Source organism: Micromonospora sp. AKA38 (assembly GCF_027925725.1).
GTDB lineage: Bacteria > Actinomycetota > Actinomycetes > Mycobacteriales > Micromonosporaceae > Micromonospora.
Genome location: NZ_BNEI01000002.1, coordinates 286,990 through 342,837, shown reverse-complemented (window position 1 = coordinate 342,837; position 55,848 = coordinate 286,990). Strand labels below are relative to the sequence as shown.

Annotated in this window: 52 protein-coding genes, 1 tRNA gene and 1 pseudogene (2 of these 54 cut by a window edge); 31 read left to right on the top strand and 23 right to left on the bottom strand. The window is 72.2% G+C overall.

What is annotated here, in order from left to right; all coding sequences use genetic code 11:
• Window positions 1–834 carry the 3' portion of a cellulase family glycosylhydrolase gene (locus tag TPA0908_RS05080; protein ID WP_281935121.1) on the top strand. 567 nt of this gene lie to the left of the window's left edge, so the window shows 834 of its 1,401 coding nt (coding positions 568–1,401); the start codon falls outside the window, past its left edge; the stop codon is at window positions 832–834.
• A gap of 244 nt (window positions 835–1,078) precedes the next feature.
• Window positions 1,079–1,645, top strand: a complete 567-nt coding sequence (locus TPA0908_RS05075) for a hypothetical protein (protein WP_281935120.1) — start codon at window positions 1,079–1,081, stop codon at window positions 1,643–1,645.
• A gap of 50 nt (window positions 1,646–1,695) precedes the next feature.
• Here the strand turns inward: TPA0908_RS05075 and TPA0908_RS05070 are convergent, their stop codons facing one another.
• The 6 genes from TPA0908_RS05070 to TPA0908_RS05045 all read right to left on the bottom strand — a co-directional run bounded on the left by TPA0908_RS05070 (window position 1,696) and on the right by TPA0908_RS05045 (window position 8,854).
• Window positions 1,696–2,943 carry an RNA polymerase sigma factor gene (locus TPA0908_RS05070; RefSeq protein WP_374709183.1) on the bottom strand — a complete coding sequence of 416 codons (1,248 nt, stop codon included), beginning with the start codon at window positions 2,941–2,943 and terminating at the stop codon, window positions 1,696–1,698.
• Between the two features lie 2 nt (window positions 2,944–2,945).
• Window positions 2,946–3,338, bottom strand: a complete 393-nt coding sequence (locus TPA0908_RS05065) for a YciI family protein (protein ID WP_281936247.1) — start codon at window positions 3,336–3,338, stop codon at window positions 2,946–2,948.
• Window positions 3,339–3,440: 102 nt separating this feature from the next.
• Complete coding sequence (locus tag TPA0908_RS05060; protein WP_281935117.1) at window positions 3,441–5,666, bottom strand: alpha-galactosidase; 2,226 nt, start codon at window positions 5,664–5,666, stop codon at window positions 3,441–3,443.
• Window positions 5,663–6,547 (bottom strand): carbohydrate ABC transporter permease, encoded by an 885-nt coding sequence (locus TPA0908_RS05055; RefSeq protein WP_281935115.1) that lies wholly within the window; start codon window positions 6,545–6,547, stop codon window positions 5,663–5,665. The genes TPA0908_RS05060 and TPA0908_RS05055 overlap by 4 nt, the downstream gene beginning before the upstream one ends.
• On the bottom strand, window positions 6,544–7,500 hold the full coding sequence (locus tag TPA0908_RS05050; protein WP_281935113.1) for a carbohydrate ABC transporter permease: 957 nt from the start codon (window positions 7,498–7,500) through the stop codon (window positions 6,544–6,546). The genes TPA0908_RS05055 and TPA0908_RS05050 overlap by 4 nt, the downstream gene beginning before the upstream one ends.
• A gap of 22 nt (window positions 7,501–7,522) precedes the next feature.
• Window positions 7,523–8,854 carry an ABC transporter substrate-binding protein gene (locus tag TPA0908_RS05045; protein ID WP_281935111.1) on the bottom strand — a complete coding sequence of 444 codons (1,332 nt, stop codon included), beginning with the start codon at window positions 8,852–8,854 and terminating at the stop codon, window positions 7,523–7,525.
• Window positions 8,855–9,082: 228 nt separating this feature from the next.
• Here TPA0908_RS05045 and TPA0908_RS05040 point away from each other — a divergent pair, with 228 nt between their 5' ends.
• The 3 genes from TPA0908_RS05040 to TPA0908_RS05030 all read left to right on the top strand — a co-directional run bounded on the left by TPA0908_RS05040 (window position 9,083) and on the right by TPA0908_RS05030 (window position 12,931).
• Window positions 9,083–11,074 (top strand): beta-galactosidase, encoded by a 1,992-nt coding sequence (locus TPA0908_RS05040; RefSeq protein ID WP_281935110.1) that lies wholly within the window; start codon window positions 9,083–9,085, stop codon window positions 11,072–11,074.
• Window positions 11,074–11,850 (top strand): DeoR/GlpR family DNA-binding transcription regulator, encoded by a 777-nt coding sequence (locus TPA0908_RS05035; protein ID WP_281935108.1) that lies wholly within the window; start codon window positions 11,074–11,076, stop codon window positions 11,848–11,850. The genes TPA0908_RS05040 and TPA0908_RS05035 overlap by 1 nt, the downstream gene beginning before the upstream one ends.
• Window positions 11,851–11,944: 94 nt before the next feature.
• Window positions 11,945–12,931, top strand: coding sequence for a sporulation protein (locus tag TPA0908_RS05030; RefSeq protein WP_281935106.1), 987 nt, complete (start codon window positions 11,945–11,947; stop codon window positions 12,929–12,931).
• A gap of 60 nt (window positions 12,932–12,991) precedes the next feature.
• Here the strand turns inward: TPA0908_RS05030 and TPA0908_RS05025 are convergent, their stop codons facing one another.
• On the bottom strand, window positions 12,992–13,369 hold the full coding sequence (locus tag TPA0908_RS05025) for a hypothetical protein (protein ID WP_374709171.1): 378 nt from the start codon (window positions 13,367–13,369) through the stop codon (window positions 12,992–12,994).
• A gap of 278 nt (window positions 13,370–13,647) precedes the next feature.
• On the opposite strand from TPA0908_RS05025, the gene TPA0908_RS05020 reads away from it, so the two are divergent.
• Window positions 13,648–14,070, top strand: a complete 423-nt coding sequence (locus TPA0908_RS05020) for a hypothetical protein (RefSeq protein ID WP_281935104.1) — start codon at window positions 13,648–13,650, stop codon at window positions 14,068–14,070.
• 57 nt (window positions 14,071–14,127) lie between these two features.
• Here TPA0908_RS05020 and TPA0908_RS05015 read toward each other — a convergent pair whose 3' ends face one another.
• Window positions 14,128–16,344 carry a HelD family protein gene (locus tag TPA0908_RS05015; protein ID WP_281936243.1) on the bottom strand — a complete coding sequence of 739 codons (2,217 nt, stop codon included), beginning with the start codon at window positions 16,342–16,344 and terminating at the stop codon, window positions 14,128–14,130.
• A 245-nt stretch (window positions 16,345–16,589) separates the two neighbouring features.
• Entirely contained in the window at window positions 16,590–17,708 is a 1,119-nt protein-coding gene (locus TPA0908_RS05010; protein WP_281935102.1) for a LolA family protein, read from the bottom strand.
• A 97-nt stretch (window positions 17,709–17,805) separates the two neighbouring features.
• On the opposite strand from TPA0908_RS05010, the gene TPA0908_RS05005 reads away from it, so the two are divergent.
• Together TPA0908_RS05005 and TPA0908_RS05000 are read left to right on the top strand one after the other, a co-directional pair.
• Window positions 17,806–18,462, top strand: coding sequence for a response regulator transcription factor (locus TPA0908_RS05005; protein WP_107159334.1), 657 nt, complete (start codon window positions 17,806–17,808; stop codon window positions 18,460–18,462).
• Entirely contained in the window at window positions 18,459–19,859 is a 1,401-nt protein-coding gene (locus TPA0908_RS05000) for a sensor histidine kinase (protein ID WP_281935098.1), read from the top strand. The genes TPA0908_RS05005 and TPA0908_RS05000 overlap by 4 nt, the downstream gene beginning before the upstream one ends.
• Window positions 19,860–19,863: 4 nt before the next feature.
• On the opposite strand, the gene TPA0908_RS04995 is transcribed toward TPA0908_RS05000, so the two are convergent.
• Window positions 19,864–21,537: a tetratricopeptide repeat protein gene (locus TPA0908_RS04995; protein ID WP_281935096.1), complete on the bottom strand. Its 1,674-nt coding sequence runs from the start codon at window positions 21,535–21,537 to the stop codon at window positions 19,864–19,866.
• A gap of 48 nt (window positions 21,538–21,585) precedes the next feature.
• Window positions 21,586–22,056 (bottom strand): MarR family winged helix-turn-helix transcriptional regulator, encoded by a 471-nt coding sequence (locus tag TPA0908_RS04990; protein WP_281935094.1) that lies wholly within the window; start codon window positions 22,054–22,056, stop codon window positions 21,586–21,588.
• 50 nt (window positions 22,057–22,106) lie between these two features.
• Here TPA0908_RS04990 and TPA0908_RS04985 point away from each other — a divergent pair, with 50 nt between their 5' ends.
• Together TPA0908_RS04985 and TPA0908_RS04980 are read left to right on the top strand one after the other, a co-directional pair.
• Window positions 22,107–22,628: a VOC family protein gene (locus tag TPA0908_RS04985; protein WP_281935092.1), complete on the top strand. Its 522-nt coding sequence runs from the start codon at window positions 22,107–22,109 to the stop codon at window positions 22,626–22,628.
• A 48-nt stretch (window positions 22,629–22,676) separates the two neighbouring features.
• Window positions 22,677–23,576, top strand: a complete 900-nt coding sequence (locus TPA0908_RS04980; RefSeq protein WP_281935090.1) for a hypothetical protein — start codon at window positions 22,677–22,679, stop codon at window positions 23,574–23,576.
• On the opposite strand, the gene TPA0908_RS04975 is transcribed toward TPA0908_RS04980, so the two are convergent.
• Window positions 23,542–24,060, bottom strand: coding sequence for a potassium channel family protein (locus TPA0908_RS04975; RefSeq protein WP_281935088.1), 519 nt, complete (start codon window positions 24,058–24,060; stop codon window positions 23,542–23,544). The two genes, TPA0908_RS04980 and TPA0908_RS04975, sit on opposite strands and share 35 nt — an antisense overlap.
• 114 nt (window positions 24,061–24,174) lie before the next feature.
• Window positions 24,175–24,348 (bottom strand): DUF4236 domain-containing protein, encoded by a 174-nt coding sequence (locus TPA0908_RS04970; RefSeq protein WP_064498970.1) that lies wholly within the window; start codon window positions 24,346–24,348, stop codon window positions 24,175–24,177.
• Between the two features lie 182 nt (window positions 24,349–24,530).
• On the opposite strand from TPA0908_RS04970, the gene TPA0908_RS04965 reads away from it, so the two are divergent.
• The 7 genes from TPA0908_RS04965 to TPA0908_RS04935 all read left to right on the top strand — a co-directional run bounded on the left by TPA0908_RS04965 (window position 24,531) and on the right by TPA0908_RS04935 (window position 30,020).
• Window positions 24,531–24,671, top strand: a complete 141-nt coding sequence (locus TPA0908_RS04965; RefSeq protein WP_281935085.1) for a putative leader peptide — start codon at window positions 24,531–24,533, stop codon at window positions 24,669–24,671.
• Between the two features lie 138 nt (window positions 24,672–24,809).
• Complete coding sequence (locus TPA0908_RS04960) at window positions 24,810–25,841, top strand: ABC transporter substrate-binding protein (RefSeq protein WP_281935082.1); 1,032 nt, start codon at window positions 24,810–24,812, stop codon at window positions 25,839–25,841.
• On the top strand, window positions 25,838–26,656 hold the full coding sequence (locus TPA0908_RS04955) for an ABC transporter ATP-binding protein (protein ID WP_281935080.1): 819 nt from the start codon (window positions 25,838–25,840) through the stop codon (window positions 26,654–26,656). Before TPA0908_RS04960 ends, TPA0908_RS04955 begins: the two co-directional genes overlap by 4 nt.
• A complete protein-coding gene (locus TPA0908_RS04950; RefSeq protein ID WP_281935079.1) occupies window positions 26,649–27,506 on the top strand; it encodes an ABC transporter permease in 858 nt (285 codons plus the stop codon). Before TPA0908_RS04955 ends, TPA0908_RS04950 begins: the two co-directional genes overlap by 8 nt.
• Before the next feature lie 11 nt (window positions 27,507–27,517).
• Complete coding sequence (locus tag TPA0908_RS04945) at window positions 27,518–28,852, top strand: LLM class flavin-dependent oxidoreductase (RefSeq protein WP_281935078.1); 1,335 nt, start codon at window positions 27,518–27,520, stop codon at window positions 28,850–28,852.
• On the top strand, window positions 28,849–29,412 hold the full coding sequence (locus tag TPA0908_RS04940) for a flavin reductase family protein (RefSeq protein ID WP_281935076.1): 564 nt from the start codon (window positions 28,849–28,851) through the stop codon (window positions 29,410–29,412). The genes TPA0908_RS04945 and TPA0908_RS04940 overlap by 4 nt, the downstream gene beginning before the upstream one ends.
• The gene (locus tag TPA0908_RS04935; protein ID WP_281935074.1) at window positions 29,406–30,020 is read left to right on the top strand and encodes a malonic semialdehyde reductase; all 615 of its coding nucleotides are present in this window, start codon (window positions 29,406–29,408) and stop codon (window positions 30,018–30,020) included. Before TPA0908_RS04940 ends, TPA0908_RS04935 begins: the two co-directional genes overlap by 7 nt.
• Window position 30,021: 1 nt before the next feature.
• Here the strand turns inward: TPA0908_RS04935 and TPA0908_RS04930 are convergent, their stop codons facing one another.
• Together TPA0908_RS04930 and TPA0908_RS04925 are read right to left on the bottom strand one after the other, a co-directional pair.
• Window positions 30,022–30,477: an RrF2 family transcriptional regulator gene (locus TPA0908_RS04930; protein ID WP_281935072.1), complete on the bottom strand. Its 456-nt coding sequence runs from the start codon at window positions 30,475–30,477 to the stop codon at window positions 30,022–30,024.
• Window positions 30,478–30,484: 7 nt separating this feature from the next.
• The gene (locus TPA0908_RS04925; protein WP_374709170.1) at window positions 30,485–31,399 is read right to left on the bottom strand and encodes a helix-turn-helix transcriptional regulator; all 915 of its coding nucleotides are present in this window, start codon (window positions 31,397–31,399) and stop codon (window positions 30,485–30,487) included.
• A 161-nt stretch (window positions 31,400–31,560) separates the two neighbouring features.
• Here TPA0908_RS04925 and TPA0908_RS04920 point away from each other — a divergent pair, with 161 nt between their 5' ends.
• Window positions 31,561–32,337, top strand: coding sequence for a glucose 1-dehydrogenase (locus tag TPA0908_RS04920; RefSeq protein WP_281935068.1), 777 nt, complete (start codon window positions 31,561–31,563; stop codon window positions 32,335–32,337).
• A 76-nt stretch (window positions 32,338–32,413) separates the two neighbouring features.
• Here the strand turns inward: TPA0908_RS04920 and TPA0908_RS04915 are convergent, their stop codons facing one another.
• A complete protein-coding gene (locus TPA0908_RS04915) occupies window positions 32,414–32,845 on the bottom strand; it encodes an SsgA family sporulation/cell division regulator (RefSeq protein ID WP_007457244.1) in 432 nt (143 codons plus the stop codon).
• Window positions 32,846–33,118: 273 nt separating this feature from the next.
• Here TPA0908_RS04915 and TPA0908_RS04910 point away from each other — a divergent pair, with 273 nt between their 5' ends.
• Window positions 33,119–33,652: a TIGR02611 family protein gene (locus TPA0908_RS04910; RefSeq protein WP_281935064.1), complete on the top strand. Its 534-nt coding sequence runs from the start codon at window positions 33,119–33,121 to the stop codon at window positions 33,650–33,652.
• Between the two features lie 50 nt (window positions 33,653–33,702).
• Window positions 33,703–33,774, top strand: a tRNA-Val gene (locus tag TPA0908_RS04905).
• 78 nt (window positions 33,775–33,852) lie between these two features.
• Here the strand turns inward: TPA0908_RS04905 and TPA0908_RS04900 are convergent.
• Both TPA0908_RS04900 and TPA0908_RS04895 read right to left on the bottom strand, forming a co-directional pair.
• Window positions 33,853–34,170: pseudogene (locus TPA0908_RS04900) on the bottom strand (tyrosine-type recombinase/integrase); the annotation flags it as partial.
• A 206-nt stretch (window positions 34,171–34,376) separates the two neighbouring features.
• Complete coding sequence (locus TPA0908_RS04895) at window positions 34,377–34,667, bottom strand: barstar family protein (RefSeq protein WP_281935063.1); 291 nt, start codon at window positions 34,665–34,667, stop codon at window positions 34,377–34,379.
• A gap of 227 nt (window positions 34,668–34,894) precedes the next feature.
• Here TPA0908_RS04895 and TPA0908_RS04890 point away from each other — a divergent pair, with 227 nt between their 5' ends.
• The 3 genes from TPA0908_RS04890 to TPA0908_RS04880 all read left to right on the top strand — a co-directional run bounded on the left by TPA0908_RS04890 (window position 34,895) and on the right by TPA0908_RS04880 (window position 38,582).
• Window positions 34,895–35,239: a hypothetical protein gene (locus TPA0908_RS04890; protein ID WP_281935062.1), complete on the top strand. Its 345-nt coding sequence runs from the start codon at window positions 34,895–34,897 to the stop codon at window positions 35,237–35,239.
• A gap of 1,449 nt (window positions 35,240–36,688) precedes the next feature.
• The gene (locus TPA0908_RS04885) at window positions 36,689–37,069 is read left to right on the top strand and encodes a hypothetical protein (protein WP_281935061.1); all 381 of its coding nucleotides are present in this window, start codon (window positions 36,689–36,691) and stop codon (window positions 37,067–37,069) included.
• 13 nt (window positions 37,070–37,082) lie between these two features.
• On the top strand, window positions 37,083–38,582 hold the full coding sequence (locus TPA0908_RS04880; protein ID WP_281935059.1) for a hypothetical protein: 1,500 nt from the start codon (window positions 37,083–37,085) through the stop codon (window positions 38,580–38,582).
• 18 nt (window positions 38,583–38,600) lie between these two features.
• Here the strand turns inward: TPA0908_RS04880 and TPA0908_RS04875 are convergent, their stop codons facing one another.
• Entirely contained in the window at window positions 38,601–38,993 is a 393-nt protein-coding gene (locus tag TPA0908_RS04875) for a hypothetical protein (RefSeq protein WP_281935057.1), read from the bottom strand.
• 145 nt (window positions 38,994–39,138) lie between these two features.
• Here TPA0908_RS04875 and TPA0908_RS04870 point away from each other — a divergent pair, with 145 nt between their 5' ends.
• On the top strand, window positions 39,139–39,789 hold the full coding sequence (locus TPA0908_RS04870) for a hypothetical protein (RefSeq protein ID WP_281935055.1): 651 nt from the start codon (window positions 39,139–39,141) through the stop codon (window positions 39,787–39,789).
• Between the two features lie 111 nt (window positions 39,790–39,900).
• Here TPA0908_RS04870 and TPA0908_RS04865 read toward each other — a convergent pair whose 3' ends face one another.
• Entirely contained in the window at window positions 39,901–40,593 is a 693-nt protein-coding gene (locus TPA0908_RS04865) for an SMI1/KNR4 family protein (RefSeq protein ID WP_281935053.1), read from the bottom strand.
• A gap of 314 nt (window positions 40,594–40,907) precedes the next feature.
• Window positions 40,908–44,009: an NACHT domain-containing protein gene (locus TPA0908_RS04860; protein ID WP_281935051.1), complete on the bottom strand. Its 3,102-nt coding sequence runs from the start codon at window positions 44,007–44,009 to the stop codon at window positions 40,908–40,910.
• A gap of 367 nt (window positions 44,010–44,376) precedes the next feature.
• Between TPA0908_RS04860 and TPA0908_RS04855 the strand changes: the two genes are divergently transcribed.
• Together TPA0908_RS04855 and TPA0908_RS04850 are read left to right on the top strand one after the other, a co-directional pair.
• On the top strand, window positions 44,377–44,679 hold the full coding sequence (locus TPA0908_RS04855; RefSeq protein WP_281935050.1) for a hypothetical protein: 303 nt from the start codon (window positions 44,377–44,379) through the stop codon (window positions 44,677–44,679).
• A gap of 110 nt (window positions 44,680–44,789) precedes the next feature.
• Window positions 44,790–49,271, top strand: coding sequence for a hypothetical protein (locus TPA0908_RS04850; RefSeq protein WP_281935049.1), 4,482 nt, complete (start codon window positions 44,790–44,792; stop codon window positions 49,269–49,271).
• Between the two features lie 286 nt (window positions 49,272–49,557).
• On the opposite strand, the gene TPA0908_RS04845 is transcribed toward TPA0908_RS04850, so the two are convergent.
• Window positions 49,558–50,202: an NYN domain-containing protein gene (locus TPA0908_RS04845; RefSeq protein ID WP_281935048.1), complete on the bottom strand. Its 645-nt coding sequence runs from the start codon at window positions 50,200–50,202 to the stop codon at window positions 49,558–49,560.
• A gap of 218 nt (window positions 50,203–50,420) precedes the next feature.
• Between TPA0908_RS04845 and TPA0908_RS04840 the strand changes: the two genes are divergently transcribed.
• Window positions 50,421–51,095 (top strand): pyridoxamine 5'-phosphate oxidase family protein, encoded by a 675-nt coding sequence (locus TPA0908_RS04840; RefSeq protein WP_281935047.1) that lies wholly within the window; start codon window positions 50,421–50,423, stop codon window positions 51,093–51,095.
• A gap of 36 nt (window positions 51,096–51,131) precedes the next feature.
• On the opposite strand, the gene TPA0908_RS04835 is transcribed toward TPA0908_RS04840, so the two are convergent.
• Window positions 51,132–52,067, bottom strand: coding sequence for a helix-turn-helix domain-containing protein (locus TPA0908_RS04835; RefSeq protein WP_281935045.1), 936 nt, complete (start codon window positions 52,065–52,067; stop codon window positions 51,132–51,134).
• 494 nt (window positions 52,068–52,561) lie between these two features.
• Here TPA0908_RS04835 and TPA0908_RS04830 point away from each other — a divergent pair, with 494 nt between their 5' ends.
• The 4 genes in view from TPA0908_RS04830 to TPA0908_RS04815 are tightly spaced (at most 14 nt apart) and all read left to right on the top strand, a layout consistent with a single transcriptional unit that may run on beyond the window.
• Entirely contained in the window at window positions 52,562–52,945 is a 384-nt protein-coding gene (locus TPA0908_RS04830) for a cupin domain-containing protein (protein ID WP_281935043.1), read from the top strand.
• Entirely contained in the window at window positions 52,938–54,302 is a 1,365-nt protein-coding gene (locus TPA0908_RS04825; protein WP_281935041.1) for a class I tRNA ligase family protein, read from the top strand. The genes TPA0908_RS04830 and TPA0908_RS04825 overlap by 8 nt, the downstream gene beginning before the upstream one ends.
• Window positions 54,295–55,353 carry an NAD(P)/FAD-dependent oxidoreductase gene (locus TPA0908_RS04820; protein WP_281935039.1) on the top strand — a complete coding sequence of 353 codons (1,059 nt, stop codon included), beginning with the start codon at window positions 54,295–54,297 and terminating at the stop codon, window positions 55,351–55,353. The genes TPA0908_RS04825 and TPA0908_RS04820 overlap by 8 nt, the downstream gene beginning before the upstream one ends.
• A 14-nt stretch (window positions 55,354–55,367) precedes the next feature.
• On the top strand, window positions 55,368–55,848 hold the start of the coding sequence (locus TPA0908_RS04815) for a lysine N(6)-hydroxylase/L-ornithine N(5)-oxygenase family protein (RefSeq protein ID WP_281935038.1). 779 nt of this gene lie beyond the right edge of the window; 481 of the gene's 1,260 nt are visible here — the first part of the coding sequence; its start codon is at window positions 55,368–55,370; its stop codon lies off the right edge, out of view.

Here is a 55,848-nt window from a genome sequence, read left to right as displayed (position 1 = left end):
GCGCCGAACTGGGGCCAGGACTGGTCGTTCACCATGCGCGACAACGCCGGCACCGTCTTCAACGCCGACCCGCAGCGCAACACCGTCTTCTCCATCCACATGTACGGCGTGTTCGACACCGCCGCCGAGATCAGCGACTACCTGGGCCGCTTCCGCACCGCCGGGCTGCCCATCGTGGTCGGCGAGTTCGGCTTCAACCACTCCGACGGCAACCCCGACGAGGACGCCATCATGTCCTACGCCCAGACCAACCGGATCGGCTACCTCGGCTGGTCCTGGAGCGGCAACGGCGGCGGCGTGGAATACCTGGACATGACCACCGGCTTCAACCCGGCCCAGCTCACCAGTTGGGGCCAGCGCATCTTCAACGGCGCCAACGGCATCGCCGCCACCTCCCGCGAGGCTTCGGTCTACTCGGGCAGCTCGCCGAGCCCGACCACCAGCCCCAGCCCGACCACCAGCCCCAGCCCGACCACCAGCCCCAGCCCGACCACCAGCCCGACCCCGACCCCGCCGCCGACCACCACGCCCCCGCCGACCGGTGGCTGCACCGCCACTCTCACCGTCGTCAACTCGTGGCAGGGCGGCTTCCAGGGCGACGTCAAGGTGACCGCCGGTTCCGCCGCGATCACCGGCTGGACGGCGAAGTGGACGTTCGCCAACGGCCAGACCGTCAGCCAGGCGTGGAACGCCACGGTCAGCGGCAGCGGGTCGGCGTGGACCGCCCGCAACGTCGACTACAACGGCCGGCTCGGCGCCGGCGCCAGCACCACGTTCGGCTTCATCGGCAACGGCAGCGCCGCCACCCCGGCGGTGACCTGCTCCGCGAGCTGACCGACCGCGCATCGGGTGGCCGGGTCCGCACGGACCCGGCCACCCTTCTTCGCGTACGCCCGCAGCTCTTGCCCCTCGGTCGTCGCGGCCGCACGCCCACGCACCTCCTGCGAGGCCGGGGCGACGCGCACTCACGTCCAGCTCCGTGATCACGGGGCGAGGTGTGAGTGGACTGGTCAGCCTGCCGTACGATCTGGCGCGCGTCGGGCCGACCGGGCGGCGCGCGATCGTCGGGAGGGACGCGATGAGCACGCCGGGGACCAGGGGACGACCGTCGGGGCTGGTGATCGGCTCGCTGGTGGCGATCTCGTTCGGGACCGTCTTCGTCATGGTGAACAGCGGCGGCCTGCCCGCGCCCTGGCCGCTCGTGCTGCGGATCGCCGGCCTGCTGGTGGCCGCGCTGCTCCTGGTCGGTCTGTTCCGGGTCGCGCAGGCCCCGCCCGGCGCGCAGGGACCGGAGGCGGCGGGGTTCATGGACCGCCGCTACTGGATCGTGGTGGCGTTGGAGGCGGTCGCGCTCTTCGGCGGCCTCGCCGTGATCAACAACGTGTTCGACCGGCCTGCCGTGTCGGTCGCCTGGGTCGCGGTGGTGGTGGGCGTGCACTTCTTCGGCCTGGCGGCGGTGTGGCGGATGCCGCGCTACCACTGGCTCGGCGCGGTGATGACCGCACTCGGTGTGGCCGGCTTCGTCACCCACGCGCTCGGCGGTGACGCGGCGGCGGTGGCCCTGATCTCCGGCGTGGGCTGCGGCGCCGCCCTCTTCGCCACCGTCGCCCTCGCCCTGCGCGACACCACCTCGCGCACGAGTTGACCAAGGAGTTCGCGTCGCGAACCGGGCGGATGCCGACGCAAACTCCTTGATCAACGAGAGTGGAGCAGGCGGGCGGCGCGGGTCAGCAGGTACTCCTGTTCGGGGCGGCTGGTGGTTCTCGCGGCGGCGGCGCGGTAGTGGGTTGCGGCGGCGTCGTGGTTGCCGGCCATCTCGTGCAGGTGGGCGCGGGCCGCGTCGAGCCGGTGTGAGTCGGCCAACCGGGGGTCGGTGGCCACGGCTGCGAGCTTGTCCAGGCCGGCGGTCGGGCCGTGCACCATGGCGGTCGCCACCGCGCGGTTCAACGCCACCACCGGGCTGCCGGTGAGCCGCTCCAACACCCCGTACAGCGCGAGGATCTGCGGCCAGTCGGTGGCCGCCGCGCTCTGCGCCTCGTCGTGCAGCGCGGCGACGGCGGCCTGGAGCTGGTACGGCCCCACCGGCCCCCGGGTCATCGCGTCGGTGACCAGCGCGGTGCCCTCGGCGATGGCGGCGGCGTCCCAGCGGGACCGGTCCTGCTCGGCCAGCGGGATCAGCTCCCCGGACGGGCCGCTCCGGGTGGCGGCGCGGGCGTCGGTGAGCAGCATCAGGGCGAGCAGCCCGGCCACCTCGCTGTCGCCGGGCAGCAGCCGGTGCATCTCCCGGGCCAGCCGGATCGCCTCCTCGCAGAGGTCGACCCGTCGCAGGTCGTCGCCGAGGCTCGCGGTGTGCCCCTCGGTGAAGATCAGGTAGAGGACGTGCAGCACGGCGGCGAGGCGGGCCTGCCGCTCGGCCGGTTCGGGCAGCCGGAACGGCAGCCCGGAGTCGCGGATGCGCTGCTTGGCCCGGCTGATCCGCTGCGCCATGGTGGCCTCGGGCACCAGGAACGCGCGGGCGATCTCGGCGGTGCTCAGCCCACCGACCGCCCGTAGCGTCAGCGCGATCGCCGACGGGGTGGTCAGCGACGGGTGGCAGCAGAGGAAGAGCAGTACCAGCGTGTCGTCCCGGTCGCCGGTCACCGGTTCGTCGGCGGCCGGTGCGGTCCGCCTGTCGTCGCCGGCGCGCCGGGCCGCGCGGTCCTCCCGGTCCCGTCGGGCCGTCTCGGCCCGCACCAGCTCGATCATCCGCCGGTACGCGACCTGCGTGAGCCAGCCACGCGGATGGTCCGGCAGCCCGTCGACCGGCCACTGCCGGCTGGCCGCGAGCAGCGCCTCCTGCACCGCGTCCTCGGCGGTGGCGAAGTCACCGAAGCGGCGGGCGAGCACGCCGAGGACCCGCGGCGCCAGTTCGCGCAGCAGGTCCTCGACGGTGTGGTCGGCCAGGGTCACATCTCCTGCGGCGGGCCGGACATCACCGGGTGCACCTCGATCGGCATGCGCAGCGGCCGGCCGCCGGGGCCGGGCGCGGTGGAGATGAACGCGGCGATCTCGACCGCCCGCTGCGGCGTCTCGCAGTCGACGATCCAGAAGCCGGCCAGGAACTCCTTGGTCTCCGCGAACGGCCCCTCGGTGACCACCGGCGCGCCGTCGGCGCCGGCCCGCACGATCCGGGCCTGCTGCGGGCCGCCCAGCCCCTCGCCCTGCACGAACTCGCCGTCGGCCATGAGCTTCGCGTTGACCTCGCCCATGAAGTCGAGGTGCGCCCGGAACTCCTCCGGCGTCCAGGTGTCCACCGGCGGGATGTCGGTCCCGGCGGCGCTGAACTGCATCAGCAACATGTACTTCACGATTCGCTCCTCACGCCGAGCACCGATTGTCGGTGCTTCCACCCTGCGGTAGAAGCCACCACCCCGGTTCTCGACATCCGCCGGCGAAGTTTCTCAGGAGCTTTCGGTGACCTCCAGCAGCAGCGACTGCTCCGGGTGCAGCGCGGGCAGTTGCAGGCCGACCGCGCCGAGCACCGACCCGGGCAGTGTCACCCCGGAGCCGGACGCCAGCCAGCCCGGCGGGGTCAGCTCCAACAGCGCCGGCTCCGGCACCCCGGCCGGCGGGCGCACCAGATAGCGCCGCGTCGGGTCCAGCCCCGGCAGCCGCACCGCGCCCGGCACCTGGGCGACGGAGGTGGCGACGCGGCTGACCGCGTACACCGCCCGGGAGCGGTCGTGGGCGACCACGCCGTGGGCCTGCACGGCCGGGTCCGGGTGGTCGACCCGGACCACCCGCCCGCCGTGCAGCAGCGGGCGCAGCCGCTTGTGCAGTGCCACCCAGGCGGCCAGTTCGGCCCGGGTGGACGCGTCGATCGCGGCGATGTCCCACTCGATGCCGTGGTGGCCGAAGAGTGCGGTGACCGCCCGGAAGCCCAGGTCGTGCACACGGTGCGTGGTGTGCGAGCGGTCCGGCCCGATGTGCGTGCCGATCAGCTCCGGCGGCAGTAGCAGCCCGGTCCAGCGTTGGATGGGGAGTCGTTCCAGCGCGTCGTTGCAGTCGCTGGCCCAGACCCGGTCGGTGTGGCGCAGGATCTCCAGGTCGACCCGGGCGCCGCCGGACGAGCAGCTCTCGATCTCCAGGCCGGGGTGCCGGGCGCGCAGCTCGTCCAGCAGGCGGTAGACGGCCACGGTCTGCCCGTGCACGCCGGGCCGGCCGCCGTGCCCGGCCTCGGTGAGGTCACGGTTGTGGTCCCACTTGAGGTACGCGATGCCGTCGTGCTCCCGCAGCACTGTGTCGAGCCGGTCGCGCAGGTACGCGTACGCGTCCGGGTGGGCCAGGTCGAGCACCTGCTGGTGCCGCCATGCCGGGGGCAGCCGGCCCGGTGTCTGGAGCACCCAGTCGGGGTGGGCGCGGAACAGGTCGGAGTCGGGGTTGACCATCTCCGGTTCGACCCAGAGCCCGAACTGCATGCCGTGCCCGCGTACGTGGTCGATGAGGGGTTGCAGCCCGTCCGGCCAGACCTGCTCGTCGACCCACCAGTCGCCGAGCCCGGCCAGGTCGTGCCGCCGGCCGCGGAACCAGCCGTCGTCGAGCACGAAGCGTTCCACGCCCACCTCGGCGGCCCGGTCGGCGAGCGCCCGCAGCCGGTCCAGGTCGTGGTCGAAGTAGACCGCCTCCCACACGTTCAGCGTCACCGGGCGCGGCGTGCGCGGATGACCCGGCCGGGCCCGCAGGTGGGTGTGCAGCACGTGGCTGAGCCCGTCCAGCCCGTCCGCCGACCGGACCGCGTACAGCAGCGGCGTGGCGTACTCCTCGCCGGGGCCGAGCACGATCTCGCCGGGCGCGAGCAGTTCACCGCCGCCGAGTGTGGCCTCGCCGGTGGGTCGGCGCTCGGCCACCGTGACGTGGTCGCCGCTCCACGCGGTGTGCACCGCCCACACCTCGCCGTGCCCGAAGCCGAATCCGGGGACGCCGGCGACCAGCAGCAACGTGGCGTCGTGCCCGGTGCGGCCGTGCCGCCCCTCGCGGACCCAGGCGCCCATCGGCCACGGGTGCCGCTGCGGCTCGCGTTCCCGGCACCAGCGCCCGGTCAGGTCGAGCAGCTCGGTGGCGACCGCCGGCACCGGCAGCACGGGGGTCAGCTCGCGCAGCTCGTAGCGGCCGTCGCCGTCGTTGCGCAGCCGGTGCCGCAGCGTCAGCAACCCCGCCGGGTCCAGCGTGATCTCGATCGACAGGCTCAATCCCGCGCCCGGGTCCGCTGCCCGCACCACCACCCGCCCGCGGGAAAGCACGGGCCCCCGGTTAACGCCTGGCGCAGGTGAGGGGGCCCCTCCTAACCGTTCCTGCCCGGCGGCGGGGGGCGCCGGTGGGGCGGGCTCGTCGTGCACGTCGAGCCCGGTCAGGCGGAACGCCGTCGACCAGTCCCGGCCGTCGCGGTGACCGGCCAGGCCGGGTCGGCCACCCCAGCCGGCGCTCGCCTCGGGGAGCAACGACAGCACGGTCGGCGCGTCGAAGCTGCTCGGCACCACCGGCGGCACGGTAACGTCGACGAGGGCGGGCAACTCCTCGGTGGACAGCGGCCCGAGGTCGGCGCCCCAGTGCACGACCCGGGGCAGCCCCGGGCCGCGCGCGTCGAGCACCAGGCTGGTGTCCGCGCGGCGCAGGTGGACGATCGTCATCCCTTGGAGGCTCCCAGCGTCAGGCCCCGGACGAACTGCTTCTGGAGCAGGAAGAAGATCACCAGGGTGGGGATCGCGACCAGCACCGAGCCGGCCGAGACGAGGTTGTTGTCGGTGAAGAACTGGCCGCGCAGGTTGTTCAGTGAGCTGGTCACCGGGAACTTGTCGCCGGTACGCATCAGCACCGTCGCCCAGAAGAACTCGTTGTAGATCCAGGTCACCTCCAGCGTGGCCAACGCGGCCAGGGCCGGTCGGCACAGCGGCAGGGTCACCTGCCAGTACTGCCGCCACACGCTTGCTCCGTCGACCATCGCGGCCTCGTACAGCTCGTGCGGCAGCGCCTTCATGTAGTTGCTCAGCACGAAGACGCAGAAGCCGCACTGGAACGCGACGTTGACCAGGATCAGCCCCCAGTAGCTGTCGTAGAGCAGCTCCGAGTCGCTCATCCAGGCCGGCAGCGGGATCTGGGTGAACATCCGGAACAGCGGGATCAGCAGGGACTGCTGCGGCAGCAGGTTCGCGGCGGTGAACAGGCCCAGCAACGCGATGTTGAGCTTCCAACTGAACCGGGCGATCACGAACGCCACACAGGAGGCGAGGAAGAGCGTGAGCAGCACCGCCGGCACGGTGATGTAGAGCGAGTTGAGGAAGTGCTTGCCGAACTCGGCGGTCCGCCACGCGGTGACGTAGTTGTCGATCGTCCAGCCGCCGAACGAGACGTAGCCGTGCACGGCGGTGTACTGGTACGAGCGGAACGAGGTGAGCACCGCCCAGAACAGCGGGAACAGCCAGCCGACGGCGATCGTACCCAGGAAGAGGTGCAGCACCACCCGGGCCGGCCGCAGCGGCCGGCGGCGGCCCGGGGAGACGGCGGTGGTCATCGCTTGTCCTCCCGCATGACGGTCCAGAGGTAGACGGTGATGAAGATCAGGGAGACGGCCAGCATGATGGTGGCCAGCGCGGAGCCGAAGCCGATCCGGCTCGCCTCGCCGACCACGTTCTGGGTGACCAGCGCCGAGATCAACTCCAGCCCGTTGCGGCCCTTGTTGATGACCCAGACCAGGTCGAACGCGCGCAGCGACTCGATCACGGTGACCACCAGCACGATGATGTTGATCGGGCGCATCACCGGGAAGACGACCCGGAAGAACGTGCTGGTCTCCGAGGAACCGTCCACGGCGGCGGCCTCCCGTAACGACGGGTCGACGCCCTTGAGGCCGGCCAGGTAGAGCAGCATGATGTAGCCGACGTGCCGCCAGCCGGCGGCGACCAGCACCGCCCAGATGTTCACGTTCGGGTCGCCGTACCAGTCGGTGTCGCCGCCGAACACGCCGTTGAGCAGGCCCTGGTCCCGGCTGTAGATGAGCTGCCAGATGAAGCCGACGAGCGCCAGCGAGAGCACCACCGGCAGGTAGAGCGCGGTCTGGTAGAACCGGCTGCCCCGCAGTTCCTTGTCGAGCAGCACGGCGAGGAACATCCCGATCGGGGTGGCCACCACGAAGAGCGCGGCCAGCCAGAGCAGGTTGTTCTGCACCGCGGGGACGAACGGCGGGTAGTTGTTCACCACGTCGTCGTAGTTCTTCAGCCCGACCCAGTCGATCTCGCCGAGCGGGCCGATGCCGTCCCAGTCGGTGCCGGAGAGCAGCACGGTCGCCGCCGCCGGCAGCCAGACCAGGGCGAGGACGAGCAGCAGGGGCACCAGCACCATCAGCGTGATCACCACGCGGTCGGTGCCGGACAGGAGCCGTAGCCGGCGGCCGCGACCACCGGTGGTGGTGGTCGCGGCCGGCGGCGGCACGGCGCGATCCGCTTGGATCAGGGGCAGGTCGGACATGGTGTCCTTCCCCCTTCCGCCGTCAGCTTGTGAAGATCGACTTCTTCTGGTTCTCGACGCTGGTGAGCATCCCGCTGATGTCCTTCGGGTTCTTGATGAACTGCTGGAGGGCCGGGATCATCACGGTGGAGGCGAAGTCCGGCCGGGTGTCCCGGTCCAGGAACTGCGCGATCTCGGTGGCGGAGCCGACCAGTTCGGCGGCTTTCTTCTGGAGCGCGGTGTAGCCGGCGGTGTCCGCGCCGCTGTTCGCGACCAGCGTGCTCGGGTCGTTCTTGACCGTGATGTTCGCGGCGTCCTTCGAGCCCAGGTACGTCAGCAGCTTGGTGGCGGCGTCCTTGGACTTCGGCTTGCGGGCCATCATGTACCCGTCGATCGGCGCGTCCAGGGCCTTCGCGCCGATCGTGGAGTCGACCTCCGGGAACGTGAAGAAGTCGAGGTCCTCCAGGTCGGCGCCGCTGAACTGCTGGCCGACGAAGAGGCCGAGCAGGTACATGCCGCTCTTCTTCTGCTGCAACGACTGGGCGGCCTCCTGCCAGGTGCGGCCCAGCGCGTCCGGCTGGTGCAGGGGGAGCAGCCCGGCCCAGGTGTCGAAGACCTTCTTCACCTTGTCGGACGTCCACGCCTCCTTGCCGGCCATCAGGTCGACGTGGAACTGGTAGCCGTTGATCCGCAGGTTGAGGATGTCGAACGTGCCCATCGCCGGCCAGCCGTCCTTGTCGGCGAAGGCGATCGGGGTCAGGCCGTCCTTCTTCATCTGCGCGCCGAGCGCGGTGAGCTGGTCCAGCGTGGTGGGCACCTGGTAGCCGCGCTGCTGCCAGACCGACTTGCGGTAGAAGACCGCCCACGGGTAGTACGACGCCGGCACGAAGTACTGCTTGCCGTCGTCGCCGGTGGACGCCTTCTTGAACGCGTCGGAGTAGCCGTCGAGCTTGCCCCACACGTCGCTGAGGTCACCGGCCAGGCCCTTGGCCGCGAAGAACCGCATCCGGTAGCCGGCGAACCAGGTGAACACGTCGTCCGGTTTGCCCTGGAGATAGTTGTTGATGTTCTCCTGGAACGTGTTGTGGTCGACCGTGTTGACGTTGACGGTCACCCCGGACGATGTCTTGAAGCCGTCCGCCACCTTGGCGACGACGTCCTTGGGTTTCGGGTCCGACTGGTTCGAGCCGAGCGTGACGCTCTTCGCGTCGCCGCCGGAGTCGGAGTCGGAGTCGCCGCAGCCGGCGAGCGCGCCGGTGCCGAGCAACGCGCCCGCGCCGGCCGCGCCGGCCAGCAGCGAGCGCCGGCGCAGGCCGGCGACGGACGGGGGGACGAGCCGGGCGAGGTACTCGGCCTGTGAGCGGGGACGGGACATGGTGCCTCCTGCGGGGACGAGGTGGCTACGAGATCCACCGAGAATCCACACGTCCGAACAGAAATAGCCGGTGGCGGTTGAAGCTACCCGTTGGTTCAGCGCTGTCAAGAGGGCGAAAGGGCAGCGACAACCGTGCTGTGGCAGCGAAAAGAAGTGGTAAACGTTGTAACTACTGTCGATGTTGGAAAGTGTTGACTTGGCTGTCGTTCGCGGGCACCCTCAGCTCTCATGCGGAACTGGCACGGCGAGGGCATCTGGTACGGCGCCGACTACAACCCGGAGCAGTGGCCGGAGGACGTGTGGCCCGAGGACGTCGCGCTGATGCGCCGCGCCGGGGTCAACCTGGTCTCGGTAGGCATCTTCTCCTGGGCCCTGCTGGAGCCGGCCCCCGGCCGGTACGAGTTCGGCTGGCTCGACCGCGCGCTCGACCTGCTGCACGACGGCGGCATCCGCGTCGACCTGGCCACCGCCACCGCCAGCCCGCCGCCGTGGCTGGCCCACCGGCACCCGGAGACACTGCCCCGCCGCGCCGACGGCGCCGTGCTGTGGCCCGGCGGTCGGCAGGCGTACTGCCCCAGCTCACCGATCTTCCGGGACCGCTCGCTCGCTCTGGTCGAGGCGGTCGCGACGCGGTACGCCGCCCACCCGGCGGTCGTGCTCTGGCACGTCTCCAACGAGCTGGGCTGCCACAACGTGCACTGCTACTGCGACGTCAGCGCCGAGGCGTACCGCCGCTGGCTGCGCGAGCGCTACGGCGACCTGGACGCGCTCAACGCCGCCTGGGGCACCGCGTTCTGGAGCCAGCGCTACCACGACTGGGCCGAGGTGAACCCGCCGCGCGCCGCGCCGACGTTCGCCAACCCGACCCAGCAGCTCGACTTCCTGCGCTTCTCCTCCGACGAGCAGCGCGCCCAGCTCCGCGCCGAACGGGAACTGCTGAACCGGCTCGTCACCCAGCCGGTCACCACCAACTTCATGATCGGCACCGGCATCAAGTACCTGGACTACCACTCCTGGGCGGCCGACGTGGACGTGGTCGCCAACGACCACTACCTCACCGCCGCCGACCCGCAGCCGCAGGTGAACCTCGCGCTCGCCGCCGACCAGACGCGCGGCGTGGCCGGCGGCGCGCCCTGGCTGCTCATGGAGCACTCCACAAGCGCGGTCAACTGGCAGCCCCGCAACGTGGCCAAGACACCCGGCCAACTGCGCCGCAACAGCCTGGCGCACGTGGCGCGCGGCGCCGACGGGGTGATCTTCTTCCAGTGGCGGGCGTCCCGGGCCGGCGCGGAGAAGTTCCACTCCGCGCTGGTGCCGCACGCCGGCCCGGAGACCAAGGTGTTCCGCGAGGTCAGTCGGCTCGGCGCCGACCTGCGCGCGCTGGCCGAGGTACGCGGCAGCCGGGTCGACGCCGACGTCGCCGTGCTGTTCGACTACGAGGCGTGGTGGGGCGCGGAACTCGACTCCCACCCCAGCGTCGACGTCACCTACCCCGACCGGTTGACCGCGCTGCACGCCGCGCTCTGGCGGGCCGGCGTCACCGCCGACGTGGTGCACCCGTCGACGGACCTGTCCCGCTACCGGCTGGTCCTGGTGCCCACGCTCTACCTGATCCGCGACGCGGACACCGCCGCGCTGCGCCGCTTCGTCGACGCCGGCGGCACCGCGCTGATCACCTACTTCAGCGGCATCGTCGACGAGCACGACCACATCCGCCTGGGCGGCTACCCGGGCGCGTTCCGGGACCTGCTCGGCGTACGCGTGGAGGAGTTTTTCCCGCTGCGCGCCGGCGAGACGGTCCGCCTCGACGACGGCGCCCACGCCGACGTGTGGACCGAGTGGCTGCACGCCGAGGGCGCCGAGGTGCTCGCCGCGTACGCCGACGGGCCCCTGCCCGGCGTGCCGGCGCTGACCCGCAACGCGGTCGGCGCGGGCGCCGCCTGGTATGTCGGCACCCGGCTCGACGACGCGGCGACCGACCGGCTGGTGGCCCGACTGCTCACCGAGGCCGGCGTGCACCCGCCGGTGCCCGCGCCGGTCGGCGTGGAGGTGGTCCGGCGTCGCTCGGCGGAGCGGAGCTGGCTGTTCGTGGTCAACCACACCGACGACGCGGCCCGGCTGCCGGTCACCGGCGTCGAACTGCTCACCGGCGAACGGTGCGACGGCGACCTGGTGGTGCCGGCGGGGGAGGTGGCGGTGGTCCGCGAGGAACCGGTCTGATGCTCGCCCAGCAACGGCAGAGCGCCATCCTGGAGCTGATCCGCCAGCGCGGCGGCGTCCGGGTCAGCCACCTGGTCGACCGGTTCGGCGTGTCGGACATGACCATCCGGCGTGACCTGGAGGTGCTGGCCGAGCGCGGGCTGATCGACAAGGTGCACGGCGGCGCGACGCTGGCCGGGCCCGGCTCGACCGAGGAACCCGGCTTCGCCGCCAAGTCGGTGCGGCAGCGGGCCGAGAAGCAGGCGATCGTCGAGCGGGCCGCCGGGCTGGTCGAGCCGGGCATGGCGGTGGCGCTCTCCGCCGGCACCACCACCGCCGCGTTGGCCGCCCGGCTCGCCGGGGTACGCGGGCTGACCGTGGTCACCAACTCGATCCCGGTCGCCGACGCGCTCTACCAGAACCCTCGCGCCGACCAGAGCGTGGTGCTCACCGGCGGCATCCGTACCCCGTCGGACGCGTTGACCGGCCCGGTCGCCGAGGCGGCCATCGCCGCGCTCAACGTGGACCTGCTCTTCCTCGGCGTGCACGGGATGAGCCGGCGTACCGGCTTCACCACCCCCAACCTGCTGGAGGCGGCGGTGAACCGTCGATTGATCGGCGCCGCCCGCCGGCTGGTCGTGCTCGCCGACCACACCAAGTGGGAGACGATCGGCATCGCCACCATCGCGCCGCTGGACGAGGCCGACGTGCTGATCACCGACGAGGGCCTGCCCGCGGCGGCCCGCCGGGAACTCGGCGAGCAGGTGGGCGAACTGATCGTCACGCCGGTGGCCTGACCTTTCAGGCATTTCCCAGCCATTGCGGTTAGGGTGCCCTGCACGGCCCGCGGGCTCCACGGTGGAGCCCGCGGATGGCGGAGGCGGAGTGGCGATGGTCTTCAAGAAGATGTTGAGCGCGTTCGGCGTGGGCGGCCCCAGCGTCGACACCGTGCTGACCAACCCGAACACCCGGCCCGGGCTGGCCCTGGACGGGCACGTCAACCTGGTCGGCGGCGACGCGCCGGCGCGCATCGAGCGGATCACCGTCGGCCTGGTCACCCGGGTCGAGATCGAGGGCGGCGACACCGAGTACGCCGGCGTCATGGAGTTCCACCGGATGCCGGTCAGCGACGCGTTCGAGCTGGCGCCGAAGCAGCAGCTCGCCATCCCGTTCCAGATGCCGGTGCCGTGGGAGACCCCGGTCACCGACGTCTTCGGGCAGCGGCTGCACGGCATGACCATGGGTCTGCGTACCGAGCTGGCGGTGGCGCGGGCGGTCGACAAGTCCGACCTGGACCAGGTGTCGGTGCACCCGCTGCCGGTCCACGAGCGGATTCTCGACGCGTTCCAGGCGCTGGGTTTCCGGTTCAAGCACGCGGACCTGGAGCGTGGCCACATCTACGGTGTGCCGCAGACGCTGCCGTTCTACCAGGAGATCGAGTTCTACGCCGCGCCGCAGTACGCGCAGACGGTCACCGAGGTCGAGCTGACGTTCGTGACCAGCCAGCAGGGCGTCGAGGTGATCCTGGAGTGCGACAAGCGCGGCGGCTTCCTCAGCGCCGGGCACGACGTCTACGGGCGGTACTCCGTCCCGCACAGCGACGCCTCGCGTACCGACTGGCCGCAGGTGGTCGACGGGTGGCTGCGGGAGACCACGTCCCGGTACGGCGGCCTGCGCGCCCAGGGCTTCGGCGCCCCGCAGGGCCACTACGGCGCCCCCGGTCACTACGGTCCGCAGGGCCACCACGGTCGTCGTGGCGGCGGCATGGGCGGCATGGTGGCGGGCGCGGCGCTGGGCGTCGCCGGCGGCCTGGTGGCCGGCGAGATGCTGGAGGACGCCTTCGAGGGCGACGACGGCGGGGACTTCGGCGAGGAGTGACGGCACGCGGCGACGCCCCCGGGACGGATCCCGGGGGCGTCGCCGGTCGCGCGGCGCGGGTCACCGCCGGCCGCGACGCTCCCTGCCGGAGCGGCGCGCGCTGCCCGCCTTCGACAGACCACGGCTGATCAGGTACGCGCCGGTCAGCGCGGTCAGGTACCACCAGGCCTGGTTCGGGTTGTTGATGTTCAGGCCGTTGGCGGTGGTGCCCTTCCAGAACGCGGCGATCACGACGACCGCGGCGGCTGCGGCGTACACCCAGAACTCGGTGGTGAGGAACGCCTGCTTCGTCTCGGTGCCGGGGGCGGGCATCTCCTCCCGGTGGCCGTCGTGCATCGACGGCATCGGACGGGTCGGCGACTCCATCATGCTCGACCGGTTCTGGACGTCCGACATCGGCCGGTTCATCGGCCTGGTGGATGCGGCCTGCGTGCTCATCTGGTCCTCCTCAGGATTTGATGAGTCGTACGGCACCCCGCGCCCCGCTGCCGCAGTTCGGCCACGGCACGGTTCGCACACTGTGGCGGGGGCACCCTCCGACTACCCGCCCCCCGAGACAAGCTAACCGGCGGGTGCCGACGGTGTGCTGGCCGCGTCCCGAACCGGACATCCGGCGCTCCGGGGTGCCAACCGACGCTGCCTCCCGGCCGGTTTCAGCCTCCCGACCCCGGGCACGCAGCACGGATACCCACACCACGAGCTGCGAGGTGGTTGACGTGCGTGAGGACGACATCCGGCAGGACGCCGCCCGGCAGGCCGAACAGCGGGTCGCCGGCGGCGTGTACGGCGAGGGCGCGCTGGACGAGGTCACCGTGCCGCCGACCGACGAACAGCGGGTGATCCAGGAGTCGGATCCGGACGACCCGGCGCACGTGGCGATCGACCCGGACGTGCTGCGCGACGGCGGGCCGACCCGCGGCCAGGGCGCGGTCACCACGACCGGCGGCACGGCCGGCCCGGCCAGCGTGCGCCGAGTGGCCCGGCAGCCGGAGCGGCATCCGGGCAAGGTGGCGCCGACCACCACCGGGGACGCCACCACCGGCGGGCTGAGCACCCCGGCCGGTGGATCGACGAGTGACGCCTCGGCCCCCGGCGCCCAGGTAGCCAACGTCACCGACGAGGGCGCCAACCCCGGCTGAGCGTCTGCTTGAGAGGGGGCCCCTTCTCTACCGGAAGCGTTAAGAAGGGGCCCCTCCTTACGTCCGGAGGATGGTGAGGCGCTGGGTGGCGCGCGTTAGCGCGACGTAGAGGTCGCTGTGGCCTCGGGGGGACTCGGCGACGATCCGGTCCGGGTCCACCACCAGCACCGAGTCGAACTCCAGGCCCTTGGCCTGCTCGGTGGTGAGCACCACCACCCGGTTCGCCAGCTCCGGCTGCTCACCGACCGCCGCCTCGGGCAGCGCCGCGACCACGGCGGCGCCCAGGTCGGCCACCCGCCCGGTCGGCACGATCACGCCGAGCCGCCCGTCACCCAGGGACGCGGCCTCCCGGGCGGTCACCTCGACCAGCTCGACGGCGAGCCGGTCCGCCGGAACGGTCCGGTCGCACGGCGGTACGCCGGTGGCGCGTACCGAGCGGGGTGGGCGCAGCGACGGATCGATCTCGGCGAGCACGTCGGCGGCGACCGCCATGATCTCGGCCGGGGTGCGGTAGCTGACGGTCAGCTCCGCCAGCCGCCACCGGTCCGCCACGTACGGCGTGAGCGCCTCGCCCCAGGACGGCGTGCCGGCCAGCGCACCGGTCTGCGCCACGTCCCCGACGATGGTCATCGACCGGCTCGGGCAGCGGCGCATCAGCAGCCGCCACGCCATCGGCGACAGCTCCTGCGCCTCGTCCACGATGACGTGCCCGAACGCCCAGGTGCGGTCCGCGGCGGCGCGCTGGGCGGTGGTGAGCCGGTCGGACTCCTCCTGCCGTTCGGAGAGCCGGGCGGCGTCGATCAGGTCGGTCACACCGAGGATCTCACCGCCGTCGGCCTCGTCCTCCACGTCGATCGAGCGGGAGCCCCGCCAGATCTCCAGCACGCCCTCGGCGTACTCGCGTTCCATCGCGCGGATCCGGTCCCGGCGGGCGGCGGCGGCGCGTTCGTCCTCGCCGAGCAGCTCGGCGGCCTCGTCGAGCAGCGGCACGTCGGCCGGTGTCCAGCCGCCGGGCTCGCGGTGCAGCGCGGCCCGCTCGGCGTCGGTGAGCATCGGCGCGGCGGTGGCGATCCGCTCCGGCGAGGCGAACAGGTCGGCGAGCAGCCGCTGCGGGGTGAGCACCGGCCACAGCTCGTCGAGCGCGGCCACGATCTCCGGCTCCTCGCGCAGCTCGCGGCGGATCTCCGCCCGGTCCGCCTCGGAGAGCAGGTTCTCCCCGCCGAGCGGGTCGGCGCCGATGCGCTCGGCCACCTGGTCGGCGAGCGCGTGCACGATCTCCACGTCGAACAGCGCGCGGGCCAGGTTGTGCGGCCGGCCGGTGCGCCGGACCCGGTCGCGGGCCTGGCGGACCGTCTCCGGGTCGAGCGTGAGCACCTCCCGCTGCGGCAGCTCGACGGTGATCGGCTCGGCCGGCACCCACTGCCGGTCCCGGACCGCGCCGGCGAGCACCTCGGCCAGCACCGCGCGGCCCTTCAGCGCCGCGGTGGTGGCCGGCTCGGTACGCCGGGCGTGCACGCCCGGGAACAGGTCGGCCTGGGTGCGCAACAGCACGCCGGTCTCGGCCAGCGCCGGCAGCACCTGGGAGATGTAGCGCAGGAACGTGGCGTTCGGGCCGACCAGCAGCACGCCCCGGGTGGAGAGCTGCTGGCGGTGGGTGTAGAGCAGGTACGCGGCCCGGTGCAACGCCACCGCGGTCTTGCCGGTGCCGGGCCCGCCCTGCACCACCATCACGCCGGGCAGGTCGGCGCGGATGATGCGGTCCTGCTCGACCTGGATCGTCTCGACGATGTCGCGCATCCGGCCGGTGCGTCCGGCGTTGAGCGCGGCGAGCAGCGACGCCTCGCCGGTGACCTCCTCGTGCGCGGTGGGGGAGGCGGCGGTGATGTCCAGCACCTCGTCGTTGAGGCCGGTGACCTTCCGGTCGCGGGTGCGCAGGTGCCGACGGCGGCGTACGCCCTGCGGGTTGGCGGCGGTGGCCAGGTAGAACGGGCGGGCGGCCGGGGCACGCCAGTCCATCAGCAGCGGGTCGTACTCGCCCGAGGTGTCGAAGATGCCGATCCGGCCGATGTAGCGGGCGGCGCCGTCGTCACCGTCGAGGCGGCCGAAGCAGAGGCCGGACTCGACGGCGGAGTACTGCTCGACCTGGTCGGCGTACATCGCCACGGTGGAGTCGCGCTGCGAGCGGGCCTGCTGGGTGCCGCCGGTGTGGCGCAACTCCTCGTCGAGCCGGCGGGCGGCCTGCTCGCGCAGCCCGTCCAGCCGGTCGTAGAGCATCGAGACGTACTCCTGCTCGCGACCGATCTCGTCGTCGTCCTGGTGCAGCTCACCCGACACGTCGGAGTGCGTTGACAAGCGGGCTCCTCATTGACTAAAATTGCCGCAGGAATGGCATTCATAAGCCATTCCTTTTTTGTGCCTGAACTGAGAAAGATAGCGCGTCGCCCGCCATTCGACCAAGCCCGGACACGGCTCGGGGCCCGGCCGGCGCACGCCGACCGGGCCCCGAGCCCGACGTTCGATCAGCCCTTCGCGGCCTGGTAGAGCCGCTCCGGCGTGACCAGACCGGCCACCACCCGGCCGTCGTCGGTGAGCAGCACGCTGAACAGCTTGCCGCTCAGCAGCCGCCCGCTGCCCCAGTCGCCGCTGACCTTCGGCAGGTCACCGAGCACCTTCGCCAGCATGTCGGCGTCCGGCGCGCCCGAGCCGCCGGCCTTGGCCGCGCCGTCGAGCCCGGCCGGGTCGCCGAGCGTGGCGACCACCACCGTGGTCCAGCCGGTGCCGACGGTACGCACGTCCGGCCGCTTAGCGTCCGCCGCGCCGGGCTTCCGGTCGGTGGCCGGGCCGGGACGCGCCTCGGCCGTCTCCTCGGTGACCTTCACCCCGGGCGGCGGGTTGAACCGGAACTGGTCGGCGTCCGGGGTGCGGAAGTCGACCTGGGTGAACGCCACCTCGAACGCCGGCTCGTCCTGACCGTCGGCGAGCACCTCGAAGCGCAGCGGCACGTGCTCCTTCGCGTCCAGCGCGATGCGCACCTGGTGCACCAGCGACGCCTTGTCGCGCGGCGTGAGCACCAGCTCGTACGCGTCCCGCCCGGCCACGGTGGCGGACCGGCCGACGGTGACCGCGGTGGTCGGGTCGATCGCGGCCAGCGCCTGCTGGGCGGCGTCGGCCGGGGTGGCCGGCGCGGACGGCAGGTCCTTGCCGTCGGCCGGCAGCTTCCGGTGGACGGCGGTGTTCTCCCGGCTGTTCCAGGTCCAGACGTCGCGGCCGTTGCGCAGCACGTCCTGCTCGCCGAGCGTGTCGACCAGGGCGAGCCGCTGCCGGTCCTCGCCGCCGTACCAGACGCGCAGCGTGTGCGTGCCGGAGACCAGGCCGGCGAGCTGGTTGCCGCTGGCCTGGCCGGCGAGCGCGGCGATCGGCGGCAGGCCCAGGTCGGCGCGCTGCACGACGGTGCCGGAGAGCCCGTCCAGGCGGGACGTCCGCAGGTCGTCGAGCAGTTGGGCGGCGCTGCGCGGTGGCAGGGCCGGGTCGGCGCCGGCGGCGAACGTGCCGACGGCGGCGCCGCCCCCGATCACGGCGACCCCCGCGGTCACCGGGACCAGCCAGCGCAGCACGGCGCGGTTCTTCATCACAGACATCAGTGTGCACCTCCTTGCGCTCCATGCTGCGGGATCCTCGCTGTGAGGACGCTGAGCCGATCCCCTACGGGTCACCCGGTGGTGGCACCCTGGACCGGTGCGGTTGCTGGTGGTGGAGGACGAGACGCGGCTCGCCGCGGCGTTGCGTCGGGGCCTGTCGGCGGAGGGTTTCGTGGTGGACGTGGCGGCCACCGGCCCGGCCGGGCTGGACGCGGCCCGGCACGGCGACTACGACGCGATGATCCTCGACGTGATGCTGCCCGGCCTCTCCGGCTACGAGGTGGTGCGCCGGTTGCGCGCCGAGCAGCGCTGGTTGCCGGTGCTGATGCTGTCCGCCAAGGACGGCGAGTACGACCAGGCCGACGGCCTGGACTGCGGCGCCGACGACTACCTCACCAAGCCCTTCTCGTACGTGGTGCTGCTGGCCCGGCTGCGGGCGCTGCTGCGCCGGGGCGCACCCCGACGGCCGGCCGTGCTCACGGTCGGTGACCTGCGGCTGGACCCGGCCCGGCGGCGGGTCACCCGGGCCGACGCCGAGGTGGCGCTGACCAGCCGCGAGTACGCGCTGCTCGACTACCTGATGCGCCGCCCCGGCGAGGTGGTGTCCAAGACCGAGCTGCTGGACCACGTCTGGGACGCCTCGGTGGACACCGCCCCGAACGCGGTGGAGGTCTATGTCGGCTACCTGCGCCGCAAGATCGGCCGGGAGCGGTTGGAGACGGTCCGTGGCGCCGGCTACCGGCTGGCCACGTGATCCGCCCCCTGCGCCGGCTCGGGCTGCGGGCCCGGCTGCTCGCGTTGGGCGTGCTCGGGCTGGCGCTCGGGTTCGCGCTCGGTGGCGCGCTGCTGCTCGGCGCGCTCGGCTGGACGCTGCAACGCTCGGTCGACGCGGAGGCGTTGCGGACCGCGGACGCGGTCGCGTTGCTCACCGCCGAGGACGCGCTGCCGGACCCGCTGCCGGTGGCCGGCGGCCAGTTGCGCGTGCAGGTGGTGGACGCGCAGGGCCGGATCCGGGCCGCCTCGATCGACGCGGACCGGTTGGTGCCGATGCTCGGCCCCGACGAGCTGCGGCCCGGGCAGCGGCAGCGGCTGGTGGTGGACGGGCAGCGGGTCGGCCTGTCCGGGCCGGTCCGGGTGGTGACGGTGCCGGCCGGCACCCCGGCCGAGCCGCGTACGGTGCTGGTGGCCAAGTCGCTGTCCGACGTGCGACACAGCCTGCACGTGGTGCGCAACCTGCTGCTGGTCGGCTTCCCGCTGCTGGTGGCGGGCCTGGCGGTGGTGGCCTGGCGGGTGGTGGGCGCGACGCTGCGCCCGGTGGAGGAGCTGCGCAGCGGCGCCGCCGAGATCACCGGGCGGGCCGGGACGGAGCGGCTGCCGGTGCCGGCCGGGCAGGACGAGATCCACCGGCTCGCGGTCACGCTCAACGACATGCTGGACCGGCTGGCCGCGTCCCGGGACCGGCAGCGGGCGTTCGTGGCCGACGCCGCGCACGAGCTGCGTAGCCCGCTGACGAACATGCGGACCGAGCTGGAGGTGGCCCGCCGGCTCGGGGACGGCACCGACTGGCCGGCGGTCGCGGACGACCTGCTCGCCGACACCGAGCGGCTGAGCCGCCTCGTCGACGACCTGCTGCTGCTGGCCCGCCTCGACGAGGACGACGCGCGCCCCGCGCGGCCGGCGGCGGTGGGTCCGGTGGAACTGGGTGAGTTGCTGCGTGCGGTGGCGGCCCGCTACCCGTCGCCGCCGGTGCGGCTGGCGGTGCCGGCCGGGGCGTGGTGGACCGAGGGGGACCCGGGGGAGCTGCGCCGGGTGCTGGTCAACCTGGTGGAGAACGCGATCCGGCACGCGTCCGCCGAGGTGCGGCTGGCGGTCGCCGGGCCGGAGGGCGCGTACCACCTGGTCACGGTGACCGACGACGGGCCGGGCGTCCCGGCGGCGGATCGGGAGCGGGTGTTCGCCCGGTTCACCCGGCTGGACGACGCGCGGGCCCGCGACGCCGGCGGCGCGGGCCTCGGCCTGGCGATCGTGCGGGAGTTGGTGCGCCGGGCCGGCGGCACGGTGGAGCTGGCGGACGCGACGCCGGGCACCGCCGCGCCGGGGCTGCGGGCGACGGTACGGCTGCCCGCGCTGGCCGAGCCGGACCCGGAGTGACCGGTCAGCGGCGTCGCTTGGTGCAGACCGGGGCGGCGCGGGCCACCGTGTCGGTGGACCAGACCAGCGCCACGGTGAAGCAGTAGTCGGTGGTGCGGTCGAGCCCGTAGGCGATGTAGTCGCCGGAGCCGGCGGGCAGCGTCGCGAAGGTGTGCTGCGGCTGGCCGGCGCGGCCTCCGGCGACCACCACCGGCCCTTCCGCGCCGGCCGGGTACGTCCAGCTCAGCACGATGCTGTCACGTCGGTCGGTGAGCGCGAACCGGCCCGGTGGGGTGCCCGGGGAGGCGGCCGGCCGGGCGCTGGCGGTGGGCCGTGCGGAGGTCGGCGGCGGCCCGCTCGACGGTGGCCCGCCCGACGGGGCGGCCGGGGTGTCGCGGTCACCGTCCACCCGGGACACGCCGGCGATCACCGCGATGGTGCCCAGCAGCAGCGCCACCACCACGCCGAGCACCGCCAGCGGCAGCCAGGGCCGTTCGCGCCGGGGCGTGGCGGGTGGCCGGGGCACGTGCACCGGCAGGTAGCGCGACGACGGCTCCGGGGCCGGCGGCACCCGGCGTACGCCGGGCGGCGCGTCGGCGGCGAGCCCGACCACGGTCGGCGGCACCGCGTCCTCACTCTGCGGCCAGGGCTGCTCGGCCGGCTCGCCGACCCGCCAGGGCTGGTCGGCCGGCTCGCTGACCTCCCAGGGCTGGTCGGCCGGCTGTCGGCGCGGGTCGGCCGGCTCGTCCGGTCGCCAGGGCTGCTCGTGCTCCGGCGGCCACGGGTAGTCGTCGAACGACTCGGCGTCGGCCTCGGGCGCGGTGCGGGGGGTGGGCACGTGCCCGGCGTCGGTGGCCCGGCCCGGCGGGTGGTAGAGCGGCGTGCGCACCGGCTCGTCGAGCGCGGGCGGGGTGTAGGGCGGCAGGTCGGGTGGACCCTCGACGGGCGGGGCGACCCGGGCGGCGGGCACCACCGGCGTCGTGGGCGCCTGTGGTTCGGGCGCGGCGCAGACATGGTCCGGGTCGGCGGCGGCCCGGGCCAGACCGGCCACCTGGACGGCGAGCGGGTCGTCCACGGCGAGGTGCTGGCGGCACAGGTCCTCGGCGAGCGCCAGGTGCTCGTGCGCCTCGGCGTACCGGCCGCAGTCGCGTTCCATCGCGCCGAGCTTGGCCAGCATCTTGATGCCGCTGGGGTGGTCGTCGCCGTAGACCTCGCGGTGCAGCTCCCAGGCGTCGGCGAGGCGGTCGCGGGCCACCTCGCACTGGCCGCGGGCGTACTCCACGGTGGCCAGGTCGGCGTGCGCGGCGAGCACCCGCTGCGACTCGGGCCCGTCGCGGGCGGTCAGCTCGATGATGACGTCGGAGTAGAGCCGCGCGGCGCGGGCGTCGCTGCCGACCCGGTGCAGCACCGCGGCCAGCGTCGCGGCGGCGGTGACGGTGCGCTCGTCGGAGCGGCCGAACAGGCGGGTCGTCGCCGCGTACGCGAACGCGGCCCAGCCGCGCGCGGAGTGCGGTTCGCCGAGCGCGACGAGCAGCCGCGCCTGGAGGCCGGCCGCCTCGGCCAGCTCGGGGGAGGCGTTGCCGGGACGCGGGTCGGCGTCGCTGAGCGCGTCGGCGAGCAGCCGTTGCGCGCCGTCGAGGTCGCCTTCGGACACCAGATGGTGCGCCTGGACGGTCAGGTCAGCGAAGCCGGAGGACACGCCCCATCGTGCTCATCCGGCGACGGTAAGTACAACCCCCGGAGTGGATCAGTTTGGTGCCGATTGGGTCAAGTGGTCGGCGAGCGTCTCGCTGATCCGGCGGAGCTGGTCGACCTGGGCCGGGCTGAGCGCGTCGAACAGGTGCCGGCGTACGCCCTCGACGTGGCCGGGCGCGGCGGCGGTCAGCGTGGCGAAGCCGTCGTCGGTGAGCACGGCGAGCTGGCCGCGCCGGTCGGTGGGGCAGTCCTCCCGGCGGATCCAGCCGGCGGCCTCCAGCCGGGCGGCGGCGTGCGAGAGCCGGCTGCGCGAGGAGCCGGTGGCGTCGGCCAGCTCGCTCATCCGCAGCCGCCGGCCGGGGGCCTCGGAGAGTCGGACCAGGATCTCGTAGTACGCGTGCGGCATGCCGGCGTCGCGTTGCAGTTCGCGGTCGAGCGTGTCCATCAGCGCGCGGGAGGCGGCGAGGAAGGCCCGCCAGGTCCGCTGCTCGTCGGGGTCCAGCCACCGGGTCATGACGCCCATCATAGCGCCAGTGGTTGAACGCTCAACCAAAACGCGGTACCGTCGAGGACATGGGAATCCACCGGCTCAACCACGCCGTCCTCTACGTCAGTGACCTGGAGCGCAGCGTCGCCTTCTACCGCGACGTGCTGGGCTTCCGCCGGGTCCCGATGACGCCGGACGGCTTCCGCGGCGCCGCCTTCCTCCAGGCGCCCGACTCCACCAACGACCACGACCTCGGGCTGTTCGAGGTCGGCGCGGCGGCCGGGCCGTCCCCGGCCGGCCGGGGCACCGTCGGCCTCTACCACCTCGCCTGGGAGCTGGACACGCTCGACGAGCTGGCCGCCACCGCCGAACGGCTGGCCGCCGCCGGCGCGCTGGTCGGCGCGTCCGACCACGGCACCACCAAGAGCCTCTACGGCCGCGACCCGGACGGGCTGGAGTTCGAGATCGTCTGGATCGTCCCGGCGAACCTGCTGGACGACGCGGCGCTCGCCGCCCGCAAGCGGATCGGTCGGCTCGACCTCGACCGCGAGCGGCAACGCTACGGCGGCCAGACCCGGGGCGGCGTGGGCGTCTCCGTCCCGGCCTGACCGGGGTTCCCGGCCGGGCACGTGGTCGGGTGCGGTAGAAACGGCACCATGTCGACCGACGCCGTCCTGCGCGAGCTGCTCGTCCGCCAGCTCGACCACTGGCTCCCCGCCGCGCTGCACCGGGCGCGGCGGGCCACGCTCGCCCTGGCGTACGCCGGGGGAGAGGCCGGTGGCGCGGAGGCGGCGCTGCGTGTGGTGGCCGAGTTCGCCGACCGGCTGCGCGGGCGGCGGCTGACCGTGCTGGTGCTCGCCGACGGCGACGCGGAGCTGCCGGCGCGGCTCGGCGCGGTCGAGGCCACCCTGCCGGCCGACGTCGCCGTGCACCTGGTGCCCTGCCGGCCGGACCGGCTGCCGGTGGCGCTCAAGGCGGCCGGCGCGGCCGGCGCACCGCTGCTGGCCGTGGTCGACGGCGGCACGCCCGACCCGGCGCTGCTGACCGCCGTGGCGTCCGGCCGCCCGGCCGAGCTGCTGCTGGTCACCGCGCCCGGCCGGTCGCTGCGGCCGGCGCTCACCGCTGCCGGTTTCCCGCTGGTCACCGAGGTCGAGCTGGTGCCCGAGGACGGGCCGGCCCGACTGCTCGGCTACGCCACCGGCTCCGACCGCGGCCTGGAGACGATGAAGGACGCGCTCTGGGCCGTCGACGAGTACGCCGGCGTGCGCTACCGCGACCCGGCCGACCCGGCGGGGCGGCTGCTGGACATCACGCTCGACCCGGAGCCCGGCCCGCTGCGCCGCGAGCTGCTGGCCGAGCTGGCCCGTTCCGGCCCGCGTACGGTGACCGAGCTGCGCCGGTTCGCGGCCACCGCCACGGTCTACCGGGCCGCCGACGCCAACCGCGCGCTCACCTCGCTGCTCACCGCCGGCGCGGTGACCCGTGACCCGGAGCCCGGCCGGCTCGGCGGCGACGTGGTGGTCAGCGCCGTCCCGACCGCTGGGTCATCTGCCTGACCACCACCGACGCGCCGGTGGCCACCACGCCGATGCTGAACACCATCTGGGCGCAGACCGCCACCCGGGCGATCTGGCCCTGCGCGTGCACGTCGCCGTAGCCGATCGTGGTGAGCGTGGCCAACGCGAAGTAGAGCGCGTCGACGCGGGTGCGCAGCCCGACGAACTCACCGGGGCGGGTGTTCGCCACCACGTAGTCGGCGAGCGCGAAGACCAGCAGCCCGGCGATCAACGCGATCGCGAGCCGGGTGAGCGCGCGGTCCTCCGCGTCGCCGGTCGGCTGGTCGCGGGTGAGCTGACGGCGGACCTGGCCGGTGACCAGGAACGCGACCGCCGCCACCAGCAGCACCGTGGCGACCGAGCGCAGTGCCAGTCGCCACCCGTTCGGGTCCGCCTCGACCGGCACCAGGAAGTAGCCGACCAGCATCAGCGCGCAGGCCGCCACCGCCCGCCGCCGCATCCGCCGCAGGGTCAGGTCCACCATGTCGCGATTGTCCGCCTCGGACCGGGTCGTGGCGGCGGAACACCGGACCGGACGACGAAATCCGGTGCCGACGGACCGTCGGCACCGGATCTCCCCGGAGTTCCTCGCCCGGGATCAGGCCTTGTCCTGCTTCCAGGAGAGCGGCCCCGGAAGGTCCACGCGGTGGGCGCGGGTGTTCGAGTTCCAGGACCAACGGCCGATCTTGATGCTCCACGAGGAGAACCCGTTCTGGGTGAAGTGGAGGATCAGCGGCCCGTACTTCTTGCGCTTGCGGAACTGAACGCCCATCGGGGGTGCCTCCTTCGATCTCCCTGCCTCTGCGAGGGGGAACATGCCCGGATCGACGAAACGCGAAACCTGGTCCGGTCCGGTCTGGACGGTGGGCGTCGCGCCCGGCACAATCTCTATCCAATGGGTAGGTGTTAAGGGGTGGTAAATGCTGGTGGAGACGGGTCGTAACAAAGCCAGCGATGAAAGTCTCACTGACTGGAAGGGCGTTGACCGGCGGGGACAACGGTCGGCAGCATGAGGGCATGTCGCAGCGGGACGAGCTTCTCCTCACCGCTCGCGTGCACGTCGACCTGGTCCGGCACGCGAGCGCGCTCTGTTGAGCCGAACGCTCGTCGTTCCCCCTCCTCCGCCCGTCCGTTCCCGTCGCCGGCGCATCGTGGCCCGGCGCGGCACGGCGTGCGCTCCGCCCCCACGTGGGCCCCCTCCACCGCATCGTGGACAGATCAGGAGACACCGCCATGCCCTCGACCCGATCACCCCGGCGTGCCCTCGCCGTCGCCGTCGCCCTGCTCGCCCTCGCCGCCGCCACCGGCTGCGGCACCGACGCCGGCGCCGCCGGCAACCAGACCACGAAACTGCGCTACCAGGGTTCGGTCGGTCAGGTGACGCTCCCCGAACTCGCCGCCGACCTCGGCTACCTCGGCGACGTGAAACTCGACTGGATCGGCAACGTCACCGGCGGCCCGGCCGACATCCAGGCCACCGCCACCGGCCAGAGCGACTTCGGCGGCGCGTTCAACGGCGCCATCGTCAAACTCCAGACCGCCAACGCGCCGATCACGGCCGTGGTCAGCTACTACGGCTCCGACGCGCAGACCTTCCAGGGCTACTACGTACGCGACGACAGCCCGATCCGCGGCCCGCGCGACCTGATCGGCAGGCGGGTCGGCATGAACACGCTCGGCGCGCACGCCGAGGCCGTGCTGCGCACCTGGCTCGCCAAGGGCGGCCTGACCGCCGACGAGATCGGCCGCGTCGAACTGGTCGCACTGCCACCGGTCAACACCGAACAGTCGCTGCGCGCCAAGCAGATCGACGTGGCGGTGCTCGGCGGCGTGATCCGCGACAAGGCGGTCGCGGCCGGCGGCATCCGCACCGTGTTCACCGACTACGAACTGCTCGGGGCGTTCAGCGCCGGCAGCTACGTCTTCCGCGACGACTTCATCGCCCGCAACCCGGACACCGTCCGCGCGTTCGTCACCGGTGTGGGCAAGGCCATCGAGTGGGCGCGCACCCAGCCCCGGGAGACCGTGGTGGCCCGACTCAAGGAGATCATCGGCAAGCGGGGCCGCAACGAGGACGCCACCCTGGTCGACTACTGGAAGTCCAGCGGCGTCGCCGAGACCGGCGGCGTCATCACCGACCGGGAGTTCGCCACCTGGATCGACTGGCTGGCCGACGCCGGCGAGCTGAAGGGCCCGCGTCCCAAGCCCGCCGACCTCTACACCAACCGGTTCAACGCGTTCGCCAACCCCGGCGGTGGCGCATGAGCACCGACAAGATCCGCTTCGACCGGGTGCGCAAGGTCTTCCCGGGCCGGCGTGGCGGCGGCGGCGCGGTCACCGCGCTCGACGAGGTGACCCTCGGCGTACGCCCCGGCGAGTTCCTGGTCGTCGTCGGCCCCAGCGGCTGCGGCAAGTCCACCCTGCTCGACCTGCTCGGCGGGCTGGCCACCCCCACCTCCGGGCAGGTGCTCGTCGACGGCCGCCCGGTCACCGGGCCCGGCCTGGACCGGGGCATCGTCTTCCAGCAGTACGCGCTGCTGCCCTGGCGCACCGCCGCCGGCAACGTCGCGTTCGGGCTGGAGGCCAAGGGCCTGCCCCGCGCCGAGCGCGCCGACCTGGTCGCGTACCACCTCGACCTGGTCGGCCTCACCGGCTTCGCCGACCGCTACCCGCACGAACTGTCCGGCGGCATGAAGCAACGCGTCGCGATCGCCCGCAGCCTCGCGTACGACCCGGACGTGCTGCTCATGGACGAGCCGTTCGCCGCGCTCGACGCGCAGACCCGCGACCTGCTCCAGGACGAGCTGGTCCGGATCTGGCAGGCCACCGGCAAGACCATCGTGTTCATCACGCACGGCATCGACGAGGCCGTGCACCTGGGCCAGCGGGTCGCCGTGATGACGTCGCGCCCCGGCCGGATCAAGCAGGTCATCGACATCGAACTGGGGGATCGGGAGGCGGCCGAGGACGTCCGCTCCACCGACGCGTTCCGGCACCACCGGCACCAGATCTGGACGCTGCTGCGCGACGAGGTACGCGCCGCGCAGTCCGCCGTCCGCGAGGAGGCCCGCGTTGGTTGACATCGCTGAACGACCCGCCGCCGCGGCGACCCGGCCCGCCGTGCCCCCGGCGGCCGTCGCCCCCGCCCGGCCCGGCCGGCTGCTCGCGCTCGGCGGCCGGGCCCTGCACCGCAGCGTCGCGCTGCTGGCGCTGGCCGTGATCTGGGAGGTGGTGCCCCGCACCGGCCTGGTCGACCGGGTCTTCCTGCCCCCGCTCTCCGAGGTGCTCCTCGCCTGGTGGGAGCTGCTGCGCAGCGGGCAGCTCGCCGACCACGTCGGCGCCAGCCTCACCCGCTCGCTCACCGGGCTGGCCCTCGCGGTGGCCACCGCCATCCCGCTCGGCCTGCTGATCGGCTGGTACCGCCCCCTCGCGGACCTGCTCAGCCCGCTGCTGGAGGTGTTCCGCAACACCGCCGCGCTGGCGCTGCTGCCGGTCTTCGTGCTCATCCTCGGCCTCGGCGAGACCTCCAAGATCGCCCTGGTGGTCTACGCCTGCTCCTGGCCGATCCTGCTGAACACCATCGCCGGCGTGAAGGGCGTCGACCCGCTGCTGGTGCGCTCGGCCCGCTCGATGGGCCTCAACCACCTGCGGCTGTTCCAGAAGGTGATCCTGCCGGCGTCCGTGCCGACCATCTTCACCGGCGTCCGGCTGGCCGGGGCGTACTCGATCCTGGTGCTGGTCGCCGCCGAGATGGTCGGCGCCAAGGCCGGGCTCGGCTACCTCGTCAACTACGCGCAGTACAACTTCGCGATCCCCGACATGTACGCCGGGATCATCACCATCTCCGCCATCGGGCTGGTGGTCAACCAGCTCCTCGTCGCCGGGGAACGTCGCTTCTCCACCTGGCGCGTCGACGTCACCACCGCCTGAGAGGAACCGCCATGACCCGCACCCTGCACCTGAACGCCTTCCTGATGGGCGTCGGCCACCACGAGGCCGCCTGGCGGCACCCACGCACCGACCCCGGCCGCCTCGCCGACGTACGCCACTTCCAGGAGCTGGCCCGCATCGCCGAGCGGGGCACCCTCGACTCGGTCTTCCTCGCCGACGGGCTGGCCGTCGGCCCCGCCGTCCGGCACAACATCCAGGCCGTCTTCGAGCCGCTCACGCTGCTCGCCGCGCTGGCCACCGTCACCGAGCGCGTCGGCCTGATCGCCACCGCCTCGACCACCTACACCGAACCGTTCAACCTGGCCCGCGCGTTCGCCTCGCTCGACCACCTCAGCGGCGGCCGGGCCGGCTGGAACATCGTCACCTCCGCCCAGGCCCGCGAGGCCCGCAACTTCAACCTCGACGACCACCCCGCTCACGCCGACCGGTACCGCCGCGCCGCCGAACACGTCGACGTGGCGATCAAGCTCTGGGACAGCTGGGAGGACGACGCGCTGGTGCTCGACACCGCCGGCGGCGTCTTCGCCGACACCGACCGGGTGCACGAGATCGCGCACACCGGCGAACGGTTCCGGGTGGCCGGGCCGCTCAACACGCCCCGCCCGCCGCAGGGCCGCCCGCTGCTGGTGCAGGCCGGCTCGTCCGCCGACGGCATCGCGTTCGCCGCCCGCTACGCCGAGGCCGTCTTCACCGCCCAGCAGACACTCGCCGACGGGCAGGCGTTCTACGCCGCGCTCAAACGGGCCACCGCCGACGCCGGCCGCGACCCGGAACTGATCAAGGTGCTGCCCGGTATCGCACCGGTCATCGGGGGTACCGAGAGGGAGGCCCGTGCCCTCGCCGACGAACTGGAGGCGCTGATCGTGCCCGAGCACGCGCTCGCCCAGCTCTCCGGCATGACCGGGCTGGACCTCACCGGTCGACCGCTCGACGGACCGCTGCCGGACCTGCCCGACGCCACCACCGTGCAGTCCCACCAGAGCCGCTACCAGCTCGTCGTCGACCTGGCCCGGCGGGAACGGCTCACCCTCCGGCAGCTCATCGGCCGGCTCGGCGGCGGGCGCGGGCACCGCGTCGTGGTCGGCACCCCGGAGCAGATCGCCGACCAGATCGAGCTCTGGTTCACCCGGGGCGCCGCCGACGGCTTCAACGTCATGCCACCACTGCTACCCCACGGACTGGAGGCCTTCGTGGACCACGTCGTACCCCTGCTGCGCCGGCGCGGGCTGTTCCGGTCCGAGTACACCGGGCGCACCCTGCGCGAACACTACGGCCTGCCCCGGCCGGCCAGCGTCCACGCCGCCCGAGAGCTGGTGGCGTCGTGACCACCGTGGACCGGCCCGGCACCGGCACCGTCGAGCTGCGCCCGGTCGACGTCGACTCGTTCCGCGGCCTGCTGCGCCGGCAGGCGTCCACGGTCACCGTGGTCACCACGCCCGGCCTGCGCGGCGACCGGCTCCTGCCGACGCTGCCGCCGTCCGGGTTCACCGCCACCTCGTTCACCTCGGTGTCACTGGACCCGCCGCTGGTCTCGGTCTGCCTCGGCCGCGCGTCGTCGAGCTGGCCGACCGTCGCGCACGCCGAGCACGTGGCGGTGCACCTGCTCGCCTCCGGCCAGCAGGAGATCGCGCAGATCTTCGCCACCAGCGGCATCGACCGGTTCACCGCCCACCCCGGCTGGACCACCGGCCCGTTCGGGGTGCCGCTGATCGGCGACGCGCTGGCGGTGCTGCTGTGCCGGGTGGTCCGGCGGATCGAGGCCGGCGACCACACCATCGTGCTCGGTGAGCCGCTCGCGCTCGGCGCCGGCGAGGACGGCGACCCGCTGCTGCACCACCGGGGCCGCTACACCACCACCATCGAGGACTGGTCCGAGTCGTGGTGAACGCGCCCGCCGACGAGCTGCTCGCGCTCGACCGGGCCGCCCAGGACCTGCTGTTCCGGGCGGCCCGTACGGCCAACGCGTTCACCGACGAGCCGGTCGACGAGGCGCAGGTCCGGGCCGTGCACGACCTGGTCCGCAACGGCCCCACCGCGATGAACGCGCAGCCGCTGCGGGTGCTGCTGCTGCGCTCGTCGGCGGCCCGGGCGCGGCTGCTGCCGTACGTCAGCGCCGGCAACCGGGACAAGACGGCCGGCGCGCCGCTGACCGCGGTGCTCGCCGCCGACGTCGACTGGCACGACCGGCTGCCCGAACTCTTCCCGCACCGCCCCGGCGCGCGGGACTGGTTCACCGGCGACCCGGCCGGCCGGGAGGCGCAGGCCCGCTTCAACGCCGCGCTCCAGATCGGCTACCTGGTGGTCGGGGTACGCGCCGCCGGGCTGGCCGCCGGCCCGATGGCCGGGTTCGACGCGACCGGCGTGGAACGCGAGTTCTTCCCCGACGGGCGGCACCGGGTGCTGCTGCTGATGAACATCGGCCGCCCGGCCCCGGACGCCTGGCGGGAACGGCTGCCCCGGCTACCGTACGAGGAGGTCGTCACCACGCTGTGAATCAGCGGGGCTCCCAGGCGTCCGGCTGGGTGGTGAGCTTGCGCACGTGCGCCGGCAGCCGGCCGCTGACCAGCTCGTCCAGGCTCACCTCGTCGACCACCCGTCGCACCGAGGCGCGCACCGCGACCCAGAGCCGGGGCAGGTTCTCCGCCGCGCCCTCGTACTTCGTCTCCTCGGGCCGCAGCCCGCGTACCCCGGCGAGCGGGCCGTCGACGGCGCGCAACACCTGCCCGATGGTGACGTCGCGCGGCGGTCGGGACAGCGTGTAACCGCCCTCGGCGCCGCGCTGGGCCCGGACGATCCCGGACCGGCGCAGGTCGGCGAGGACCGCTTCGAGGAACTTGCGGGGCATGTCCTGCTCCGCCGCGATGGCCTGGGTGGACAGCAGGGTGGGGTACGCGGTGGCCAGGCTCAGGGCTGCCCGGACCGCGTAGTCGCCGCGCGCGGAGATCTGCACACTGCCATCATGCCCGGCCGGCCGGCGCGGGGGAGTCGGCGGGCGGGCGCGGACGCACCAGACGGACGGGCAGCGGCTGCTCCCGGGCGGCCCGGAACGCCCCCGGGCTCACCCCGACCTCCCGGGTGAAGAAGCGGCCGAAGTTGGTCGGCTCGGGAAAACCCAGCAGCCGGCCGATCCGGGCGATCGGGTCGTCGGTGGCGGCCAGCAGCCGGCAGGCCTGCAACGCCACCCGCTCGTCGATGACCTGCTTGGCGCTGCGACCGGTCACCGCCAGGCAGGCCCGGGTCAGGGTACGCACGGAGCAGCCGAGCTGGGCGGCGTAGTCCTCCACCCGGCGGGTCTGCCGGTAGCCGCGTTCCACCTCGCGGCACAGCCGCCGGAACGTCACCGCCTCGGCGCCCGGCGGTGGCCCCTCCTCGCCACGCGGCAGCAGGCTCAGCCGCAGCAGCAGCACGGCGAGCTGGTGACGCAGCAACGCCGCGGCGGCGGGCACCAGCGCGTGCCGGTCGGCGTCCACGGCGAGCTGACTCACCTCGCTGATCACCGCGTCGGCGTCCTCGCCGGTGAGCTGGCGGTGGGCGGGCACCGCGTCCGGGTCGACGTCGAGGCCGCGCAGCGCGTCCGGCCCCCAGCTCACCACCGTGGCGTCGAGCTGCTGACCGAGGCAGCGCAGCGCCTGGCCGGGCCGGGCGCGCAGCAGCGTGCCGGGCCGGCAGGGCACCGCCCGGAAGTCCAGCTCGGCGGTGCCGTGGCCGTGAGTGACCAGGACCAGCAGGTCACGGTCGAGCAGGATCGGCCGGTGCCAGCCGGGTGCGGCGGTGAGGTCGTCGAGCGCGCCGGTGACGATCTCGTCGGTGTCGAGGCGGGTGTCCGAGAGGCCGATGCGGGTGGCCGGGGAGGGCTGACCGGTAGTGACCATCATCCCCGACGGTAACCGGCCCGGACGCACGTTGCATCTCGACAGTTTCGTCCCGCTCGCACGCCTTGTCGGGGCGCACCACGGACGGTTAGGTTACCGATCGGTAAGGCTCGGGTCGGGTGACCGGCCCGCAGCCCGGCGGCGACGGCGATGGGATGGGCATGACGGATCTGTTCTCGGTCGACGGCAAGACGGTCCTGGTCACCGGCGGCTCGCGGGGGATCGGGCTGATGATCGCGCGCGGATTCGTGCGGGCCGGCGCCCGGGTGATCATCTCCTCGCGCAAGGCCGACGTGTGCGAGGCGGTCGCCGAGGAACTCTCCGCCGAGGGACACTGCGAGGCGATCCCGGCGGACCTCGGCAGCGACGCCGGCGCGCTGGCGCTGGCCGAAGCCGTCCGGCAACGCCACGACCGGCTCCACGTGCTGGTCAACAACGCGGGCGCCACCTGGGGCGCGCCGCTGGAGGAGTACCCGGAGAGTGCGTTCGACAAGCTCTGGGCCGTCAACGTCAAGGCCGTGTTCCGGCTCACCACCGCGCTGCTGCCGGCGCTGCGCGCCGCCGCCGGCGCCGACGACCCGGCCCGCGTGATCAACATCGGCTCGATCGACGGACTCCGGGTGCCGTGGATGGAGGTGTACGCCTACTCCGCCACCAAGGCCGCCGTGCACATGCTCACCCGCGGCCTCGCCCACCAGCTCGCCGGCGAGGCGATCACGGTCAACGCGATCGCGCCCGGGCCGTTCGAGAGCAAGATGATGGCGTTCGCGCTCGACGACCCGGAGTCGCGCGCCGCCATCGAACAGCAGGTGCCGCTGGGCCGCATCGGCCGCCCCGACGACATGGCCGGCACCGCGATCTACCTCGCGTCACGTGCCGGCGCGTACCTGACCGGGGCGGTCATCCCGGTCGACGGCGGGATCACCACACGCGGCTGACCGCGTACCCCCGGGGTGAGACGGCCCGGGGCCGCGCGGACTCGGCAGATCCGCGCGGCCCCGGGTGTGGTCGTGCTCAGCGACCGGCGAGCAGCCGATTCACCGCGGTGTCGACGTCCAGGTGCTCGGCCTCCCGGCCGCGCGGAACGACGACGTAGGTCCGGCGCAGGAAACGCACCAACACGCTGCGCGGAACCTCGAACAGGGCGTTGCCGTCCGGGGACGACAGCGCCAGCGCGACGAAGTCGCCGCGCGGGGTGGCCCACGGCCAGACCCGCACATCACCGATGCCGGCCGGCTCGTCGAGCCCGGTGACCAGCAGTTCGCGTGCGAACGACCAGCTCACCGCCTCGCCGCCGGCGGACTCGGCATGGAACAGGACATGGACCGCATACGGGTCAGCAGGGTCGTAACGCAGACTGGCACGCACCGGCAAGGCGGTGGCGTCAGGCGCGACGAGCCTTAGCGACGTCTCGACCTCTACGGTCGTCGGTCGGATGACACTCATGGACGTTCTCCCCCCGGCACCGCTGCGGAACGCGCGTGTCCCGCTTTTCCCATACTCAGGTGCTGCTCCTGGCTACGCTCCGCCATACGCTGACTTCACCCAGTGGTGGGAAGGGGGTCGGAAAGCCTTCGGGGCCGGGAGACCCCGAGTAGGATTTCCGGTTCCGCCCACTCCGTCGTCCCGCCCGGCAACGGGTGGTTCAGTCGTCGACTTACTCCGGTAACGTCCAGTCCTCAGCAGGGGTGACGGTCCCGCGCGACACTGGGGGTGGAAATGGTCACGAGGGAAACCCCGGTGGCATCGCGGGCCCCGGGCGATCCGCCGGAGGATGCGGCCCGAACGGCCAGAAATCGGGGGTACGAAGTGCCGGTCGACGGGCGTTCCCCGGCCGCTCCCACCACACCGCGTCGGCGGGGCTGGCGAGGTCGCCTGCACACCACGCTCGACCTCATCCGCGCCAACCCCACCGGCCGCGTCGCGCTGAAGATCTTCATCGGCATCCTCGGCGCCGTCGTGGTCACCGTCGGCATCGCGCTCATCCCGCTGCCCGGCCCCGGCTGGCTGCTGGTCATCGCCGGCCTCGGCGTCTGGGCGGTCGAGTTCCACTGGGCCCGCCGGCTGCTCGCGTTCACCCGCCGGCACGTCAACGCCTGGACGCGTTGGGTGACCAGCCGATCGCTGCCGGTGCGCTTCGTGCTCGGGCTGGTCGGGCTGGTCTTCGTGTCGGTGGTGGTGTGGCTGTCGCTGAAGTACAGCCTCGGCATCGACGTGGTGGCGCGGGCGCTGCACTACCTCGCGACGCACTGAGGCCCGGTTTTTGGTCCGGGCCGTCGATCAGGTAGAGTCATGCGCGCTGAGGGCGATTAGCTCAGCGGGAGAGCGCTTCGTTCACACCGAAGAGGTCACTGGTTCGATCCCAGTATCGCCCACGCAGGTCAAAGGCCACTTCCCGGCTTCGGGAGGTGGCCTTTCTGCTTGCGTACAGCAGCTTTGTACAGCAGTTCTCGTCAGTGGCTGAGTGAGTCGCCGAGGCGCTTGAGTGCTTCTCTCGTCTTTGTCGATGTGACCTGCGTGTAGATCTCCATCGTTACCGCGAAGCGGGCGTGCCTGAGCACCTGCATGGCGACTCTGGGGTGGACGTCGAGGTCGGCCAGGAGGGTGGCGCAGGTTCTTCTGGCGTCGTGGACGGTGATCGGCTTGACTCCTGCCTTCTCGCACCTCGTCTGCCAGGAGCGCTGGAAGTTGCGCGGCTCGATGGGTGTGCCGAAGCGGATGGTGAAGACGAGGCGGGTTTCTTGCCATGTCTTGCCGGCGGCTGCTTCTGCCAGGCTTGCGGCTCCATCCCCGCTGGTGGCGGGACAGCGACTCTAAGCTCCGCTTCAACGTCTGAATCCCGAGCTGGGTAACCAACTGGGTGACGATGGGCGCGAGCAACGCCGGACGCCCATGGACGCCGGTGGACCGTTCCGGCAGCTCATCCTGCAGATGGCGCAGTTCATCAACGGCCGTTGGTTCCTTCGGGACGAAGACGTCATCGCAGCTCGAACGTGAACCGCTCCTCATGGCCAGCCTCTTGGTCCTCGGTCTCCACGGCTCGCAGGAGGCCACAGATCCTTCCGAATCGCTCCGCTCCGAGACTCCTCTCGCTGGCCTGCCAGTCAGTCCAGACCACGGCGACCGGGCGGGGAACATCCCTGCTCAGTCGGTCCCACAGAGCATCCAGATTCGCACCGTAGTACGGCCCGAAGTCGAGAGCACGAGCCAGGAGTATGTAAAGGTCGGCTTCGGTTCGCACCTCGCGGCCGTCGATCTCCAAGAGCACGTGTCCTCACCCGTCCCTGCTGGCAGCTACGCCACCGACGCGCGTCTCGTCTGTGTCAGGCCCGTGCCTGATCCGTGCGCGACACAGCGGTCAACACGGGGCGACAGGGAGAGGTGACCTGCCCGACGGTCAACGTTCGGTAGCGATCTCCCTGATACTGCAACTACCCACCGTATAGATCAATCCGATTCCCAAGCTGAGCGTCCGAGGCTGCGATGATGCTTGCCGTGAGCCAGACGGTGGGATGGGACTGCGTGGTCGAGGGCGCTCGTGTCCGCTTCATGCCCGGCCAGGGCGACGATCCTGTGACGGCCGACAACATCGATGCCCACGTCTACCTCGTTGACGGTACCCATCGCTACGCCACCTTCATGACGACGGTTGAGATCGGCCGGGTCCTGCAAAGGTGGACTGAGACCGGGGAGGCTGGCGGCGGTCAGTACTTCTGGTGCTCCGACTTGGTCATCGTCCCAAGGCCTGGCGTCGAGGCGATGGTGGCGGCCCTGGGAGAGATGATCCGCTCCGGTGAGGTTGACGTGATCCTCAGCAAGGTGGAGGACGGCTCGATCTAGCTGAGTGACTAACCGGGTGACGATCGGCTTGGACATCGACGGACGAGCACGGACACCGGAGGGCCCGTCCGGCAGCTCGGAACCTGTGAAAGAGCAGGTCACCGCCCCGCGTCGGTTGCCTGGGGTTCAAGGAGTCGAAGGCGCTTGAGATTCGTCGGGCGCAGTAGTGCGAAAGGCCGTCGCCGGCTGGCTAGGCCGCCATCCCTCGCCCAGTGCCTTGCGGATGACTGCCGCGACCTGCGAGGGAAGAACAGGGATCGACGGACCGCCGAACCAGTTGCTCGGGTGGTCCTGGGGCGTGCCGACTAGCAGAACGCTGCCCTTGCAGTCGGCTTGCTCAACGGCGAGGGCGAGTGGTCGCTCACCGAGCGCCTGGGCGTAGGTGGGTCGTCCGCGCACTCGCCACCTGTAGACCACGCCGTCGACCGTTATGAGCCGAGAGCCCTTCTTGGTCAACGCCACGTCGGTCCCCTCGCTATCAGATGCCGGTGCCGGCAGCTAACCACGCCGCACCAGTGGTCGGGGCATGCAGGGGGCACAAGACACCGTCAAACGTCGTCAACCAGCAACCAACGATGGCAGCTGGAGACGGCGTGTGACCAAGGACCGACCAGCGTTCCTCCTGGTGGCGGGACACCGGCTCTTAGTTCCGCTTCAACCTCTGCAGTTGTTGGTTGTGACGGCAACGGGTCACTGGCGACGGCTGGGCCAAGCGGCCCATGCCGCAGCGACGGCGCACAGCTGGGAAGTCGAACCGTTCGGGGATGCCGTGGGCAGCTACTTCACGCACTGGGACGAATATTCCTGCTGGTTCGGAAAATCGGCCAAGTCACCCGCGGTCGCTGGCGACGGAAGCATCATCTTCCTTGCCACCAAAGAGCTTCCGCCTGAGCAGCCGGTGCGTGACGAGCGGCGCGCCTGGCGTTTGACGATCACCTCGCAGGAGGGGAGAGGCGTAGAGCAGGTGGGCCCGGAGGTGCACGGGCTTCCTGACCTGGTTCTAGTGCCCCGAGGGAGTAAAACGGTCGTTGCAGCCTCTTTGACGGCTCGGGAGAGGTCCTTGAGATCGATCTGCGCAGCGGCCGGTCTCGGCGGATCTACCAGGCAGAAGGTGTCGCGTCCTCACCCAGTATTTCGCCGGATGGTCAAAGAGTAGCTTTCGTGGCCGGCGACTGGCGCCTGATTATCGAGGAACTCCCCGCATGAGGCAGACAATTCCACAGCCGCTGCCGGATCGGGCACTCGACGACAGAAGTGTCCTGCTACGACGAACGACGAAGATCATCGCGCAAACCAACCTGCCTGGGCAGTACAGCTAGGCCGTCCACGACAGCTCATCGGGGACCGGTGGTGATGCCGCGCTCGCGCACCGTGGTGGTGAGCTGTCAGAATGGACGCCGGTCTGTGACCTCGACAGTGCTCCTTGGACCTGACGAGACGGAGGTGGGTATGGACGGTGCGGATCTGCTTCTCGCCGCTCTGGCGGTGGGTGCCACGACAGGAGTCACCGACGCGACAAGTGCTCTGGTGCGCGACGCCGCCACCAACCTTCGCGCTCGCGTGCGGCAGCGCCTGACCCGCGACGGTCAGGCGGCGCTGCGCTCGCTGGAGGCCGACCCCACCCAACCGGGTGACTGGCAGGTACGCCTCGTTGAGGATCTGACCCGCACCGGCCTCGACCGGGACCAGCAGATCCTCGACCTCGCGCGGGACCTCCTGGCGCGCGCCGAGGCGACCGGCGGGCGGACCGACGTCGGGCCGGTCGACCTGCGCGGGGCCAAGGGTGTCCAGTTCGGCACCGCCAACACCCAACACAACACCTTCACCTGAGACGAGCAGGCGGATGGGCGACGACAGGCGGCCGAAGCAGCGCCGATCGCGGGACATCGACGCCCGCGACGCTCGGGGCGTGCAGTTCGGCGACTACAACATCCAGTACAACACCTTCGGCCCGGTGGTGCGGTCGGCGTACCTCGCGGAGGTCCGCCGCCTGGCCCCCGCGAAGCTCCTCGACCGGGACGACGAACTGGCGCAGCTCGCGGCCTTCGCCAGAGGCGGCGGACCGCCCGCGTACCAGCGGTGGGACGCCTCCGCCGAGTACGGAATGACCGCGCTGCTGGCCTGGTTCGTGCTGCACCCGCCGCCGGGCGTGCGGGTGGTGTCGTACTTCGTCCCCGCCGGTCACAGCGAACGGACGAACCGCGACGCGTTCATCGACGTGGTGCTGGAGCAACTCGTCGAGCTGACCGACAGGTCCATGCCGGGCCACCTGACCGGGGCGACCCGGAAGGCGCACCTGTTGAACCGGTACACCGAGGCGGCCGAGGCGTGCGCGCGGCGCGGCGAACGCCTGCTGCTCGTCGTCGAAGGGCTCGACGACAGGCGCAACGTGTCAGGTGTCGTACGGCTGCTACCGGACCGGCTGGTCGCCGGGATGCGGGTGCTGCTCGGCACGAGCGGTCTCTGGAGGCCGCCCACCGACCTGCCCTCGCATCACCCGCTGCGCACGGTGGGCCGCTCCACCTACCTGCCGCCGTACGTCAGCCCGGAGGAGAAGCTCGAGCGCGAGGCCGAGAAGGCCGAATGGGAGAGGGGCCACGACAGGCGGGAGGCCGAGCGGCAACGCGCCGACGAGGCACGCCGGGATGCGCAGCGACAGGTCGACGAGTGGCGGCGGGCGGAGGCGGTCCGCACCAGCCCGGCGGCCCGCACGGCTGCCGTCAAGCGGGCGCTGGTGTTCGTCGCCGGGTGGACCGGCGCCCTCGTGCTCCTCTCCTGGCTGGCGTGGGCCTGGCACGACACGCGGGTCGCCGGCATCCTGACCGCCCAGATCTTGGCCGGCGGGGTGGGTGCCACGCTCCGGCTCGCACCTGCCGCGTTCCGGCTCGGTGCCGCGTACGCGCCGTCGCCCCGTACACCTGGCTCCTGGCTGCCGTCGCCCCGGGCCATGGTGATCCGCGGCTGCGCGGTGCTGGTCGTCCTGTGCCTGTTCGGAGCCGGCGCGGCCGACTACCTGGACGCGCACGACGACCGCATGGTGGAGAAATCCATCGGCCGCGCCGGTTCCCTGCCCTCCTTCACCGAGGCGGTGGCGCTCCTGTTCCTGGTGCTGATGACACTCGGGTGTGCGGTGGCCGGTCTCTACCTCGGGGCGTCGGTCGCCGGCACCCGGCAGAAGCGCTACCAGGCCGGGCTGCGCGCGTACCAGGCCGCCACCGAGCGCGAGGCGTACGCGGGAATATCCGCCGACGTGCTGTCGTCCAAACCGGCGGTCCGGGCGCAGGCCTACCAGGACTTCCTCGCCCGACTGTCCGGCCGGCCGCCACGTCGGCCGCCCCGCTGACGCCCCGGGCGCTCCTGCTTACCAGCTTGCCGTCCAGTGGTACCAAGGTCCGTCAATCTGTTCGAACTGCGGCCCTTCCCACTCACCGTTTCCTAGGTCACCGTCCGGCCCGTCGGGGAAGTACCCCCATCCGGAATCGTCGAGGCCCGGGCTGTCGACAGCGTAGAAGATGTAGCCGCCCTTCACTCCGTATGACTCTCCGATGTCACACGAGCCGATCCTGTCAGGCGCATCGACCGAGTCGAACGCGTTCTGGGTCGGCGGCGGCGGTAGGGCTGTCACGACCTCGTCGAAGGCGGCACGGTCAAAGCAGTCCGGGCGTGGGTAGTACCCCATGGCGAGCGCGGTCGTCACGGGTATCGCCACGAGCGTGGCCGCTACGGCCGTAACCGCGATGGCCCACGTTCTCATGTCGCGGAGTCTGCCAGACCTGTATGGAGGAACGTAGAGAGCCAAGCTCTGGCCGTCTGGGCCCGCCCAACCTGTCGCCAGGTGGTGTGGGGAGCGGGTGGCGTGTGCCTGCGGGGCGGCGTTTTCGATCAGCTATGTTGCCGGCGTGGAGATCCAGGTGTTGGAGGGTGCGCTCGTTGAGGTGCCCACGGCCGATGTCACAGGCGTGGACCGGCGTGCGTTCGGCGAGTTCGTCGGGCCGCGTGGCGAGTTGGCGTCGTACGCGTTCGGTTGGACCACCGGCTCAGACCCGCATATCGCCCGTCTGTCCATCGGGATTGGCGCCGGCAATCCTGGCGGGGGCACGTTCCACGCCGTCATTTTCGCGCACGAGGATGGTCACGCGTTCTCTCTCGCCGATGAGCCGTTCGAGCAGGTCCCGCAGGGCGGCCCGGATCTGAGCGCGGATCAGTCGCGCGCCCACGAGGACCTGCCGTTCGTCTGGTGGGTGGCCGACCACGTCATGCAGCATGATCGGCGAGCCGGTTGGATGCGGCACTGGTTGCTCGGCACCACCTGTATCCAGACCCCTGAGGTCTTCGAACGCCACGAGCCCGTCCTGTTCGTCAGTCACGACGCGGACGACGGCGTCTGGCAGTTGATCGGAGCCTCTGACGCGAACGGCGGCACCGGCAAGGTCGGACACCTGCACCATGCCGTCGACGAGGACCCCACTCTGATCGACGTTCTCGACCTACCGCCCGGACGCACCGCGGAACGCGCGGGCGTCGGAGAACCCTGGACCGCAGACGTCTGACCTCAATCGAGGGCATCGCCCTGCTGACTGTCGGCCAACCGCCGCTGAATGACGAGGACCAGGCATCCGGATCGGACGCGGGCAATCCTCGACGGGTATCCGGCTCTGCCGCTATTTCCGTGCGGTGCGGCTTGATCGGGACCGGGTTTGCTCTTCGGCCTGTTCGAGCCAGCCTCGGTACCAGCGCGTGAAGCCCGTCGGGCTTCCGTCGGGCTCGTGCAGCGGCCGGAACCCGCCGTCGCTGGCGGTGTCGTCGGCCCACATCTGACCGCGAGTTGGTCCACTGATGACGAGGGCTTCGCGGCAGGCGCAGCCAAGGTGACAGAGATAGAGCAACCCGATGGAGTGTTCGGGTGCGAAGACGACGGCATCGTGCTGCTGCCAGTAAGCGTCTTCAGCCTCGTTGAACTTGCCCTCGGAGTCGAAGTCCGCCTCATCGGGCGGATCCGGCAGGCCGTCCGCGGGGTTGAACGCATCGGTGTGCGGGAACGGCTGGCGCAACGTTCCCAGGTCGGTGAGTTCGGCACCGTCGCCTTCCCAGCGCCAACGGCCACCAACCCGGTCAACGGAAAAGAGGCCGTACGCCGGGCCCGCGCCCCCACGACCGACCTGCAGAAGAAAGGAACGGTACTCGGCGGGAAGCTCGACAGCGAGCTGCGATTCCAGTTCGGCCAGCTCATCAGTGGTCAGCGGCGGCTCGCGTCGCCACTGATGGCCGTCGGCTCCGAAGACCGTGCCGGCAGACGGGTGCGTCGACAATCTGGCCAGGCGATCGGGTACATCCGACCAGTCCGAGAGGAGCACGGCAACACCCTAGACGTGGGCTGCGGACATGCGCTCACATCGCGAGCGAAGCGCGGGTGTTGTGCCGGCGATGACGCTGACCGGCCCAGCGTCGTCAGCACTGGCGCGACGGTTCCGGACCCGCACCGCTTCTTGTCGGTCTGCTCGGCTTGCGGCTCCACGGGAGCGTAGGATCGCGTGAGAGGCAGTCTTCCCGCGATCAGCCGCAGCGTGAGCGGCTACGGGTGGCCTGTTCCTTGCCGACCGTGGGCGAAGCGGGCGGCAGGGGGCTTCATACGTGTCGCGACCAGGGGACCTGCGCGAGGCGATGACCTCTACTCATCGGGCTGAGGTTCCTGGTGGCTCAGCGGCGGTTTTCCCGGATGGAGGGCGTCGTTGGCGTCCGGCGCGGCCATCTGGGTGGCGGCGCGTTCGGTTGAGGCTCTGGTGGTGGTGTCGGACCCGACTTGAGGTAGCTCGTGGGGTCGGTTGGAGGCACGGTCCGGCGGAAGCAGGTGCCGTATCAGCTCGTAGGCGCGGGGCACGTCTCGCAGGCCCGTCAGGTGGGCGATCACTGTTCCCTCAGCGGTTGCCTCCATGTTGTGCCAGCCGACCCGCTCATGCTTCGTGCGCCGGCTGGTGGTGTCGTCTTGCGCGACGTCGACGGTGGTGACCTTTAGTTGGCCGTATCCGAGCACTCTGCCGAGTAGGGACTGCTCGTATCGCAGGTCGGTGATGTGCCGCAACGGCACCTCGACACGTCGTGACATCGTCACCACTCGTATGCGGCGGTCCGTGACGGTCACCTGCTCGCTGGAGGCGATGAAGAACGGCACGGCGGCGGTAATGATCAGTCCGATCGCAAGGCATAGCAGGCTCGGGAACAGGAGGAGGCACGAGGCGATACCCGCGGCGACGACCGTCACGGCGGGCAGCACCGCTACGGGATGCATGGTCAGGTGAACACGCACATGCTCACCGGGCAGTAACGTGCCCTGCTCGGCCATCTGACGCCACGGACCCAACTGCCATGTGTGGGCTGCCCTCCAACCGGTGCTCCAATCGTCGATCGGATCGGTGACATGCTCGGCGGCGGGTGCACGGGCAGCGAGTTTCGTGGCCAGGGTGGGATCGCGCCAGCGTTGACGGGACCACGGCAGCCGCTGCAGGACCAACGCGTCACGTCTCGGCGCAGTGCGGTGCCGCTCGATCCAGGTGACGAGCTGTTCCAAGCGCTGTTGCACACGTCCGTTGGCGTCGGCTTCTGCGAGGTGGTTCTGCAGTCGGAGATGGCGGAACTGGTAGACAGCGCCGATCTGGCGTAACACGCCACGCCGGTGGGCGTCGGTCAGAAACGGCATGAACCGCCAGGGCAGGCGGCGCCGGAGCGCGTAGGACAACCGCGTGGCCGCGAAGCGACTGGACGCTGGACCGAAGTCACCGATCAGCGCGGTCACGGCGGCGCGAGCCACGGCGTAGGCGAGGTAGCCGACGAGCGTGGCGGGGCCGGCGAACAGCCAGATGAGTAGCGCGAAGGTGCCGCGTCGGCCGAGCATGGAGACCAGCCCGGCACGTCTGTCCAGACGCACCAGCTGCGCCGGCCCGACGGCGCGGGAAACATCGACCGGCTGCACCAGCCAGCCCGGTGCGTCGGCCATGACCACGCCAAGCACCGCCGCTGTCAGCAGGAAGCCGTTGATCTTCGGCACCGCCAGATGCGGGTACCAGGTTCGCACGACGCCCAAGGCGGTCAGCCCGGTCAGCGAGACGCCGACCCAGAGTCGCACGAGCGTCCACCGCCAGGTGACGGGGCGCCGCCCAAGGGCCGAGGGCAGCGGCGGCACTTCGACGGAGCGTCCCAGGGCGACAAGACCGGTGCCCAAGATCGCCCAGACCGCCACCCACGAGGCGAAGACCCGCAGGTCGGCCATCACGCCGACGTCGATCTCCGGTGGCAGATCGGAGCCCTGTAGGGCGTCTATCGTCTCTGTGACCGACGGCGGGAGGTGGACACCGATCGGGCCTGACGAGGCCAGTCGACCCCACTCGGCGAAGAGGTTTCGTCCCGGGCCGGGTGCGTCCAGTGCGATGGCGAGGGCGACGGCACCCCAGAGCAGCGCCGCGCCGATGGCGCAGCGCACCGCCACGACAAGCGACGCCCAGAACCGGCTGGGGTCGCTCATCCGCCACCAGGCGAGGTCTCGGCTGTCCGCGCGGGCCAGGTCGGCGGCCAGAGCGGCCAGCCACCGCCGTGCCTGCTTCGGGCGGCAGCGAAACGGCGTCGGAGCGGGCCGGTCACCGTAGACCGCGGGTATCAGGGCTTCCAGCAGGTGCTGTTCCATGGTGTGCGCATCGGAGAAGGTAAGAAGCTCCGCCGGATCGTTGGATTGGTGCTCGTACACGGTGCGGGCCAACCACAGCATCAGCGGGTTCGTCAGCACCTGCGCCGGCGCGCCGGTCGGCGCGGCGGTGACGTTGTTGAAGATGGCCTGCCAGCGGCCCGTTCGCGCGCCCGCGGTGGCGGCGAGGAGGTAGTCGCACACCTCGTCGGTGGATAGCGGACGCAGGTGCACCGCTGTGGCGAGTGCTATCGGGCGTCCCGCCCGATGCTCGGCGCCCCGGTATTCATCCGGGCGGCTGGTCATCACCAGCGGCCGGTCCGAGCCGTAGGCGTTGATCTGCTCAATCACCCAGGCGCGCTCTGGCGCGGGCAGCTCATCCAATCCGTCCAGGACGGGCAGGATCCTCGCGGCGTCGACCAGTGCTTGAGCAACGGTGACGGGTGTGTGGTCGCCGGCGCGTACCTGCGCGGCGAGCGCGGGGCTGAGGTTCACCAGTTCGTCTGCCAGCCACCGGCTCAGGGTGGCTCCGGTGTGCCAGTTGCCCAGCGGCACGAGAACGGGCAGGGGATCTCCGGCTGATCGTGCGGCCAGGAGGTCGCGGACCAGGCGGGCTGCCAGCACGCTCTTTCCCGACCCGGCCGTGCCGAGGATGACCAGCCGTGGTGTGGCCAAGGCCGTGAAGAACGCCGCGACGTCGGTGAACACGCCGGCGCCTGACGTGGCGTTCGGTTCACCTGTGTCGCTGCTGGGGCTGTCGACGGTCGCCCATCGCACGGGCAGCGGCCACGGGTCGTTGATCCGCCGTAGCCGCTCCTCGTTGGCCCAGATGCGGGTGAGGGCTACGGCAAGGTCCTCGGTGGCCTGCTCGAGATCCGCGTTGGACAGGGGCTTCGCGTCGCGGGTCCAACCCAGTAGCCGGCGCAGGACCGCCGCGAGTGTGCCGGCGGCCAGGAGCACGAATCCGGCGATGCTGGCGGCCTTGTCGCCCCAGTCGAGGCCGTGTTCACGCATTGACCAGCCGGCTCGTGCGAGCAGGGCCAGGGCCACGCCGACCACGACGACCGCAAACAGTCGGCGTACCCGCACGCTGCGCACACCTCATCATCGCTGACGAGTCGGGCATGCTCAACGCAGATCCGTCGATGACGGATCTCTGCGAACCTCTGAGCAGGGCGGCCTGAACGATGACCTCTTCGGCGGCCTCGAAGGTCCCGACGCGTAGGTTGCTCGTCCTGTGCATCGGTCCAGCCGGCCCACCCCGACGGACACGCCGTCCGACACCGATGTCTGCACCCCTGTTGGGCGTCGGACGGTCTGACCGTGTCCGGCCCGTGCTCGGGCAGCTGCCTTCGCCGATTCCGGCCGGCGAGCGAGTGGACAAGCTGGTGTGACCGTCGAGACCGATGGCAGGATGGGAGCGGCAGTCAGCGAATCTGGGTCGCCGTCACACGGGTGGGGACAGATGAACCAAAGACTCATTGCCGCTCTTTCGGTGGTGCTGGCAATCGTCGCCGGCGTCCTGACCAATCTGGTCACCGCAGGTATCACGCCGCCGCTCGTCGTGGCGCTCGTCGCGGTCGCCTTGCTCTGGGCCGGGCTGACCGCGCTTCAGCGCCCCGGATCACCGCCGGCCACGGCCCCGACATCCGAGACGCGCGGGGACAACAGCCCCATCGTCAACGCGGACAACAACAGCGGACACATCACCTTCCACGCGCCGCCGAGATCCGACAGGCCGTCCGGCGACAACGGCGATCCGACCTGATGAGGAGATGGCGGCCGTTTCCCCAGCGGCGCGGTACGTCGGAAACGCAAGGGGACTACAGCCCCGTCATCAACGCGGACAACAACAGCGGCAACATCAACATCACGGTCATGACCGCCGCCGGGGCCCATCCGCTCCGGGATGCTCCCCAGGCGTACGGGGCATACGTCGATTCGCTGACCCGGGCCTACTACCCGAACAATCCGCTGGTCGCGGATTTCCTCCGGTTCATGGCAGAACAGGATCGTGGATACTTCGCGGTGGAGGCCGAGCCCGGCATGGGGAAGTCGGCGTTCGCGGCGTGGGTCGAGGCGCGACCGGAGACGGACGCCGCGCACTTCGTGCAGAACGGAGCCGGGGCGGGACTGACGGCGACAGTCGTGCGCAGCCTGAGCGCTCAACTCATCACCGCGTGGGAGTTGGACGATCTCGCCCCCGGTGGTTGGCTCTCCGACTCCAGCGGAGAGGCCGGGTGGCTGGCCGACGTCATCGAGCAGGCGGCGCGACGGCGCAACGAGCAGGGGCCGACACGGCCCATCGTCGTGGTCGTCGACGCGCTGGACGCCGCCCACGAGTATCCCGCCACCGAGTTGCCGTTCGGGCTGCCGCAGTGGCTTCCGGAGCGCGTGTACGTCGTCGTGACCGCGCGGACCGGGCGATTGAGGAACCTTCCGTGGGACCAGACACGTCGTGTGACGTTGTTGCCGGAATCGCCGGGGAATGGTGCGGCGCTGGAGGGTTTCCTCCGTGACCGTGCGCGGAACGACCCCCGTGTCGCCCGGGCGCTCGACGGACACGGCGTCACCGAGGAAGCCTTCGCCCTGCGGATCCTGGAGCGCAGTCGAGGGTCGTGGGTCTACGCCCACTACGTGATCGAGTCCATCGGTCAGGATCCGCGGAGGATTCGGGATCTTCCCGGGTTGCCGGAAGGCTTGGAGGCCTACTACCAGCACCGCGTCCTGTCGCTCTGCCTCGGCGGGGACGGGCAGTACGACGAGCGACGCGTCCGACTGCTCGCGGCGCTCGGCGTGGCCGGCGAGCCGGTGGACGCCCGCACTCTCTGCTCGCTCGCCGGGCTGGACGAGCCGTCCCTCGTGGACGCGCTCATGCGCGACGGGCTGCGGCCCTTCTGCACGGTCGTCGGCCCCGGTGAGGAGGCGGACGAGCCGGTCCGCTTCGCGCCCCACCACCCGAGTCTCCGGGAGTACCTGTCGGGCGCGTCCGACGCGACTCTCCGGCAGGCGGCGCGGGCTGCTCACGCCCGTGTCTGCGACCGCTACCTGGCGGCATGGGGTGGCCTGGAGTCCGGGCTCGGGACCCTGGTGGCCCGGCCGGAGCTGGCCGGCGCGGACGGCGGGTATCCCGTCCGGCATCTGGCGTCGCACCTGTTGGCGACCGGCCGGGAAGCGGACCTGCACCGTCTGCTCGCGCTGAGCCGGGGTCGAGAGAATCTTTGGTACGCGGTGCACGCGCAGGCCGGTGATGTCGGCAGCTATCTGCGTGATGTCGAGTTGGCGGAGGCGGCGACCGGGCGGCTCACGCTCCGGTTGCGGTACCGCCTCATCCAGGCGAGCGTGACCTCGGCGGTGACGGCCATCCCGCCCGGGCTGGTGCGGGAGATGGTCACTCGGGGACACTGGACCGTCGAGCAGGGCTTCCAGCGTGTCGCGATCATGAGCAATCCGGATCATCAGGCGACGGGGGTTCGACTTCTCGTACCGGACCTGCCGGAGCGCACGCATCCGGACGTGCTCAGCCTCGCCGCCTCGTACGGCAGCCAGGAACGCTCCGCCGTGCTGGAGGCGATCCTGCCGCTCCTGGCCGACGAACTCGTTCCGGTCGTGGTCGAACTGGCCCTCGACACCGACAACGGCCGACTGCTGCCCGGGCCACTGGCCACCGCGGCCGCCCGGCTGCCGCACGACGCGCTGACGGACCTGCTGCACCATCATCTGTTGCAGGACCGCTACGGCAACCGGAAGTTCGTCCGGGCTGTCGTCACCCTGTTTCTGCACCCGGACCGGGGGGCCGGCGCGCGCAAGGCGTTACGGATCCTCGGCTCGGGAAAGTACGAGCCGGGCCGGGACCAGCTGATCGCCCTGCTCCAGCACGTGCCCGTCACCGAGGCGGTTTTCGACGACGTGCTGACCCTGCTCGGGAACCGGCCTGACGGACCGGGGGACAGGCCCGCCACGCCTGGTCCCCGGCCCACCGGCGGCATCGAGCGACTGCGGTGGGTGCTGGAGAAGGGCGTGGACATGGAGGTCGCCGCCCGCATGCTCCATGTGGCCGCGCACCTCGACTGGGGCAGGTCGGAAGTGCCCGCCCTGCTGGAGTTGGCGCTGCGCTTCAGGTTGGACTTCCGCTCGCCGAATCTGCTGTACGCGCTCTGCGGACAACTGTCCACCACCGAGGTGCGAGGTTGGCTGAGCGAGTTGTTCCCGCCCGACGGAGAGTCGGGTCGGCTGCTGGATGCCGCGGTCCGACACCTTCTGCTCGGCGCGATGCTCGACCGGCTGCCGCCGGAGGAGGCACGCGACTACGCCGAGCAGGAGATGGCGGCGATCCCGAAGATCGAACGGCTGCCGGTCCGGATCGACCACCCACTCGCCTTGGACGCCCGACCACACCTGGTCAGGTATCTCTCCCCGGAGACGCGTCGCCGGTACGTCGCGGAAGCCATTGAGGCATGGGACGACGACCCCAGGTACGCGCAGACGCTCGCGATCATCGCGCCGCAGCTGAGCGAGGAGGAGCTCGGGGCGGCACTGCGCGCGGTGAACACGGAGGACGCCGTCGAGTCAGGCGCCCGGGTGACGGCACTCAACGTGCTCGCTCCGCACCTTCCCGAGGACGTGCTGCGACAGGCCGTCGCCGACAGCACGTCGAGCCCGGTACGGCTGGACGACCTGTCCGCCGTAGCCGAGATCGGACGGGTTCTTCCCCCCGAGGCACGTAGCCGGACCGGGAGGCGCGTCCTGACCTTCGTCCGCGGGATCCCGGAGTCGCGGACCCTTGCCGACGCGGTGGCGAGGCTCGCCCCCCTGCTGTCCTCAGAGGTCGCCGTGGACGCGCTGGCGCTGCTGGAGTCCGGGTCACGCTCGGTGCCTCTCTGGGCGCGGAAACAGCCGGTGTGGCGGCCGTTGACCATGGCCTCGGCGGACCCCGGCCTGAGCACGACGATGATCAGCGCAGAGCGGGTGTACGGCCTCGGGGGCGTCGCGCGGGCCGTGGAGGCGCTCAGCGGGGCGCTGCCGGATCAGGCGCTGCCACGGGCCTGGGCCGCCGCGGTGGGCGATGACCCGGAGAGCGCCGCGCAGATGGCGCTCTGGGCGCCCGGTCTGGTGTCGCGACTCCGTTCCACCGGCCAGGACGAGCTTCTCGACGGTGTCTTCACGTACGCCGCCGAGCACATGCCACTGATCGACGAGGACGAGGTGTCGCCGCTGCTCCGCTTCGCGGAACTGGTGCCGGTGGAACAGGTACGCCGCGCGTGTGACCTCCTGCTCGCCCGCCGCGACGGTCCGCTGCGCGCGCAGGCCCTCGCGGGTCTGAGCCGTCACCTGCCCGATGCCGAGCGGAGTTCCCTGACCGGAGCGGTACTGACGATGCTGGCGACCGCCCGGTGGCAGGGTGGGACCACCAACCGGTCCCATTCGGCGGACGCCCGCACGCTCGGGTACCTGTACCGGGCGGGAGCCACCGAAGCGGCAACCACGGCGCTGCGTGCGTTACTGGCTGCCAGCGGTGAGTGGGACGCGGTCGTCCTTGAGGCGTTCGGTGCTCCGCTGCCGGCGTCCGTCGTCGAGGAGGCCCTGGCGATGACGCTCGCGGACTCGCCCGGGCGGCGTAACCATCAGGTGCTCGTCGCGCTGGCTCCCAGCCTCGACGGGGACCAGTTCCGGAGAGCGCTCCGGGCGATGATGGGGGAGGAACCAGATGATGGCTTCCGCCTCGGGGTTCTCACCGCATTCGCCAGGCGGCTGGCGCCGGACGCCGCAGACGTCCTGGCACCCGAGATGTTCGCGCACGCCCTCCGGATGACGGAGGTGGAGCTCGCGAGTGAGCGGGGCATCCTCCCGTTCCTGGCCCGGATGCGTCGGGACGACGCCGTTCGGTTCGAGACTCTGGCGGAGCGGCTGATCAGCTGTCATACGCCGGACGCCTCGACCTCCTGGGCGCCGGACGCCGGCTTCGCCTCCGCCGTCGGCGTGCTGGAGCGTGACGAGCTCGTCGAGTTGTACGCGCGGGTCACCCGGGCCCGTGGCCCTGCCTCGCGTGCCAGCGCCCAGGCCACGATCCTGCGGCGACTCGGAGACGAATGGCCGGGGACGACAGCCCTGGGCGGCGGCGACCTGCCCCGCACCTGGCCGACCGGGGTGGACCGCAGGGCCCTGTGCGGGATGCTCGCCGCGTCAGCCTGGTGGATACGGCGTCAGGGCGGGAACGATGCCGTCGACGAACTGGTCGGGGCGTTGCTCGACGTGGTCACCTGGTGGCCCGCGACCGGCCAGATCGGTGCGCCGTCCCGCCCCACGCTGACGATGTCGGTCACGGACGGCCTAGCAGTCGCCCAGCGTGCCGCCTCGTGACGTCGACGACTCCCCGGCGCCAGTCTGGCTGGTAGCCGGGGATACCGAAGTTGAGCGACATGACGGCAGGATAGTTGTGATCCAGGTAATCCTCGACGGGTATCCGGTTCTGCCGCTACTTCCGTGCGTACTCGGCGGGAAGCTCGACAGCGAGCTGCGATTCCAGCTCGGCCGACTCATCAGTGGTCAGCGGCGGCTCGCGCCGCCACGAGGATCACGGCAACACCCTAGACGTTGCGCTGCGGACATGCGCTCACATCGCGAGCAGGCGCGGATGCTGTCCGGCCTACAAGAAGCGCTCAGGGTCGAAGCTTTCAAGGTCGATGATGCGAACCCGAGGAAGGACGTTGGTGAAGCAGCCCGCATCCTCCTCGATGTCGAATACATGCAGGCCCGGAAGGTCCGCGAAGCCGGCGTTGAGGAACTCCGTGAACCCGACGACCGCGACCTGATGATCACCTCGTAGGAGCTCGTCGACCTGCGGCAGGAAATCGCCGTCGTGACTGGCGAGCATCACATTGCCCGAGCGCCGGGCGATAGCCTCCAACGTCCGCTGGATGCCGATGTCCACCACCTTCTGATCCGACGAACCAGCGAGCGGGACGGGGCGGTAGTCCATGCTCAGGAGGGCCCGGACGAAGGGCATCGGCAGACCGCCGCCCGAGGCGTTGAGGAAGAACAGTGCCTTCACCGGCTGCTGCCACGTGTCCCGCGCGAAGTCCCGCAGACGCTCCCACCGGGGTCGCTCCGCAGGGGCCGGCCGGCGCTCCAGAACACTGTTGCCGAGAGTGGCATCGATGTTCTCCCCGTCCACGATGAGATACGTGACGGGTGCGGTTGTACCGGGCATTGTTGTGCCTCTCGAGTCGAGCAGCGAGCGCGGACCGGTCGAGCCCGAGCGTTCGACGTGCCGGAGGAAGCCGGGGCTCATGGTCGAGGGTATTGCCTGCCAGCACTGCCAGCAGCGCCTCACAGCGGATCTGACACCGCGACCAGAACCTCAGCCAACCCCGCCGCCACACAGCTGGCCGGACCGGGACCCCGCCGAGGACCACCGCTGAGCCGCCAGGCGCCGGTCGAGGAGGCGGAGGGCACCGGCCGGTGAGTACGCTCGCGCCCGGGTCCGTTCCGACCGACGGGAGACGAGTCATGAGCGACGCCGACGCGCCGTTGTCCGCAACCCCCCGCACCCGGCTGCGCCGCATGAGCCAGAAGGGACGCGGCGACCGCGCCGCCCTCTTCGAGGTGCTGCGGGCCGGTCTCGTCTGCCACCTCGGCGCGCTGGTGGACGGCTGTCCGATGGTGGTGCCGACCGTCTACGGCTTCGACACCACGCACCTGTTCCTGCACGGCTCGGTGGCCAGCCGGAGCCTCACCACCGACGCCGAGGTCTGCGCCACGGTCACGGTCGTCGACGGGCTGGTCCTGGCCCGTTCGGTCTTCGAGCACGGGGTCAACTACCGCAGCGCGATGGTCTACGGGACCCCGCGCAGGGTCGTCGACGCCGAGGAGAAGCGGTACGGCCTGCGGTTGCTGACCGAGCACGTCGCGCCGGGCCAGTGGGACTACACCCGCGGGCCGAACGGCAAGGAGCTCGCGGCTACGGTCCTGCTGGCGCTGCCACTGGCCGAGGCGTCGGTCAAGACCCGCAGCGGCCCGCCCGACGACGGCGCCGGCCCGGACGCCGCGCTCGGCCTCTGGGCCGGTGAGCTTCCCCTGGTCGCGACGTGGCAGCAGCCGCTGACCGATCCCGCGCTGCCCGCGACCGTGGCGGTGCCGGCGCACGTGGCCGCACGCGCCGGGACCCGCGCCGACCGGTCCTGAAAGCACCGGCGCGGGCCGGGTTGCCGACCGGCGCCGCTAGCGCAGTTGCCGCGCCAGCTCGGTGAGCGACACCCCGGGCTGGACGGCCGCGCAGGCCGCCACCACCGCCAGCGCCCGGGGCACGCCCTGGCAGTGGGCCACTATCCCGCGTACCGCCTCGGGTTCCGTCGCGAGGCGGTGCGCGCCGAGGCGGGCCCGCAGCAGCTCGTACGCCTCCTCCGGGGCGAGGCGGTCGAGCACGACGGGGTGCGCGACCTCTCCGGCGACCAGCCCGGTGAGCCGGTCCCGGCTGGTCACCAGCACCATGCACCCGGCCGCGCCGGGCAGGAGTGGCCGGACCTGGTCGGCGTCCCGCGCGTCGTCGAGCACGATGAGCATCCGCCGTCCGGCGAGCAGGCTGCGGTACAGCCCGACCCGGGCGTCGAGGCCACGCGGGATGCCGCCGGCCGGCCCGGCGAGCGCCTCGATGAGGCAGCCCAGCGCGTCCGAGGGCGACGCCGGTGACCTTTGTGTCCGGTTGCCGCTCAGGTCGATGTGGAGCACCCCGTCGGCGAAACGGGTCGCGAACCGGTGCGCCCAGTGCAGCGCCAGTGCGGTCTTGCCGATCCCGGCGCGGCCGATGAGGACGCAAACCACCACGGTGGACATCTGCCGGGGGCCACCGTCGAAGAGCCGGTCGAGTTGGGCGAGCTGGGCGACGCGGCCGGTGAAGCCGGGCACGTCCAGCGGCAGTTGCATCGGCCGCGGCCGGGGCGGTGGCGATGACGGGCCGGGCGGGCCGGGCAGGCCGAGCGCGTCGCGGATCAGTCGGACGGTGGCGGGCCGGGGCCGCAGCACCCGCGCCGACTCCAGGTTGCGGATGCTGCGCACGCTCAGCCCCGTCCGGGCCGCCAACTCCTCCTGGGTGAGGTGGGCCCGCTGTCGGGCCGCGACGATCTCATCACTCAGGGTAACCGGGTAGTCGATCACCATGCCATCCCCACTCGCCTGCTCCGTGCGGGTCTGGCCGATTCGTGCCGACGGTACGCCGTAGCCGGGGCCACTGATCCGGGAGTCGGCCGAGATGTTGCCGTTGAACTGCCGGTTGTCTGCCTGTTCGCAGAGCGACCCTACGCCGACAGTGGCAGTGCCGCCATTCGCCGCGGCGAATCAATCGGAGCCGGGGAGGCGGTGTTTCGAGCAGCGGTCCGCCGTGACCCATCGTGGCTTGGTCACGCACCGCGCCGCCCGGCGCGCGCCGGGCCCGGGGCCGGTCCCCGCCCCCGGTGGGGACGCCCGCGCCGCCGTCACCGCCGGGCCGCCGGCGCGGGCCCCGCCCCGGCCGGTGGCACGCCGCCGACCGGCCCGCGCCACGACGCCGGCGGGACGCGAACCCGCCGTCACGCCGACGACCGCCGCCCCCGGCGGGCCGTCGGCGCCGACCCACGGCCCTGCCGCTCAGGTCACCCGCGATCAGGAGGACAAGCATGCGGAAGTACGTCAGCGACACCGCGCAGCTCACCGACGAGTACGGCATTCAGATCGGCCGCTGGAAGCAGTACCGCGACCTGGGGCCGCTGCCGTTCGACGCGATGTGGTGCGTGATCCCGCCCGGTGCCAGCAGCGCCGAGGACGTGCACCCGGAGGTCGAGTTCGCGGTGGTGACCCGGGGCACCGCCATCTACGAGGCGGCCGGGGAGAAGGTCGAGGTGCCGACCGGCGGGGTGATCCTGCTCGACCCCGAGCGGTCCCACGTGATCCACAACCCCTCCCCGGAGGTCCCGCTGACCATCCTGAGCATCTACTGGATGCCCCGGACCACCGACGCCGACGCCGAGGGCGGCCGGGACGCCGGGGCGGGCCGTGACTGACGGCGCCGCCCCCGCCGGGGTGGTCCTCGTGGTGACGCCGCCGCCGACACCGAACGGGCCGCTGCACGTCGGGCACCTCTCCGGCCCGTACGTCGCCGGGGACATCGCGGCCCGCGCGCTGCGCGCCGACGGCCGCCGGGTCCTGACCCAGTGCGGCCTGGACGCCCACCAGAACTACGTGCCGGCCCGGGCCGAGGCGCGCGGCGAGGCACCCGCGGACACCGCCGCGCACTACGGCGCGCTGGTGGGCGAGGCGCTGCGCGCGGCGCGCATCGGGTACGACGTGATGGTCGACCCGCTGGTCGACGCGGGCTACCGCGACGCCGTGGCCCGGCTGCTCACCGAGCTGGTCGAGGCGAAGGTCGTCGAGCTGGCCCCGATGTCGCTGCGCGCCTGCGCCGGCTGTCACCGGATCCTGCACCACGCCCGGGTCGTGGGGGCCTGCCCGCGCTGCGGGGCGGGGGCGGCCGGCGGCACCTGTGAGGGGTGCGGCAGCTTCCTCGCCGCGGCGGACCTGGTCGACGCCCGCTCGACCTGCTGCTCGGCCGCCCCGGAGCCGGTGACCCACCAGGTGCCGGTCCTCCGGCTGGAGGAGCACCGGGAGCGGCTGTGCGAGTTCTGGTCCCGGGCGGTCCTGCCGCCCCGGCTGCGCCGGCTGGTCGCGGCGTACCTCGACACGGGGCTGCCGGACGTCGCGCTGGCCTACCCGAGCGACTGGGGCATCGAGTGGGGCGACGGCCTGCGGGTGGACGTCTGGGCCGAGATGGCGCTGGCCAACCTGGTGCTGCCGGCCCGCCACCTGCGTCCGGGGGTGGACACGCTGACCGGTTACCTCGACGCCTGGGGCGACGTCGACGAACAGTGGCTGTTCCTCGGCATCGACAACGCCTTCTACTACGCGGTGCTCATCCCCGCCCTGCACCTGGCCGCCGGGCTGCCCGAGCGGCCGACCGGGCTGGTGGTCAACGAGTTCTACCGGCTCACCGGCGCGAAGTTCTCCACCAGCCGGGGGCACGCCATCTGGGCGCACGAGTTCCTGGCCACCGAGGACCCGGCGGTGGTCCGGGCGTTCGTGAGCTGGGACCGGCCGGACAGCTACGAGTCCGACTTCCTGCCGGCCGCGTACGAGGCGTTCAAGGCCGGCTACACCGCGGCGCTCGACGGCGCCGGCCCTCACCTCGACGCGGCGCTGGCGGACATCGAGCTGACCCGGGGCGAGCGGGCGTTGCGCCCGGACGCCTTCGACCCGGCCGCCGCGGTCCGCGCGGCGCTGGCCGCCGCCGGCAGCCGACCCGAACGGGCGGCCCGGCTGCTGGGCCTCGTCGGCGGCACCCTCCCGGCGGGCGCGGGTGACTGAGCCGCGGGTGCTCGTCGTCGGCGCCGGGCTGGCCGGGGTCCTGCTGGCCCGGCGGTTGCAGGACGCGGGCGCCGAGGCGGTGCTCATCGGCACGGCGCCCGACGGCCCGACCGGCGGGTACCGGGACGCCACCGCGGCGTCGGGCGGGCTGGTCCGGGCCTTCGAGCCGGAGCCGGCCGCCCGCGCCCTGGCCGCCGCCAGCCTCGCCGAGCTGCGGGGCGACCCCGGCCTGGCGGCGGCGGCCGGCTGGCGGCGCACCGGCTCGCTCTACCTGCTCGAACCGGACACCGTCGCCGGGGGCGGCGGCGGGATCGGGGCCGGTGCCGCCGCGGTCGACGCCGAGGTGCTCACCGCTGCGGAGGTCGCCCGCCGCTTCGGCGTCGACGGGCTGCCCGAGCACGCCGTGGGGGTCTGGGAGCGCCGGGCCGGCCACGTGGTGCCGGACCGGCTGCGGCGGGCCGTGCTGGCCGGGCTGACCCGGACCGAGGCCGTGCCGATGGCCCGGCTCGACGGCGACACGGTGGAGTTGCGCGACGGCCGGCGGCTCGCCGGTGACCTCGTGGTCGTGGCCGCCGGGGCGTGGACCCCGGGACTGCTGCGGGCCGCCGGGCTTGCCACCCGCCTGCGCACCAAGCACATCCAGTACGCCCACCACGCCGTGCGCCGCGCCGACCTGCCGTCGTTCGTGGACGAGACCAGTGGCCTCTACGGCCGGCCCGCCGGCCCCGGACGCCTCCTGCTCGGCCTGCCCAGCTCCCGCTGGGACGTCGACCCGGCCGCCCCCGCGCCCGACGCCGAACTCGCGGCGCGGGTCCGAGTGGTGGCCGCGTCGCGGCTGCCCGGCCTGGACCCGCGCCCGGCGGGCCCGCCGGTCAGCGCGGCCGACTGCTACAGCGAGCCCCCCGGCCTCGCGCTGCGGGCCGTCTCCGGGACCGTGCACACCTTCACCGGCGGGAGCGGGGGCGCCGCCAAGACCGCCCTGGCCGCCAGCCGACGCGCAGCCAGCGCTCTGCTGGACCACCCATCGTCCGTCGGGGTTCCGACGGGTTAGCCGAAGGCAGAGAGATGACGCAGACATACCACACCGTGGGGATCGGCGCGGGGCCCGCGAACCTGAGCCTCGCGGCGATGTACGACGTGCTCGCGCCGCACGAGATCGCGCTGTTCGAGTCCCGGGACCAGCCGGGCTGGCACGACGGGATGCTGCACAGCGGCGTGCGGATGCAGACCGGCTGGGTCAAGGACCTGGTGTCGCTCTACGACCCGACCCACCCCCTGTCGTTCCTCAACTACCTGGTCACCACCGGGCGGGTCTACGCCCTGCTGGGTGCCGGTTTCGACACGATCCCCCGGATCGAGTACCAGCAGTACCTGAGCTGGGCGGCGGGCCAGTTGCCGAACATCGTCTACGGCACCCGGATCGACCGGGTCGACTTCGACGGCGCGTTGGTCAGTCGCAGCGGTGACGTGGCCGTCGCCCGCTCCCGGCACCTGGTGCTCGGCACCGGCACCGTGCCGTTCCTGCCGGACTTCCTCGCCGCCCTGG

Excerpts from the sequence above, each read along its gene's own strand:
- TPA0908_RS05075 (WP_281935120.1), top strand. The coding sequence starts at position 1,079 with ATGAGCACGCCGGGGACCAGGGGACGACCGTCGGGGCTGGTGATCGGC.
- TPA0908_RS05065 (WP_281936247.1), bottom strand. The coding sequence starts at position 3,338 with ATGTTGCTGATGCAGTTCAGCGCCGCCGGGACCGACATCCCGCCGGTG.
- TPA0908_RS05060 (WP_281935117.1), bottom strand. The coding sequence starts at position 5,666 with ATGACGATCGTCCACCTGCGCCGCGCGGACACCAGCCTGGTGCTCGAC.
- TPA0908_RS05055 (WP_281935115.1), bottom strand. The coding sequence starts at position 6,547 with ATGACCACCGCCGTCTCCCCGGGCCGCCGCCGGCCGCTGCGGCCGGCC.
- TPA0908_RS05050 (WP_281935113.1), bottom strand. The coding sequence starts at position 7,500 with ATGTCCGACCTGCCCCTGATCCAAGCGGATCGCGCCGTGCCGCCGCCG.
- TPA0908_RS05045 (WP_281935111.1), bottom strand. The coding sequence starts at position 8,854 with ATGTCCCGTCCCCGCTCACAGGCCGAGTACCTCGCCCGGCTCGTCCCC.
- TPA0908_RS05040 (WP_281935110.1), top strand. The coding sequence starts at position 9,083 with ATGCGGAACTGGCACGGCGAGGGCATCTGGTACGGCGCCGACTACAAC.
- TPA0908_RS05035 (WP_281935108.1), top strand. The coding sequence starts at position 11,074 with ATGCTCGCCCAGCAACGGCAGAGCGCCATCCTGGAGCTGATCCGCCAG.
- TPA0908_RS05030 (WP_281935106.1), top strand. The coding sequence starts at position 11,945 with ATGGTCTTCAAGAAGATGTTGAGCGCGTTCGGCGTGGGCGGCCCCAGC.
- TPA0908_RS05025 (WP_374709171.1), bottom strand. The coding sequence starts at position 13,369 with ATGAGCACGCAGGCCGCATCCACCAGGCCGATGAACCGGCCGATGTCG.
- TPA0908_RS05015 (WP_281936243.1), bottom strand. The coding sequence starts at position 16,344 with ATGCTCTACGACCGGCTGGACGGGCTGCGCGAGCAGGCCGCCCGCCGG.
- TPA0908_RS05010 (WP_281935102.1), bottom strand. The coding sequence starts at position 17,708 with ATGTCTGTGATGAAGAACCGCGCCGTGCTGCGCTGGCTGGTCCCGGTG.
- TPA0908_RS04990 (WP_281935094.1), bottom strand. The coding sequence starts at position 22,056 with ATGGGCGTCATGACCCGGTGGCTGGACCCCGACGAGCAGCGGACCTGG.
- TPA0908_RS04985 (WP_281935092.1), top strand. The coding sequence starts at position 22,107 with ATGGGAATCCACCGGCTCAACCACGCCGTCCTCTACGTCAGTGACCTG.
- TPA0908_RS04980 (WP_281935090.1), top strand. The coding sequence starts at position 22,677 with ATGTCGACCGACGCCGTCCTGCGCGAGCTGCTCGTCCGCCAGCTCGAC.
- TPA0908_RS04975 (WP_281935088.1), bottom strand. The coding sequence starts at position 24,060 with ATGGTGGACCTGACCCTGCGGCGGATGCGGCGGCGGGCGGTGGCGGCC.
- TPA0908_RS04970 (WP_064498970.1), bottom strand. The coding sequence starts at position 24,348 with ATGGGCGTTCAGTTCCGCAAGCGCAAGAAGTACGGGCCGCTGATCCTC.
- TPA0908_RS04965 (WP_281935085.1), top strand. The coding sequence starts at position 24,531 with ATGAAAGTCTCACTGACTGGAAGGGCGTTGACCGGCGGGGACAACGGT.
- TPA0908_RS04960 (WP_281935082.1), top strand. The coding sequence starts at position 24,810 with ATGCCCTCGACCCGATCACCCCGGCGTGCCCTCGCCGTCGCCGTCGCC.
- TPA0908_RS04955 (WP_281935080.1), top strand. The coding sequence starts at position 25,838 with ATGAGCACCGACAAGATCCGCTTCGACCGGGTGCGCAAGGTCTTCCCG.
- TPA0908_RS04945 (WP_281935078.1), top strand. The coding sequence starts at position 27,518 with ATGACCCGCACCCTGCACCTGAACGCCTTCCTGATGGGCGTCGGCCAC.
- TPA0908_RS04925 (WP_374709170.1), bottom strand. The coding sequence starts at position 31,399 with ATGGTCACTACCGGTCAGCCCTCCCCGGCCACCCGCATCGGCCTCTCG.
- TPA0908_RS04920 (WP_281935068.1), top strand. The coding sequence starts at position 31,561 with ATGACGGATCTGTTCTCGGTCGACGGCAAGACGGTCCTGGTCACCGGC.
- TPA0908_RS04915 (WP_007457244.1), bottom strand. The coding sequence starts at position 32,845 with ATGAGTGTCATCCGACCGACGACCGTAGAGGTCGAGACGTCGCTAAGG.
- TPA0908_RS04910 (WP_281935064.1), top strand. The coding sequence starts at position 33,119 with ATGGTCACGAGGGAAACCCCGGTGGCATCGCGGGCCCCGGGCGATCCG.
- TPA0908_RS04885 (WP_281935061.1), top strand. The coding sequence starts at position 36,689 with ATGGACGGTGCGGATCTGCTTCTCGCCGCTCTGGCGGTGGGTGCCACG.
- TPA0908_RS04880 (WP_281935059.1), top strand. The coding sequence starts at position 37,083 with ATGGGCGACGACAGGCGGCCGAAGCAGCGCCGATCGCGGGACATCGAC.
- TPA0908_RS04875 (WP_281935057.1), bottom strand. The coding sequence starts at position 38,993 with ATGAGAACGTGGGCCATCGCGGTTACGGCCGTAGCGGCCACGCTCGTG.
- TPA0908_RS04855 (WP_281935050.1), top strand. The coding sequence starts at position 44,377 with ATGAACCAAAGACTCATTGCCGCTCTTTCGGTGGTGCTGGCAATCGTC.
- TPA0908_RS04850 (WP_281935049.1), top strand. The coding sequence starts at position 44,790 with ATGACCGCCGCCGGGGCCCATCCGCTCCGGGATGCTCCCCAGGCGTAC.
- TPA0908_RS04845 (WP_281935048.1), bottom strand. The coding sequence starts at position 50,202 with ATGAGCCCCGGCTTCCTCCGGCACGTCGAACGCTCGGGCTCGACCGGT.
- TPA0908_RS04840 (WP_281935047.1), top strand. The coding sequence starts at position 50,421 with ATGAGCGACGCCGACGCGCCGTTGTCCGCAACCCCCCGCACCCGGCTG.
- TPA0908_RS04835 (WP_281935045.1), bottom strand. The coding sequence starts at position 52,067 with ATGGTGATCGACTACCCGGTTACCCTGAGTGATGAGATCGTCGCGGCC.
- TPA0908_RS04830 (WP_281935043.1), top strand. The coding sequence starts at position 52,562 with ATGCGGAAGTACGTCAGCGACACCGCGCAGCTCACCGACGAGTACGGC.